We start from the raw sequence: 49,793 nt of genomic DNA on the forward strand, positions 1-49,793 counted from the left end.
ATCCTTCTGGATATTGACGTGTGTTTCTTAATTCTGTTTAGTTTTCAATGATCTCTCCGGCTTCTTTTGCCGACTTGAATATCTTACACTCTTTTCGCTTTTTAGTCAATCTTTTTTTTAACTTTTTTTGCTTTTTCTCTCCGGTCCTTACGTCCCTTTCCTCGAGTGCCTATTTAATTTACCATATCCCTTTTGTCTTGTAAAGCCTTTTTTGTCTTTTTTTGTAAAAAAATACCACTCCTTCAAAAAGGAATGGTATTTATTCACCTAACTAGTAAAATTACCCGATTTTTTTGTAAACATCAATAAATTCTTGAGCTAAGTCAATAACTACCAAAGCAGTCATTAAGTGGTCTTGAGCATGTACCATTAATAAGTTTAATGGTGCTTTTTCTCCACGAATTTCAGCTTGAATTAATTCTGTTTGAGAATGATGAGCTTCGTTTACTGTTTCTTTAGCTTGTTGTAATGATTCATCAGCTTTTGCTAAGTCACCAGCTTTTGCATATTGAATTGCTTCAATTGCAGAGCTACGAGCACTACCACTGTTTACAATTAGGTTAATTACGATTTGTTCTTGTTCATCCATTTTGATATCTCCTTATAACAATGAATTTTCAGATTTATATCTGCTCTTATATTATACCTAAGTGAAGGGTGCTTTTCAAGCGGTTTCAATTATTTTCAAAATGTAAAAAAAGAAAGCCACTAATGTGACTTTCCAAATTTCTGTAATTATTATTCAATAATATCAGAGATATTTCCAGAACCTACAGTTCTACCACCTTCACGGATTGAGAATTTAGTTCCTTTTTCAATTGCAATTGGAGCAATTAATTCTACAGTTAATTCAACGTTATCCCCAGGCATAACCATTTCTACACCTTCTGGTAATTCAATAACACCAGTTACGTCAGTAGTTCTGAAGTAGAATTGTGGTCTATAGTTAGCGAAGAAAGGAGTATGACGTCCACCTTCATCTTTACTTAAGATATACACTTGAGATTTGAATTTTTTGTGTGGATTAACTGATCCAGGTTTAGCTAATACTTGTCCACGTTGAATTTCTTCACGGTTAACACCTCTTAATAAAACCCCTACGTTATCTCCAGATTCAGCGTAATCTAATAACTTACGGAACATTTCGATACCTGTAGCAACAGTGTTTTTAGTTTCATGAATACCAACGATTTCAAGTGGGTCATTTAAGTTTAATTGTCCACGTTCAACACGTCCAGTAGCAACTGTACCACGTCCAGTGATTGTGAATACGTCTTCAACTGGCATTAAGAATGGTTTATCAGTATCTCTAGTTGGAGTTGGAATATAAGAATCAACAGCTTCCATTAATTCATGAATAGCTGGAACCCATTTTGGATCTCCTTCTAAAGCTTTTAAAGCAGAACCACGGATAACTGGAGTGTCATCACCTGGGAAGTCATATTCATTTAATAATTCACGAACTTCCATTTCTACTAAGTCTAATAATTCTTCGTCATCAACCATATCACATTTATTTAAGAATACAATGATGTAAGGTACACCTACTTGACGAGATAATAAGATATGTTCTCTTGTTTGAGGCATTGGTCCATCTGTAGCAGCAACTACTAAGATAGCACCGTCCATTTGTGCAGCACCAGTGATCATGTTTTTGATGTAGTCAGCATGGCCTGGACAGTCAACGTGTGCATAGTGACGAGTTGCAGTTTGGTATTCAACGTGTGCAGTGTTGATTGTGATACCACGTTCTTTTTCTTCTGGAGCAGCATCGATAGCAGCATAATCCATTGCTTGAGCTTGTCCATCTTTTGATAATACTGTTGTAATAGCAGCAGTTAAAGTTGTTTTACCATGGTCAACGTGACCAATAGTTCCGATATTTACATGCGCTTTTGAGCGGTCAAATTTTTCCTTAGCCATTTAAGGTTCCTCCTAGTTTATATTTTTGTACATATACATTCTAATTTATTTAGTTGAAAAAATCAATAAGATTTTGATTGGATACTAGTTGTTTCCACCGTTTTTCTTAATAATTTCTTCTCTAATAGATTTAGGTACTGGTTCATAACGATCGAAGATCATTGTGTAGTTACCACGACCTTGTGTAAATGATCTTAAATCAGTAGCATATCCGAACATTTCTGATAAAGGAATACTAGCTTGCACTGTAACAGCATTTCCTCTTTCTTCTTGTCCTTCGATCATACCACGACGTGAAGATACGTCACCCATTACACTACCTAAGTATTCAGCAGGTGCAGTTACTTCTACAGCCATGATTGGCTCTAAGATAACTGGATCACATTTTTTACCAGCAGCTTTTAATGCCATACTTGCAGCAACTTTATATGCCATTTCTGATGAATCGACATCATGGTAAGAACCATCAAATAATGTCGCTTTAACATCTAATACTGGATATCCAGCAATCATCCCAGTTGCAAGAGCATCTTCAAGACCTACTTTAACAGAGTTAATGTATTCTCTTGGAACAGATCCCCCAACGATAGCATCAACGAATTCAAATCCTTTACCTTCATTAGGTTCAAATTTGATCCATACGTGACCGTATTGTCCACGACCACCAGATTGTTTAACATATTTACCTTCACATTCAGCAGCTGTTTTGATTGTTTCACGATAAGCTACTTGTGGAGCACCTACGTTAGCTTCTACTTTGTATTCTCTTCTTAAACGGTCAACGATTACATCTAAGTGTAATTCACCCATACCTGCGATAACTGTATCACCAGTTTCAGGGTTTGTAAATGTTCTGAAAGTTGGATCTTCTTCAGCTAATTTAGATAATCCAACACCTAATTTATCTTGATCTTGTTTTGTTTTTGGTTCAATAGCAAGTTCAATAACTGGTTCAGGGAATTCCATTTTTTCAAGAATAACGAAATTCTTTTCGTCACAGATAGTATCCCCAGTAGTTGTATTTTTAAACCCTACAGCAGCTGCGATATCCCCAGCATAAACTGTTTGGATTTCATTACGTTTATTGGCATGCATTTGAAGAATACGTCCTAAACGTTCTTTCTTATCTTTTGTTGAATTTAATACATACGATCCAGAATCAACAGTTCCTGAATATACACGGAAGAAAGTTAATCTTCCTACAAATGGGTCAGCCATAATTTTGAACGCTAATGCAGCAAACGGTTCTTCGTCTGAAGCATGTTTTTCAATTTCATTACCATCTTCATCAATCCCCTTAATTGAAGGAATATCAGTAGGAGCAGGTAAGAAATCAATAACTGCATCTAACATTGGTTGAACCCCTTTGTCTTTATAAGCAGAACCACATAATACTGGGAATAATTCTACAGCCAATACACCTTTACGGATAGCAGCTTTAACTTCTTCTTCAGTTGGTTCTTCTTCTTCTAAAACTTTCATCATTAGATCATCATCATAAGATGCAGCAGCATCTAACATTTTAGCATGATATTCGTTTGCTTGATCTAAATATTCCTCAGGGATATCTTTGTAAATTACGTTTTCACCTTTAGTCCCTTCGAAGTAAACAGCTTTCATCTTAATTAAGTCGATGATTCCTTCGAAAGTATCTTCAGCACCGATTGGTAATTGAAGTGCAACACCATGTACCCCTAATCTTTTTTCTAAAGATTCTAAAGACATAATGAAGTCAGCACCAGTAGCATCCATTTTATTACAGAATACAATACGTGGTACTCCATAAGTAGTTGCTTGACGCCAAACTGTTTCAGTTTGAGGTTCAACACCTGCTTTTGAGTCTAATACAGTAACCGCACCATCTAATACACGTAATGAACGTTCAACTTCTACAGTGAAGTCTACATGGCCCGGTGTATCGATGATATTAACACGGTATCCATTCCATTGTGCAGTTGTTGCTGCAGAAGTGATTGTAATACCACGTTCTTGTTCTTGTTCCATCCAGTCCATTTGAGAAGCACCTTCATGTGTTTCTCCAATTTTATGAATCTTACCTGTGTAATAAAGGACACGTTCAGTAGTTGTTGTTTTACCAGCATCGATATGAGCCATGATTCCGATATTACGAGTTTTCTCTAATGAGAATTCACGAGACATAATTTTTCTCCTTTCGTTATCATTTGTTGGATATTACCAACGGAAATGAGCAAATGCTTTATTAGCTTCTGCCATTTTATGAGTATCTTCTTTCTTCTTAACAGAAGCACCAGCTCCGTTAGAAGCATCAATAATTTCGTTAGCTAAACGATCAACCATTGTATTTTCGTTTCTTAAACGAGAATAGTTCACTAACCATCTTAACCCTAAAGTCATTCTTCTTTCACCAGATACTTCTACTGGTACTTGGTAGTTAGCCCCACCAATACGTCTAACTTTAAGTTCAAGAACTGGCATAATGTTGTTGATTGCTTGATCAAAAACTTCCATTGCTGGGTTTCCAGTTTTCTCTTCTACTTTTTTAAATGCATCATATAAGATGTTTTGAGCAACACCTTTTTTACCATCAAGCATAATGTTGTTGATTAATTTAGATACAGTTTTAGAATTGTACACTGGATCAGGTAGAACGTCTCTTTTAGCAACTTGACCTTTTCTTGCCATTTAATTTTCCTCCTATACTTGATTTTTCTTAAGCTTTTGGTTTTTTAGCACCGTATCTTGAACGGCCTTGTTTACGATCATTAACACCAGCACAGTCCATTGTACCACGTACGATGTGATAACGAACCCCTGGTAAATCTTTAACACGACCACCACGAATTAAAACAACACTATGTTCTTGTAAGTTGTGTCCAATTCCTGGGATATATGCAGTTACTTCCATTCCATTTGATAATCTAACACGGGCATATTTACGTAAAGCCGAGTTAGGTTTTTTAGGTGTCATAGTAGCAACACGTGTACAAACACCACGTTTTTGAGGTGAATTAGTTGTTGTTGGTTTCTTAGCTAATGAGTTAAAACCTCTGTTTAACGCTGGTGATTTTGATTTTGTAGTTTTGTCGTTACGACCTTGTCTAACTAATTGATTAATTGTAGGCATTCCTTGTTCTCCTTTCTTCCATACTTAAGCACACGATTCCGGGTGTTTCATATTTCGTAATAAACAACGCGCCCCTATGCGGGCACCGTAGTTCATATTATTACAAAAATATAAATATGTCAATAATTTTATTTGTTTTTTTTTTAAAAAATTGATTATATCATTAATAAACAAAATAAAAACCATTTAAACGCTTTTTATATTTAAACAGTTTTTACTCTTTCTTTAATTTTATATCTACTGAATCTAAATAACGCTTTAAAGTATTCATAAATGCTTCTAAATCATCTCTTGTCTTAACAACCATTAAAATTCGTTCTGATTTATTTCGAGACTCAACTACCGTTATCGTTTGCCTTTTTTCAATTGCTCCAGCAATTCGTCGGAAAATCGAATTCATCTCTAAATCTACATTTTTATGTAAATAGACTGCATCCGTTATCAATTCAGCAATCTCTTGGTAGGTAATCACTTCGTCCAATTTTCTTGGTTGACCGAAAACCCGCAGCATTGCTGCATAGGTAGTTAACCAGACATCTCCACTTTTACGAATTTCCGCTGGCAAGAATTTATTTCTTTCAACCGCCTTACGAATCGTATTGCCATTAGCAAATCCCCATTTATCTGCCGCTTCAGTAAACGTCATCACTTGATTCAAATCAATCACATTTACCAACCTCCATTTTTATTATTATAGAACTTTTATGTGTGGTTGTATAGACTTTACAATGCAAGAATATCCGCTAATGCTTTAGCACCATTCATCGTTCCAAATGTTCTCATATCGATAGCTGCTACCGGGGTATTATACTTTGCAAATATTTTTTGAATTGTCGGCAACATAAAACGTTCTTGCGGAGCAATCCATATACTTGAAATTTTTTCACCTAAATTATATTCCCTAATACAACGTTCTTTTAAAAACTCAGCCGGTCCATAAGCTAAAATTATCTCATATTTATTATCATACTCATCATAATTCTTTAATACTGTAAAAATATCTTCCACTGTAGTTGGAACCTTAGAGGCATCCCCAATCTTTTTACAAAATAAGCTTGATGTTGCCCCACCAGCACAACAAATATATACTAACATTTTATTTTCTCCTCTATAAATTTGTTTATTTCTTCTGCAAAAACATCTACTTGATCCTCAAAAACAGCATCCCCACAATCAGCAAATAAAAGATATCGAATTAATTCATTTTTTATTAGTTCGATTTGCTGATCAAGATTTTGATAAGCACAAATCGGATTTTCTTTTTCCTGCATGATTAACGTCAAAACTATTAAATTATCAAATAGGAAACCAAAATAATAACAATAAAACCAGTCGCTCATCGCAGTAATATGTTGCAATGAATTAGAGGTATTAAGCGAGCTAAAGACAAATTCTTGAGTTGATGATAATGAAAAAAACTCTTCTGGTGCTAATCTTGCTGCTGTAGGAACTTTATCGGTAGAACAAACTTTATTTGCATAAAAAGATTTCATTAAAAAAAGAATTCTACTGGCTGTTGATGATTAAAAATAATCGCCGAGCTGCTTAAAAACAAGACCCGTAAACGATTGATAAAAACATACTATACATAAGCAGGCCAAATAACCTCAAAACGATCCACCCAAAGAACCACAGTTTTTCTATATCCCATTGTTTTTTATTACCTCTACAACAGCAAATACATCGGTGGTAATTTGTTCAATTGTTAAGCCGTTACGGAGATCATATTCTGACTTGCCACTACCACGTTGATCAAAATAAAAACATTGCTACCATTTCTCAAGTTCTTGAAAAGGCGATAACTGCATAAGTGCATGTGCCCCACTGCCAGGACTACCATGAAAAAATAAAATTCCTATTTTACTACACAATTGTGATTTACCATAAAGAGTCAAAATACATCCCTAATTCAAGATTTGAGATTCATTCACAACCGCTCTTTGTCACTATATAGTGACAAGTTTATATTAACACTTAGTAACTAGCATTGCAAGTAAATTTATTAACATAAAAAACAAGCAGGGATTAACCTGCTTGTTCCATCATTTCTATTTCATCGTCATTATCAATTAAATCATCCATATCTTCTTGACTCGCTAACATTGCTTCTTCAGCTTCGCGCGCTAATCTTTCCGGTGATTTAAGAGCTCCACGAAGACCAGTCCCTGCTGGCAATAGCTTACCAATTAATACGTTTTCTTTCAATCCTAATAAATGATCTTTCTTACCTTTGATTGAAGCATCGGTCAAGATCTTAGTAGTTTCTTGGAATGATGCTGCAGATAAGAATGATTCAGTTTCAAGAGATGCTTTTGTAATCCCTAGTAATACTGGACGAGCTACTGCTGGATGCTTACCATCTTTTAAAACTTGTTTATTTAATTCAGTAAAGGCGTTTACATTAATATTTGTACCAGGTAGACAACCTGTTTCCCCACCTTCAACTACTTTCATTTTTCTTAGCATTTGTTTAACGATGATTTCGATATGTTTATCAGAAATTTCAATACCTTGAATTCGATATACCTTTTGAACCTCTTTAATAATATAGTTTTCAACTGCTTCAACATCAGCAACTGATAATAATTCCTTTGGATCAATTGAACCTTTAGTGATTTTAGCTCCAATATTGACATGATCACCAACGTTCACCCGGATTTTAGCACCGTATGGCGCTAAATAACTACGCGTTTCTAAATCATTAGTAATAACGACTTCCATTCTTCCAGCGTTATCAATAATATTAGTAACCTCTCCTTCGATTTCACTAATAATAGATTTTGCTTTTGGATTACGAGCTTCGAATAACTCTTGGATACGAGGTAACCCTTGAGTAATATCGGCACCACCGGCAACCCCACCATCATGGAATGTACGCATTGTTAATTGGGTACCAGGTTCCCCAATTGATTGAGCCGCCATAATACCTACAGCTTCTCCTAATTCAACCACATCACCTGTAGCTAAGTTACGTCCGTAACATTTACGACATACTCCACCTTTAGCATTACACCCTAAAACAGAACGAATCTCTACAGCAGTGATTCCAGCATTAACAATTTCATCAGCTAATGCTTCAGTAATTAATTCTCCACCAGCAATAATTAATTCTTTAGTTTCTGGATGGAAAATATCTTTTTGTGAATAACGACCAACCAAACGGTCATGTAATGGTACAATGACTGATTTATCATCATTATTGTATAATTCTGTAACTACAAAGCCACGGTCAGTTCCACAGTCTTCTTCAGAAATAATTACTTCTTGAGCAACATCAACTAAACGTCTTGTTAAATATCCAGAATCGGCAGTTTTTAAAGCTGTATCGGTAGAACCTTTACGAGCACCATGGGTAGAGATAAAGAATTCTGATGCTGTTAAACCTTCCCTAAATGAAGACTTGATTGGCAACTCAATTGTTTCCCCTTTTGGATTTGACATTAATCCACGCATACCTACTAATTGCGTAAAGTTAGATAATGATCCACGGGCTCCAGAATCAGACATGATGAAGATCGGGTTACGATCATCAGCTTCGAACTCTAAACGTACAACTTCTTGAACTTCGTCTTTAACGTCAGTCCATAATTTAATTACATTTTGATATCTTTCTGATTCAGTTAATTTACCTTTATTATAGAACTTTTTAATTTGCTCTAGTTTTTCATCAGCTTTTTCAAAAATTTCATATTTAGCTTCTGGCACTTGGATATCGTATACAGATACAGTTGTACCAGCAATTGTTGAGTAATAGAAACCTTGGTCTTTTAATTTATCAAGCATTAAACTTGTATCAGACATTGCTGAATGTTTAAACACTTCATCAATGATCTTTCCTAAAGATTTTTTATTTAAAGGTTTAATAATCTTTTGATTTCTAATGTGTTCTTTAATATCTGTTCCCATTGGAACAAAATATTTATCTGGAGTAGCGATTAAGTTTTCACTGCTTGGATCATTAATAAATGGGAATTTACCATCAAAGATGTCATTAAATAAAATTTTCCCAACAGATGTGATTAAATAACAATCATTTTGTGCTTTAGTGAAAGTTTCATTCTTTAATGCTGACGCTTTGATTGCTACACGAGTGTGTAATTCTACTGTTTTAGCAAAATAAGCATGATCAACTTCATTACGATCAGCAAAGACAGTTCCTTCTCCTAAGCCACCTTCATCTTCAAGTGTTAAATAATAATTTCCTAATACCATGTCCTGAGATGGTGTAACGATTGGTTTTCCATCTTTTGGACCTAAGATATTATTTGAACCTAGCATTAATTGACGAGCTTCTTGAATTGCTTCTTCACCTAATGGTACATGGACCGCCATTTGGTCACCATCGAAATCGGCATTGAACGCTGGAGTAACCAGTGGATGTAGACGAATTGCTCGCCCTTCAACTAGTTTTGGTTCGAATGCCTGGATTCCTAATCTATGCAATGTAGGTGCACGGTTAAGTAACACTGGATGTTGTTGAATAACTTCTTCAACAATTGGCCAGATCCGATCATCCATTTTATCAATTAATCTTTCAGCAGCTTTAATATTTGTTGCTAATTGATCCCTAACGAGACCATTAATAACGAATGGTTTGAATAGATTCAATGCCATTTCACGTGGAATCCCGCATTGATACATTTTTAAATCGGGACCAACTGCGATTACAGAACGTCCTGAGTAATCAACACGTTTACCAAGTAAGTTTTGACGGAAACGACCTTGTTTACCTTTTAGAGTATGGCTTAATGACTTTAATGCACGTCCACCAGCACCAGTAATCGGTTTTGAACGACGACCATTATCAATCAAAGCATCAACAGCTTCTTGCAACATTCTCTTTTCGTTTTGCACGATAATAGAAGGTGTTCCAAGTTCTAATAATTTCTTTAAACGATTATTACGAGTAATAACACGACGATATAAATCGTTTAAATCAGAAGTAGCAAAACGCCCCCCATCCAATTGTAACATTGGACGCAAATCAGGTGGTATTACCGGTAAAGCTTCAAGAATCATCCACTCTGGTTCATTTGTTGAAGTTCTAAAAGCCTCAATTGCTTCTAATCGTTTTAATAATTTTGTTCTCTTTTGACCTTGAGCTTCTTTAAGTTCTTTAGTTACTTTTGCAAATTCAGCATCTAGATCAACTTGTTGTAATAATGTTTGAATTGCTTCAGCCCCAATTTGGGCTTCAAAAGTATGACCAAATTGTTCAAAACATTTACGATAGTCTCTTTCAGATAATACTTGCTTGTATTCTAATGGTGTACTTCCTTTATCAATAACAACATAAGAAACAAAGTAAATAATTTCTTCTAATTGTTTTGGTGACATATCTAAGATAAGTCCCATTCTTGATGGAATTCCTTTCAAATACCAAATATGAGCGATTGGTGTTGCTAATTCAATGTGTCCCATTCTTTCGCGACGAACAGCTGATTTAGTTACTTCAACTCCACAACGATCACATACTACACCTTTATAACGTACTTTTTTGTATTTACCGCAACTACATTCCCAGTCCTTTGAAGGACCAAAAATCTTTTCACAAAATAATCCGTCCTTTTCCGGTTTTTGAGAACGATAGTTAATAGTTTCAGGTTTTTTAACCTCACCATAAGACCATTCGCGAATCTTTTCAGGGGAAGCTAAGCCAATTTGAATTGCTGAGAATTTATTTGTATTTGCCATCTTTATTCCTCCTATAATGATTCACTTTCTTCGATTTCTTCTAATTCTTCATCAAAATCTTCGTCGATATCTTCGAAATCTTCCTCTTCTTCAACATCTAAATCATCCTCAAGAATTTCTTCTTCTAATTCATCTTCTGTTTCAGGAGTTTCAATCACTTCATCTTTATCGATACTACGAGGGAAACGATGTTCCTCTTCTTCGATATTACGCATATCTACTTCATTATCATTTTCATCTAATAGACGAATATCTAATGCAAGAGCTTGCAATTCTTTCTTTAACACTCTAAATGATTCAGGTAATCCTGGTTCTGGTAATGGTTGTCCTTTAACAATTGCTTCATAAGTCTTAACACGACCAACAACATCGTCAGATTTTACTGTTAATATTTCACGTAATGTATATGCAGCACCATATGCTTCAAGTGCCCAAACTTCCATTTCCCCAAATCTTTGTCCACCATTTTGTGCTTTACCACCTAATGGTTGTTGCGTAACTAGTGAGTATGGACCAACTGAACGAGCATGTAATTTATCATCAACCATGTGGGCTAATTTAATCATATACATGATTCCAACTGAGATATTATTATCAAAATATTCACCAGTACGACCAGAAATAACAGGTTGTTTACCATCTTTAGACATTCCTGCTTCAGCCATGATATCTTCTAGATCACTTGGATGTAAACCATCGAAGGCTGGTGTTGCAATATATAAACCTAATTGACGAGCAGCATAACCTAAATGTAATTCAAGTACTTGCCCGATATTCATACGAGAAGGTACCCCTAATGGGTTTAACATAATATCCAATGGTGTTCCATCTTCTAAGTGTGGCATATCTTCAATTGGTAAAATTTTAGAGATTACCCCTTTATTACCATGACGTCCTGCCATTTTATCCCCTTCAGAAATTTTTCTCTTTTGAACAATATAAACTTTAACAACTTTATTAACGCCTGGTTGTAATTCATCACCATTTTTTCTTTCAAATACTTTAATGTCATGAACGATTCCAGCCCCACCATGAGGAACTCTTAATGAATTATCTTTAACTTCACGAGATTTTTCTCCAAAGATTGCAAGTAATAATTTTTCTTCTGCCGAAAGCTCAGCTTGACCTTTTGGTGTTACTTTACCAACTAGAATGTCACCCTCTTTAACCTCAGCACCAATCATAATAATCCCATCACTATTTAGGTTTTTACGAGCTTCATCCCCAACGTTAGGAATGTCACGAGTAATTTCTTCAGGCCCTAATTTAGTATCACGACATTCGATTGCATACTCATCAATATGAACAGATGTATAAACATCATCTTTCACTAATCTTTCAGACATAATAACCGCATCTTCATAGTTATATCCATTCCATTCCATGAATCCTACTAATACGTTTTGTCCTAAAGCAAGTTCACCTTGTTCCATAGCCGGACCATCAGCTAAAACTTGACCTTTCAATACTTTTTCCCCAGTCTTAACGATTGGTTTGTGGTTAATACATGTACCGTTGTTTGAAATCTTAAACTTAGATAAACGGTAGCGATGTTCAACCCCTTCATTATCTTCAACAATTACTTTTTTAGCATCAACATATGTTACAATTCCATCTTCACGTGATACTACTGCCGCACCTGAATCACGAGCTGCCTGATGCTCCATCCCAGTTCCAACAAATGGCGTATGTGGATTTAACAATGGTACAGCTTGACGTTGCATGTTGGCACCCATTAAAGCACGAGTAGCATCATCATTTTCAAGGAACGGAATACAAGAAGTAGCAACCGATACAATTTGTTTTGGTGAAATATCGATATAGTCTACTTCTTCGCGCTTAGCCATGATATTTTCTCCTAAGTGACGAGCAATAACTTGGGCATCTAGAATCGTACCATCTTTATCAGTTCTAACATTTGCTTGCGCAATAATATAATTTTTTTCTTCATCAGCAGTTAAATAACGAACATCATGTTCATCAATAACACAATTATTTACTTTACGATATGGCGTTTCAATAAACCCATATTGATTAATTTTAGCATAAGAAGCTAATGTTGAAATCAACCCGATGTTTGGACCTTCAGGTGTTTCAATTGGACAAATTCTTCCGTAGTGAGACGCATGTACGTCACGGACTTCATAACCAGCACGATCACGGCTTAGACCACCAGGCCCTAATGCTGATAAACGACGTTTATTAGTAAGTTCGGCAAGGGGATTGATTTGATCCATAAATTGAGACAATTGTGAAGAAGAGAAAAATTCCTTAATTGCCGCAGTTAACGGACGAATATTAGTAAGTGATTGTGGTGTAATTGAATCAACTTCAGACAATGACATTCTTTCTTTTACAACCCGTTCCATTCTTGATAAACCAATTCTAAATTGATTTTGAATTAATTCACCAACAGAACGAACACGACGATTACCTAAATGGTCAATATCATCTAATAATCCAATCCGAGCCATTAAGTTAACACGATCTTCAGCTGTTAAATCTAACGCATCATAGATATCTACTAAGTTAAACATATATGAATAAGCAGCCATCATATCAGAAATAGTAACAAACTTACTATCTAAAGATAAATCAGTACCAATAACTCGCATCTTTTTAGTTTTAGTATCATCTACATAAACATCTAATACTTGGATCACACCGTTTGATTCTAATCTAGGGTTGGTATCAAGTTCACGTGTATGAGCTCCAGCTTCAAGAATTGGTTTAATTGTATCACTAACTTCTTGAGTAACTACAGTACCCTCTGGGTATACTACATTTCCGTCAACATCAACTAAATCTTCTGCTAAAATACGTCCCGCAATACGATCTAAAAGGCTCAATTTTTTTCTGAACTTAAAGCGTCCAGCTTTAGCTAGATCATAACGTTTACAATCAAAGAAACGCGTATATAATAAGTTGTTAGCACCTTCTAATGTTGCTGGTTCACCTGGTCTTAATTTATTATAAATTTCAATTAAAGCTTCTTCAGTATTAGTTGTATTATCTTTAGCTAAAGTGTTGATGATATACTCGTGTTCACCAAAAACATCGATGATTTTATCGTTACTTGAAAGACCTAAAGCTCTTAATAATACAGTTCCCGGCATCTTTCTATTACGATCGATACGCACGTTTAAAACATCCTTAGCATCTGTTTCAAATTCTAGCCAAGTACCTCTTGAAGGGATAATACTCCCATTAAATACTGTTTTACCACTTTTATCTAAGGCATCAGCAAAATATGCCCCTGGAGACCGAACTAATTGTGATACGATAACACGTTCAGCACCGTTAATGATGAAAGTTCCTGAGTCAGTCATCAATGGGAAATCTCCCATAAATACTTCTTGTTCTTTAATTTCACCAGTACCAGAATTAACTAAACGTAAAGATGCTCTAATTGGTGCAGCATAGTTAGCATCACGGTCTTTGCTCTCTTCGACTGAATATTTTGCTTCATCAAATGTACAATCTACGAATTCTAACGACAATGTTTCGTTAAAGTTAGTAATTGGGTAGATATCTTCAAATACTTCCTTAATACCTACTTCTTTAAACCATTTATATGAATTTGTTTGAATTTCTACTAAATTTGGAAGTTCTAAAGATCCACTAATTCTTGAATAATTACGACGAGTAATCTTGCTTTTTGCTTCAGTTATTTTGTTTTCCACGTATTAACTCCACCCCTTTATATTTCTCTATCAACATGTTTTAGAGCGCGCAAAAGCGCTTGATTTTAAACATTAATAGGCATTTTAATACTCTATCACAAGGATATTTTAAAGTCAACAAAAAAATAAAAAAATATCAAAAAAACTATTGACAAGTAAATTTACTTGTTAATAGCTTTTAAAATATAATATCCTTTATCCTTTTTTACGACATTTGCATTACCAAAAACACTTTCTAGATTCTTCTTAGCTGATGGCGCCCCTTGTTTCTTTTGAATCACAACCCAAATTTCTCCATGAAGATTTAAATGTTCTTTAGCTTCAACTAAAATTTTTGTAACAGTTTCTTTTCCAGCCCGAATCGGAGGATTTGTAACAATTACATCATATTTATTAGTAACATTTTCATAAACACTACTTAAATAAACATTAGCTTCTAAATTATTAGCAGCTAGATTCTGTTTTGCTAATAACAAGGCCCGTTCATTCACATCAATCATATCGATTTCCAAAGCCGGGTAAGCACTTTTAAGAGCAACCCCAAAAGTGCCGTAACCGCACCCCACATCCAATAAAGTAGATTTACCCTCATCTAATTCAATTGCATCTAATAAAACTCGTGATCCAAAATCAATCATTTTTTTAGAAAAAACTCCATGATCACTAGTAAATATTAGTTCTTTACCACGATAAGTAAAAATAAATTGTTCTGGTTCACTAATTAAATCTTCATTATTTGTATAGTAATGTTTCATATGTCCTCCAAGATAAAAGAGCCCCGAAGGGCTCTTTATTTAGTCAAATATAAATTATTTAACTTCTACAGAAGCTCCAGCAGCTTCTAATTTTTCTTTAATTTCTGCTCCTTCTGCAGCAGGAATGTTTTCTTTGATTACAGATGGTGCTTTGTCAACTAAACCTTTAGCATCAACTAATCCTAATCCAGTGATTTCTCTTACAGCTTTGATTACAGCAACTTTAGTTCCACCAGCTTCTGTCAATGTAACAGTTACGTTAGCAGGTTCTCCAGCAGCTTCTTCAGCTCCAGCAGCAGCTACAGCTACAGGTGCAGCAGCAGTTACGTCAAATTTTTCTTCAATTGCTTTTACTAAATCATTTAATTCTAAGATTGTAGCTTCTTCTAAGTAAGCTAAGATATCTTCATGTGTTAATTTTGCCATGTTTATTTTCCTCCAATTTATATAGCTGATTATTCAGCTGTTTCTTCTTTTGTTTCTTCAGCTGTTTCTTCAACAACTGGTGCTTCTGGTGCAGCTTCCTCAACTGGTGCTGCTTCTTCTGCTGCTGCGCTACCATCTTCTGGTTTAGCTTCTGCAACAGCTTTTACTACGCGTGCAAACTTGCTAACTGGTGCTTGTAACATTCCAAGTAACATAGAGTACATACCTTCGCGGTTAGGTAATTTAGAAATTTCTTTAACTTCATCCACTGTTAATAATTTACCTTCAACCACTGCCGCTTTAATTACTAAAGCTTCATGATCTTTCGCGAATTTTGCGATTACTCTTGCTGGTGCTACAGCATCGCTATTACCAAGTGCAATTGCGTTTGGTCCTGTTAATTCTGCATTAAGTCCTTCATATTCTGTTGCTACAGTAGCTCTTTGAACTAATGAGTTTTTATAAACTTTTAATTCAACATCTTCTGCACGTAAGTTGTTACGTAATTCTGTCATTTCTGCGACAGATAAACCACGATATTCAACTACAACTGCAGATTGAGCTCCTTTCAATTTAGCAGCGATTTCTTCGACTAATGCGCTTTTTGCTTTAATTGCTTCTGCTGACATTGTCACACCTCCTGTAAATTTTTATATATGCAACAATATACTCAAACTAAAACTCTCGTTTAAACGAGAGTCAAAGTCAATATATAATATATATCTCTTTAACACCTCGGTAACAAATTAAGGTTTCCCAGTTACTGTCTTGGGTATATTGATTGCGCCTTGTTTAGCAGCTACTATTTAGCGGCTGCGATTTTAATGCTAGGTCCCATAGTTGATGAGACAACAATGTTTTTCATATAAACACCTTTTGAAGTAGAAGGTTTGATTTTTACTAATAAATCATAGATTGCTGTAAAGTTTTCTACTAATTTATCATTATCAAATGAAACACGTCCAATTGTCATTTGAACATTTCCTTCTTTATCTGTACGGTAAGTTACCTTACCAGCTTTTGTTTCTTTAACAGCTTTAGCAACATCCATAGTTACTGTTCCTGTTTTAGGGTTAGGCATTAATCCTTTAGGTCCAAGAATACGACCTAACTTACCTAATTCAGCCATCATATCAGGAGTAGCGATCATTACTTCAAAATCTAACCATCCTTTTTTGATGTCTTCTAAAATTTCTTTACCACCAACAACATCAGCTCCAGCATCTTTAGCTTCTTGAGCTTTAGGTCCTTCAGTAACAACTAAAACTTTTTTAGACTTACCAGTACCGTTTGGTAATACTAATGCCCCACGTAATTGTTGATCAGCTTGACGAGGATCTACTCCTAATCTAAATGCAACATCAACTGCGGCATCAAATTTAACTTTACTAGTTTCTTTTACTAATGCAACTGCTTCTTCGATTGAATAAGCTTTACCTTTTTCAATTAATTTAGCAGCTTCTTGATATCTTTTACTTTTCTTTGCCATTATTTTTCCTCCTTAGTGGTCAAACGGATTATCCTTCCACAAATGACGATTAATATTTAATCTTTAATTATGCTTCTACTTTAACACCCATGTTACGAGCAGTACCAGCGATGATTTTCATTGCTGATTCTAAATCGATAGCGTTTAAGTCTGGCATTTTGTATTCAGCGATTTCTTTTAATTTTTCAGCTGATAATGTAGCAACTTCAGTAGTTCCGGCATTGCTTGAACCTTTTTTGATTCCACAAGCCTTTTTAATCATTTCCGCTGCTGGTGCAGTTTTTAGTACAAAACTAAAATCTTTATCTTCATAAATAGTCAAAACTACTGGTACAGTTTCACCCATACGATCTCTTGTTTGATCATTGAAAGCTGTACAGAATTTAGGCATTTGAATTCCTGCTCCTGCTAATGCTGGACCTGGTTTAGCTCCTCCAGCTGGGAATTGAATCTTCATGACTCTTGCGACTTTTTTACTCACGTGACATACCTCCTATATAAAATTTGTCCGTGCTGTGGTCAAATGGACATTGTCCTTCCACGCATAGTAACACATATTGCGTCAACTAAGGATTATACATTATTATTCGATAAATGCAATACTTTTTTATTTTTTTCTCTAAATTATTTTTATTTATGGTCAAATATCTTAGATCATCTAATAATAAAACCTGCTTTATTTCCTTTACTATAAGATTTATACTAAAACATTTATCTTATTCATCTAATAAAATAAATGTTTTCGGGAATATTATTATTGCATATTATTGGACAACATTAATAAATACGTCTAATATATCAAATAAGTTAGCTATAACTAACTAAAGGAGAGATGATATGAAAACATTACAAAATAAAGTCGCTATTATTACTGGTGGTGGTCGTGGTATTGGTTTTGGGTTAGCAAAAGCCTTTGCTAAAGCCGGGGCTAACCTAGTTATTACCGGGAGAAACAGAAATACTTTACACAATGCTAAAGAGAAATTAGAATCTCAATACCAAATCAATGTACTATGCATTCCTGCTGATGGAGCTAATGAAGATGATGTTAATAATGTCATTAACAAAACCATCAAATATTATGGAAAAATTAATATCGTTGTAAATAACGCACAGGCATCTAAATCTGGCGTTATGTTAAAAGACCATACTAAAGAAGACTTTGATTTAGCAATTAATTCCGGTCTATACGCAACCTTCTTTTATATGCGAGCTGCTTACCCATATTTAAAAGAAAGTCATGGTAGTGTTATCAACTTTGCCTCAGGGGCTGGACTATTTGGCAAACTCGGGCAATCTTCTTATGCCGCTGCCAAAGAAGGGATTCGAGGGTTAAGCCGTGTTGCAGCAGCTGAATGGGGTCCTGATAACATTAATGTAAATGTAATTTGCCCCTTAGCAATGACTGAAGGTCTTACTAAATGGAAGGAAGAGTACCCTGACTTATATGAAAAAACTATTCAAGGTATTCCAATGCAACGCTTTGCTGATCCTGAAAATGACATTGGAAGTGCAGCAGTCTTTTTTGCTAGCGAAGCCGGTCACTACATTACCGGAGAAACTATGACGATTCAAGGTGGTAGTGGTCTTCGACCTTAGTCGTAATTTTAAACTAAAAAGAGTGATTCACTTGATACTACTCCTAAAACTGGAACCCCCAGACTAACAGTAAAGATAATATCAGCAGAACACTCTTTCTTTTTATTATATACGGACAAAAATAAAAACCCCACAATGGAGGTTTCTATAGTTCGATTTCTGTTTTCCATAATCCATGAAGATTGCAATATTCATAGACTGTAGCTTTACCACTTTTACCAGCAATATTAAACTTAGCAATTGGTTCGTCATCAGAAGTTAGTGTGACCTTCTTATTGCTACCATCAGCAAATTCAATCCAAATATTACTAATTAAATGTTCTGGTGTCATTGGATGTAAAACATCCCCTACAACAGCAGTTAAGCAATCACCTTCTACTTTTAAAACTGGAACATGTTTTTCAAGTGCCGCATCAACCGCACCTGCTTCAACCTCTTCCATTTTCTTACCACAGCACATTAATGGTACTCCATGATCCTCAACCATTTCCACAACATTTCCACAAATTGGACATTTTAATAATTTCATCTTCAAACCTCCTTTTTAATTTATCTATCCCTTGCAACTACACTATAGCATAGTTTAACAATAATAGTTACTAATATGCTTTATTAATTTAATTAATAAAACTCCTTCTTTATTATACCCTATTTAAATAAAAATATACATATTAAAAGAGACTTCTTTATGAAGTCTCTCAATTATTATCCTAAGTTTTCAATCATTGCAATGTAAGAATCAGCTTGTAAAGAAGCTCCACCTACTAAAGCACCATCGATATCTGGTTGTTCTAATAAAGTTTTTAATCCTTCTGGTTTAACTGATCCACCATATTGAATTCTAACTTGATCAGCAACTTCTTGACCGTAAAGTTCAGCAACAACACTACGAATATATCCACAAACATCTTGTGCAATTTCATTAGTAGCAGTTTTTCCAGTTCCAATTGCCCATACTGGTTCATAAGCAATCACAGTACGTCCTGCGCATTTAGGGCAAACATCTTTGAAGGCAGCAACTGTTTGAGTTTTAACAACATCTTTAGTAGTTCCAGCTTCGTATTCTTCTAATGTTTCACCAACACAAACGATTGGAGTCATATCATTTTTTAATACTTGTAACATTTTAGCATTAACTGTTTCATCAGTTTCACCAAAATATTGTCTTCTTTCAGAATGCCCTAGGATTACCCATTCAACTCCAATTTCTTTTAACATTTCAACACTAACTTCACCAGTATAAGCTCCGCTATCTTTGAAATGACAGTTTTCAGCAGCAACTAATAATTTTTTAGTTCCTTCTTTTGCAGCTTGTAAAGCTAAGTATGGAGTAGCAATACCCCAATCAGCACTGTCTGATACTTTAGCATCTACAGCTTCAACAAACGCTTTTGTTTCAGCGATTGTTTTATTCATTTTCCAGTTTCCTACGATAATTGGTTTTCTCATTATAATTTCCCCTTATTATTTATCATCGATTGCAGCAATACCAGGAAGAACTTTACCTTCCATATATTCTAATGAAGCTCCACCACCAGTTGAAATGTGAGAAACTTTATCAGCATATCCTAATTGCATAACAGCAGCAGCACTGTCTCCACCACCGATAATAGTATTAGCACCATCTAAGTTAGCTAAAGCTTCGCATACAGCAATTGTTCCTTTAGCAAATGGTTCCATTTCGAACACACCCATTGGACCATTCCATACTACAGTTTTAGCACCTTGTAATGCTTCTTTGAATAATTCAACAGATTTAGGTCCGATGTCTAATCCCATGTATCCATCAGGTACATCTTCACCACATTCTTTGATATCACCATCTACAGCAAATTTATCAGAACAAATTGAATCGATTGGTAAGATTAATTTATCTCCGGCTTTAGCAATTAATTCTTTAGCGATTTCAATTCTGTCATCTTCAACTAAAGAGTTACCAATGTTATGACCCATAGCTTTAGCGAAAGTATAGCACATACCTCCACCAACGATAACTTTATCAGCAACTTTTAATAAGTTTTCGATAACTAAGATTTTATCAGAAACTTTAGCTCCACCTAAAATTGCGACCATTGGTCTTTCAGGATCATTTACAGCTTTTCCAATATAAGCGATTTCTTTTTCAACTAAGAATCCAGCTGCACTTGGTAAGTGAGCAGGGATACCAGCAGTTGAAGCATGTGCTCTATGTACAGAACCAAATGCATCTTCAACAAATACATCACCTAAAGAAGCCCAATATTTACCTAATTCAGGATCATTTTTAGATTCACCAGCTTCATAACGAGTATTTTGTACTAAGATTACTGCTCCATCAGCAGCATTTTTGATTGCATCTTCTAATACCGGTCCTCTTGTTGCATTAACAAAAGTAACAGGTTTTCCTAAATGTTTTTCTAAACAAGGAGCTACAACAGCTAAATCATTTTTAGCTTTGTCTTCTTCTGTTTTTACTTTTCCTAAGTGTGAGAATAAAACTACACATTTTGGAGCTTGTTCTAATAGATAATTGATTGTAGGTAAAGCAGCTACCACACGATTATCATTTGTAATTTCTCCAGTTTCTTTGTTTCTTGGTACGTTGAAGTCAACACGGCATAAAACTACTTTTCCAGCGACTTCGATATCTTTGATTGTTTTTTTATCCATCTTTAATATTCCTCCATGGCTGAATTATATCACTGTTATTCATTGTTTTCAATTAATTTCATACAATATAATGAGGTGAAATATATGGAAAACAGCCAATTAATCAGTGTCGACAAATTACCCGAATTACTAAAACATGATTATACATTTATCGATTTAAGAGATCCTTTACAATTTAATAAAATTCATTTGCGCAAGTTCATCAATATCCCTTACGATACTTTTATCGCCACTCCACCACAATTCCCCAAAGATAAGCCTATTTATTTAATCTGTTACAGCGGCAAAAGATCCCTTGATCTAGCTCAAAAATTAACGCGCTGTGGTTATCACGCATACAGCTTCAACGGCGGTTTTTATGCTGTTGAACACCCCATCAATAAACAATTTTATTGATGAAATCATGCTAATTTATTATCACAACAATAGAAGTAAATTACCATATTCACATAAAGTACACATTTTCTGTGATATAATAGGTACTTAAGAAGGGAATGATTAAATGATTGAATTTAAAAATATCTATAAGTCTTTTAAGGACAAACATGTACTAGAAGACGTTTCGTTTTCAATTGATAAGGGAGAATTCGTTTGTATCATCGGTCCTAGTGGCTGTGGTAAAACTACCGCTTTAAAAATGATCAACCGCTTGATCAAGCCTACTCGTGGGGCTATCTATGTTGACGGTAAAGACATCAGCAAAGAAGACGAAATTGATTTAAGACGAAATATTGGTTATGTAATTCAACAGACAGGATTATTTCCCCATATGACTGTCAAAGAAAACATCGAATTAATACCAAAATTAAAAAACAAGAAGGATCCCAGCCTTGCCACCAAGGTTGTTGAACTATTGGATATGGTAGGACTCGATCCAGAAGGGTATATGAACTTATACCCTACTCAAATGAGTGGCGGTCAACAGCAAAGGGTCGGAGTTGCCCGAGCGTTCGCCAGTGATCCAGAGATCATCTTAATGGATGAGCCATTTAGTGCTCTTGATCCAATCACCAGAGAACAACTCCAAGATGAGTTGCTAACGTTACAAAACAAGCTACATAAAACCATTATTTTTGTAACTCATGATATGGCTGAAGCAATCAAAATGGCTGATCGAATTTGTATTATGTCTGATGGCCGTGTCCAACAATTTGATACGCCTGAACAAATTTTAAAGCATCCTGCTAATGATTTTGTTCATAACTTCGTTGGAAAAAAACGAATATGGGATTCGCCAGAATTAATCAAGGTAGCTGATATCATGATTGATAAGCCAATTACTTGTAATGTCAATTTAAAATGTATCAAAGCTGTAAACATTATGTATAATTATAAAGTTGATAGTTTGATGATCGTTGATAATCATCAAAACTTTTTAGGAATTCTTGATGCTAATCAAGCAGCTAGAGAAAAGAATCGTGATAAAAAGGTCGATGAGGTAATGCATACCGAATGTTTATCAGTTAAACCCGATGAATCTATCGTTGATGTCATCAATCTAGCTAACAGCAGTAATATTTACACTTTGCCAGTAGTTGATGATAAAAACAAATTAGTTGGATTAATTACTAAGAGTACATTAGTAACCACTTTATCAAAGAAATATGATGAAAGTGAGGATGATTAAAATGAATGAATTTATTAATTACTTTAGTCAAAACTTTTCAACTATCTTCGGACTCTTTATCGATCATATTCAACTAACGATTCTTGCTATTATTATTTCAATTTTAATTGGAGTTCCACTAGGAATCATTATTACTTATTTTAAACCATCAAAAAAACCAGTCATGGCAATTGCAAATATTATTCAAGCAATTCCATCAATGGCCTTGTTAGGATTCATGATTCCTTTATTAGGAATAGGAACAAAACCAGCGATTGTAATGGTTATCTTGTATTCGTTATTACCAATTATAAAAAATACCGTAGCTGGATTGGATAGCATTAATAGCGATACCCTTGAAGCAGCTAAAGGAATCGGATTAACACCAATGCAAGTTCTTTATAAAGTTCAAATTCCTTTAGCAGCACCTGTTATCATGGCCGGAGTTAGAATCTCAGCAGTCAGTTCAGTCGGGTTAATGACTCTAGCAGCTTTTATTGGTGCCGGAGGATTAGGGTATTTAGTCTATGCGGGAATCCGAACAGTAAATAATGCACAGATTCTAGCCGGAGCTATTCCTGCCTGTATCTTAGCATTATTGATTGATTATATTTTTTCAATTTTAGAAGTCTTAGTTACCCCTAAATGCAATCAACTAGCCAGTCCACAAAGCAAAGGAAAAAAACTTATTGATAAGATCGTTATTATCGCTACTTGTATCTGTCTAGCTGGAAGTTTTGTTTATACTAATTTAGGCAAAACTAGCGATAAAATCACAATCAATATTGGTAGTATGGACTTTTCTGAACAAGAAATATTGAACTATATGTTAAAGTATTTGATTGAAAAAAATACCGATGTAGAAGTAAACCAGTCATTATCACTTGGCTCTTCGTCAATCGTCTTAGATGCGATGAAAACTGGTGATGTCGATATGTATGTCGATTATACAGGAACTATTTACGGTAGTGTTCTCGGCCTTGAGCCTAACAGTGACGTAGAAGCTGTCTACAACACAGTCAAAGACGAAATGAAAAAACAATATAATTTTACCGTTTTAGAACCACTAGGATTTAACAACACTTATACCTTAGCAATGAGCAAGCAAACTGCTGATAAATATAACATCGAAACAATTAGTGATCTATGTAAAGTTTCTAATCAATTAATCTTTTCACCAACATTAACATTTGTTGAAAGAAAAGACTGCTTAGTCGGTTTACAAGAAACATATCCACTTCAGTTTAAAGAAGTTATCCCAATTGACGGTTCACCTCGATATACAGCATTAGTTAATAATGAATGTGATCTAGTTGATGCTTTTTCTACTGATGGACTATTAAAGAAATTTGACTTAAAGGTGTTAACTGATGACAAAAACTTCTTCTTACCATACAATGCTATTCCGATCATTAATCAAAGAATCAAAGATGAATGTCCAGAAATCATTGAATTAGTTAATCAATTACAAAATTATCTAAACGAAGAAGTAATGATAGACCTAAATTATAAAGTAGATGAAGAAAAACAAAAAACAAAAGATGTTGCTTATAACTTTTTATTAGAAAACAATTTAATAAAATAATCGAGTAGGAGAAAATAAATAATTTTATATTTATTTTCGACCTCTCACACCACCGTACGTGCCGTACGACGGTTTAAATCTATATTGAAATATGTTTTAACTGATACTGGACTACCATTGATGGTAGCCCTTTTTTATATAGTAAATTGTTTGTGATTTTTGTTTGTAGAAATGTGCTTGCACATCTTGCATATGACTCACGACAGTTTGCCTAAGTCTTTGCTTGCCATGGTAATACTCCTAATTTTATTAGTTGCTTTTCCCTGCTTTTGTTCGTCTTCCACTTCTTCCAAAGGCACATTCTTATTCGAAATTTTATTTGTTTATCTAGTTTTCTACATACACCCATAAAATTTCCTATCCGATAGTAATTAATCCATCCAACTATCAGTTGTCTTATCTTAAGTATTCTATATTCCCAAGATACTGACCAACTTCTATTTGTTAGTTTCTTCAATTTTGTTTGCAGTTTTCTCATGTGGTTTTGCTTTCCACATAGATGAAAAAGAGTCATAGTAGAAACCAAATCCTAGATATTTAATATCATTAGGTTTCAAAATTTTGCTTTTAGTCATGTTTACCTTAAATCTACGTTTCTTTTCTATGAATTTACTAATGTTTTCCATTACTCTATCGGCGGCTTTACTGCTACCCACTAATATAATACAATCGTCTGCATAACGTGTGAATCTTAGCCCTCGTGCTTCCATTTCTTTATCTAGTTCATTGAGAACTATGTTACTGAGTAGGGGACTTAGATTTCCCCCTTGTGGTGTTCCTACGACTGACTCTCTATATTCATTATCAATCATAATTCCACTCACTAGGAATTTTCTAATTAGAGATACTATCTCCTCACTTTTTACACCCTTCATGACAAGTGAGATGAGTTTATCGTGATTAACTGTATCAAAGAACTTTTCCAAGTCTATATCTACTACCTACTGAAAGCCTTAATTCATATATTCTAACGCTTTGATAATTGCCATTTCGCAACACCTATTTGGTCTAAAGCCAAAACTATTGTCACTAAATATTGATTCGTAGATAGGTATTAATACTTGGGCTATGGCTTGTTGAACAAATCTATCAAGTACTGTTGGTACTCCTAAATTTTGTACTCCGCCATCAGGTTTAGGTATTTCTACTCTTCGTACAAGTTCTGGCTTATATGTCTTGTTACGTATACTGTCCTTAATTTCTTCTAGATAACCTTTAAGTTCATCTACTCCCATCTGCTCCACTTGCACTTTTGTTTCGTTTTACTTGTGTAAATGCTAGTCCTAGATTAGTATCACTAAGCATCTGTTCAAGCAATGCATTATCAGTTTTCATATTTCCGTTACCTCCATTTCTTTCGCTATCCATTATACTCACTTCCCCTGTATTCTTCTTTCGGGCCTTCGCTTCATGACCATTACAGCCACTTCTTTGCTACTACGACCTCTGCTGACTTCCCATGATTCATTATTACTAGGATTTCTCCATCATGAGACCTCCCAGGATAAGGTCATATCTCTTTCCTTCCATATATCTGCCACATTTACATATAATAGTTTCATTCCACAACCTCTTATGACTTCATGTTGCTTTGCACACTCGTCCCCATTATATGCCTGATGTGATTCATGTTCCTCGGACCAAGATTTTGCCTCCATCTTCTTTCAGATTCCACCTCACGATAGACACCCTTGATATTGGCTAGTGGTTGGCACCCCCACAGTGGACTTTCACCACCTAGATATATGCCATGCCCGGCATACAAAAAAGGATTGAGATACGCAATTTATCTCAATCCTTTTCTTATTAATATCTGTCGTATTTCTTTAATGCCTCAGGTTCTTGTTCTTGATAAATATGTCTTTGTGAATATACACTTACCGCTTGAACAGCAACTAAAAATAAACCTGAACTTAAAACTTTTAATACTTTACTTTTTAGATTTTTCATAATCAATCTTCCCTCCCAACATTAGTAGATTAATCACAATAAATATATAAACCATTATGTCTAAATATCCATTATGAATATGGAATAATGCCGCTATTATTGTTAGATAAATTATTAAGACTATTTTTGAATAACGTTTGAATACATCTTTCTTCTTTTTACTCGCAACTTTATTCACGTTATCTACTGGACCTAAAGCTAAAATATTAATTGAACCAATCAAACACACTATTAATATTGTCATTAATGTAAAATGATAATAATTTAAAAATATAACACCCGCCAAGAAAAAACCAGCATATGTACAAATACAAGCGGCATAACTTTTACAATGATACCCGCCTAAAATTGATCTTGTGCTTGATAAAACAATTTCATAAACAACTGCTTCAATAAAATGATTAGTCATTAAACCCAAAAATAAAAGCAGCAACGTCCCAATCACTTCAGAAATAATCAGCTTAGCTCCATGAAGGTATATTTCTTTATCCTCATCTAAATAATTACCTTTGTCTAAATAATTCACTAACTTATTTGATAAACTATCAATCATAACCACATCTCCTTTCATCACAATATCATAACACCAAATTAATACAATATATATGTCGTAAAGTACTATTTTATTTCGCGAATCGTCAAGTTTCGTATATAATAGTCACTAAAGGAGAAATAACTATGTATAAGTTTGCAATTATTGATGATAATCATTTTGACCAAAAATTAATCCTATCGACATTAGAAAAGGAATGTCAGCTTCATAATATTGAATATAAACTTGATGTTTATAATAATTCATTGAATTTTGATTTGAGTATTTTTTATGACGCTATCTTCTTAGATATCGAAATGCCTAAAGAAGATGGTTTTTCATTTGCCGAACGTCTTAATAATTATTATGAAACAAAAATTATAGTTGTTACTAATAATAATGATTATCGCGCAAACGCATACAATATTCATCCATTTCAGTTTATTAATAAACAAAATATTAAAATAGAAATAATCAATGTCTGTAATCAGTTATTTAAATCATTGAAAAAGAATGATAAATTTATTACTGGTTATATTTACGATCGGAAGAAAAATATTCGCATCAAAGATATTTATTACATCATTGTAGAAGATCACTTATGTTATATCTTTTTATATGAAAACAAAAAATCTATTTGTATTCGTGACACTATAGGAAACATTGAAAAATCCCACCTTTCTAATGGATTAGTACGCATTAATCGTTCTACTATAATAAATATGTTACATATAAAAGATATTAAAAAGAATAAAATTTGTTTAAAAAATAATATCGAACTAATCATATCCTTAGGATATAATAAACATTTCGAAAAACACTATCAAAGCTATATTTGGGGGTTACTATGAGCTATTTTGATTTAATTATAAATATTACTGAAGCTTTTATTTGCACATTATTTGTATACAAATTATTTAACAGGAAATTTTCCACCTATTTGATTGCCTCTCTCTTTTATTCGGGAGTCATAACAGCATGTAATTTTACATCATCACCCGAAATAATAATGATTGTTCTTTCAATTCTAATTCTCTTTTCCTATTCACACTTTCTAAATAAAGCGAATTATTTACAAAATATCTTTATCGCTTTGTTCATTAATACTCTTGTTAATGTAGCAACTACTTTATCAATTTGTTTCTCTACTTTACTAGCCAAATTTCCAATCGATTCAGTTGACGGTTATCATTTAATGGCTATGATTTCAAAACCAATCTTACTTGTTCTCGTACTTGCAACAGCCAGTCATATTAAAAAGTATTATTTTTTAGAAAGTCAAGTACTTAAATATATTACAATTTCAATTGTTTTATTAAACTTTATTTACAGCGTTACTGTTGATTACATATTTTATGGGGATAATCTTAATTCCACTCTAACATTGCTATTATTGCTTATTGATGCCCTAACAATCTGTCTTTGTTTTGTATTCTTTGAGGCCCAGCGCGAACAATATCGTATTCTCGAATTACAACGAAAAAGTATGAAAATTGAAAACTTAGAAACTATTCAAAGTATCAATGAAAATAATTATCAACAACTAAGAAATTGGAAACATGATATTATCCATGTCTTTAATGCCATAAAATACCAACTAACTAATAAAAATTATAATGAAGCTTTTAAAATCATCAATGAATATAATCATAATTTAAATAGCAATAACTTTGTTCAATCTTCTGGAAATGAATTATTAGATTATTTATTATTACAAAAAGTTAATCAAATAAAGGATAAAGAGATTCATCTTATAACTAGTTGTCATAATACCATTGGTCCACTGGAAGATGCCCATTTCTTTATTATTGTGGGAAACTTAATTGACAACGCAATTGAAAATTGCGATTCAAATTTCAATAAACAACTTTGGGTTTCTATCGGGACAAAACCAGAGTATTATTTTATTAGTATTAAAAACAGTATCAAAGATAGTGTTCTAGCTGCTAATCCAGATTTAAATACAACTAAAGTTGACTCTGAGCATCATGGAATTGGTATTAATAACGTACGACTATTAGTCAACCATTACCAAGGTTTAATTAAATTCGAAGAAGATGAAGGTTACTTTATTGTCAAAATACTAATACCAAATAATCCCGCCAGTTAAACTAACGGGATTATTTTTATAATGGTGCATTGTAAAAACGACCAACATATTTTTCTGACTTACTTACATTAATAATTATCTTGGGGTCAACTTCTTTTAAAGCAGTAACAACATCATCAACCTCATAACTTGAAACAATTGCCGTTAACATAGAAACCGGCGTCTTAGAATATCCACCCATTCCATCTAAAGCTGTAATCCCATGATGAAACTTTTTGCAATATATTGCCATAACATCATCTTTGTTTTTTGTGAAAATCTGCATCATTACACGTTTATAACGGGTATGAAAATTAGAAACTGTTTTTGTTGACATAAATTGGAATAAAATTGAATATCCTGCTGCCTCAAAACCAAAAATATATCCAAATACACACAACATTATTGTATTAAAAATGAACACTTGATTCCAGATTTCCTTTCCGCTCTTATTGGAAACATACAATGCTATAAAATCGGTTCCACCACTTGAAGCATTACCTTTCAAAGCAATTACAATACTTCCGCCAAACATAAATCCACCAAAAATAACATTTAATATCTTGTCATCAAATAATGGAACTTGTGGCATCAATGGTAAAAACAACGATGTCAGACCAACCTGCAAAAGCGAAAAGAAAACAAATCGTGGTGATATTTTTTTTGCACAAAATAAAGCTACTGGGATATTTAAACACAATAAGCCAATTGAAGTAGGTATATTGTGCCCGATTAGTTCAGCAATCATATCGATCATTATTGCGATTCCCATAAATCCGCCTGATAAAATCCCGGCTGGCCGAACTAAATTTTTTGTTGCAAAAGCCATGATTAACGATGATAAAAACACAGCACCAAAGCTAATCAAGCATTTCTTCTTTTTTATATCCATGTTACTGATCCCCTTTTATACGCCCCGATTATAGCACAGTGATTGTATCAATTAAAGAACAATTATAATTTATTTTTGATAAAAAAGAGCGCTCCATTACGCTCTTATAATTAGATTAATTTATATTCTTTTAATTGATTTTCAATATCATGTTCATCGATCGTACAGCGACATTCACCAAGCTCAATTGCCGGCTTAGTTTTACCATGATAATCACTACCACATGTAATCAAAATCTGATGTTTTTTTCCTGCTTGATAGAAATATTCAACTGTTTCAGGACTATGATAATTACTAAAAGCTTCAACCCCTTCTACACCTAATTCCACCATCTCATCAAAAATCTCAAATTTACCTTTTAAATTATTCCCAGGATGAGCTAAAACAACTGTTCCTCCATGCCTCTTGATTAAATCAATCGTTTCTTTTAAAGTCGGATAAACTATTTCTGTATAACATGGTTTCCCTTGAGCATAGAAATCCCAATAAAAATTAACATATGGATTATCGCTACGTTCTCCCCCGCTACGATATGGTTTTAATAAAGAATTTTCATTATAACGTTGATCATTTAATAATACTTCACCAAACATTTCCCCCGTATAAACACCATTATCACTTAAAGCATCTAACGCTGCTTGATCAACATCAAAACCTAACATATTTGTTAATTTTACCTTTTCTTTTGAACATGCTAGTTCTTGGTTCAATACATTTTCTTCTAACGTCACGAAATCCGCATGATGATAATCAACCCCATAACCTAAAACATGTAGGTTGATTCCCTTATAAGTACAGTCAATTTCGACACTAGGAATATATTTAATATTTAATTTAGCTGCTGCTTCTTTCGCTTCATCAATCGCTTTAACACTATTATGATCAGCAATTGCCATAACCTTAATTCCTGCTTTGTGGCATTGTTCAACTAATTGAGTCGGAGTAAATTCACCATCATCACTATATTTTGAATGCATGTGTAAATCAATATACTTTTCCATTTATCTATCTCTCTTTCGCATTTTATTTTTTAATACTTCAATTCCTAAACTATACAATCCATCTTTAATTAATTGATCTAAATTATCGATATCAATAATTTTAGGCCAATGTTCTGCGGGTAAATAATTAATTAATTGACTCGAATCAAACTCTTTAAATACATCACTGCAAACACCAATAATTTCCGGATTGATAACACAACAAATCGTTGCTAATTGTTTTAATAGTAAATCATTTGGAGCTTTAAACAACATTTCATCTTGCTCATGATGGCTCATAAACGGCAAATATGATAGTTCACCCGCAAAGTTAGAATATCCGCTGCATAATCGATGATTAATTAAAATACCACATCCAACATATTTAATCTTAGGCTGATACATTAACGCTAAATTGTTAGCATTTGGATAATGAATTCCAAACCCTATGCTAGCCGCATTAACATCATTGTCCATTATTATATCAAGATTGAAATGCTCTTTCAGCAGCTTTAACAACTCACAATTTCGTAACGCTTCAAAATCACAAATTCCAACTTTTCCATCTTTACACACTCCCGGGATACTTAGTGCTAGCACTGTTACTTTATAATCATCACAAATTAAATTACTTATGGCTTCTAGTAATTCATCGATTGAACCCTCTTCACTAATAAGCTTTTCTTCCTTTAAAATATTCCCTAATAAATCTGTAATTTTAACAAGAAAATAATAATATTGATCATCTCTTTTTAAACTTACGTTACCTAAATGATAATAATCTTTATTTAGAATATATTGTTTTGATTTGCGACCACCAGTTGACTGCGCTTCTCCAACAAGCTTAATTTCATCATCTTTTAGTAATAATTGTAAGATGTTCGTTGTTGCTGCAAGTGATAGACCAGTATGTTTAGCTAAATCGTTTTTAGTCCAAATTTCACCATTATAAAAACATAATCGTACTTGATGAATATTATTCGTTTTTAATTCTGTAATTTTAACCAAATATCTCCCCCCCCCTTTTTTGCCTTTCATCACAATAAAACGAAAGATTATATACTTATTATAACAAGATTATTATTAATGTAAATGTTTTATTCATAAAAATTTGTTACAATAATCATCGAGGTGAACTATATGTCTGATTCTTTAATCACTAAACGGGCTTTGGCTAAAACTTTAAAAGAACTTTGTCAGTATCGAAACTTTGAAAAAATTTCCATTAACGATCTAACTAATAAATGTGGTCTAAATCGTCAAACTTTTTATTATCACTTCCAAGATAAATATGATTTATTACAGTGGTTATATTATGATGAATTATTTGCAGATATCGAGAATATCATTACTTTTGACAACTGGGATCAATGTCTATTAACAGTTTTAGAAAAAATATATCAAGAAAAAGATTTTTATATTAGCACTATCAATACCAATGAACAATATTTTTATCATGATCTATATAATCTGGCTCAGAAATGTTTTTATGATGCGATTACTAAGCTTGATGTAAACAAAACCGTTTCCCCACAAGAAAAGAATTTTTTTAGTGAATTTTATGCTTATGGAATTGCCGGAACAGTACTCCGCTGGATAAAAACCAATATGAAAAATGAGCCTGCAAAACTTGCACACGGACTAAAAAAAATCGCTACTCAAAGTGAAACTTTTGCTGCTAGTTTATTAAATAATTAGACAATTAATTATATCTGTCTAGTATTTAGACAAAGTTAAATCTTTGTTTAAATACTTTTTATTTTTTCTGGCTATACTAGTATTTGTTAGAAGAAAGAAGGATATTAAAAATGAAAACTAAAACAAAATTATTAACTGGAGCAGCTCTTCTAGCTGGAGCTGGAGCAGTTGCAGCAAAGAAATACGCTGATAACAAAGATACAGTTAGAAAACCTGTTGAAATTACAAACCAACAATTTTATTTAATTGGTGGCGGGCTTGCCAGTATGGCCGCGGCTGCCTATTTGATTCAAGACGGTCATGTTGATGGTAAAAATATTCATATTTTTGAAGGCATGAAAATTCTTGGTGGTAGTAATGATGGTGCCGGATCAATTAAAGATGGATTTGTTTGTCGTGGCGGACGAATGTTAAATGAAGAAACTTATGAGAATTTTTGGGAATTATTCGATCGAATTCCTTCACTTGACCATCCTGGTCAAAGCGTAACTAAAGAAATACTAGATTTTGATCATTTACATCCAACTGAAGCTCGGGCACGTTTAATTGATCGTCATGGAAAAATTCTTGACGTTAAGTCAATGGGCTTTGATAATAACGATCGCTTAACTTTAGGAAAATTAATGATTACTCCTGAATCTAAACTTGATGATATTACGATTGAACAATGGTTTAAAGATGCACCTCATTTCTTTACAACTAACTTCTGGTATATGTGGCAAACAACTTTTGCCTTTCAAAAATGGTCAAGTGTTTTTGAATTAAAACGCTATATGAACCGCATGATTTTTGAATTCCCACGTATCGAAACATTAGCCGGCGTAACAAGAACACCATATAATCAATTTGAGTCAGTTATTTTACCAATCAAGAAATACTTAGATAGTCATCATGTCAACTTTGTAACAAACGCTACTGTTACAGATATTGATTTTAAAGATGATGATACTATTACTGTTAAAGTGCTTTACTTAAATAAAGATGGCAAAGATGAAAAAATCATTCTCAATGATAATGACATTTGTATTATGACTAATGCATGTATGACTGACAGTGCTACCTTAGGAGATTACAAAACTCCTGCTCCTAAACCTCTTGAAAAACCAATTTCTGGCGAACTCTGGTATAAGGTTGCCCAAAAGAAACCAAACCTCGGTAATCCTGAGCCATTCTTTGGTAACATTAAAGAAACAAACTGGGAGAGTATTACTGTGACATTTAAAGGAAATAAATTCCTTAAAATAATTGAGGAATTCTCAACTAACATCCCTGGTAGTGGTGCTTTAATGACCTTTAAAGACTCATCATGGCTAATGTCGATGGTCGTTGCAGCCCAACCGCATTTCAAAGCACAAGATGCTAACACTACAATTTTTTGGGCTTACGGCTTATACACTGATCGTTTAGGCGACTATATTAAAAAACCAATGAAAGATTGTACTGGAGAAGAAATTTTTGATGAATTACTATATCATCTTCATTTAATTGATCGTAAAGAGGAAATTAAAAAAGACATCATCAATGTCATTCCATGTATGATGCCATATGTAGATGCCCAGTTCCAGCCTCGAAAAATGAGCGATCGACCTCATGTTGTTCCCAAAGGATCTACTAACTTTGCGATGATTTCTCAATTTGTAGAAATCCCTGAGGATATGGTCTTTACCGAAGAATATTCTGTAAGAGCCGCAAGAATTGCAGTTTATACATTACTAGGAATCAATAAACCAATCTGTAAGGTCACACCATATAATAAAGATCCTAAAGTCTTGAAAAAAGCTTTAGAAACCGCTTATCGCTAGCGGTTTCTTTTTTTATTTTTGTTTCTTTTTGCGATAAATCAATACTCCTGCGATAACAACGATAGCAATTACCATAATTACTATGTATGGTGTAATATTTGTATTATCACCCGTTAACACTACATTCATTTATATTCCCCCTTTTCCTCATTACGCTTTAACATAGCGATCTTTTTTTCGCATTTCTTCAACTTGAAATTGTTTTTTAATTTTCTCAAGGTTAATTGCAAAATATTTTTCAATCGCCCAACGATCATCCATTGAAATAATCTCCAATAAATTCATCGGATCATATACATAGATATGTAATTCTGCAAATTTCTTTATCAATGATACAACCCCTCGAAAACTTCTAAATTCTAAAGTAAATAATGAACCATCATGAAAATAAATATTTAAATCAATTTGATAAATTGTCGCACGATTAATAGTGATTCGTGTTGCTGCACCTGTGGATAAAGTCATCTTTACTTTTTCAATCTCATTAAAATAAACGCTCCTATCTTTAGCATTTAGATGATTAACCGGCATTAATACAAAACGCTCATTCTCCACAATCACCTTGAATAATCCAAGAATACTACTACCGTTTTTTGTTAACCTGTCAATTTGCTGATCATCATAATCATAGACACATTTGTATACGTTTTGCATTGTCTTGCCCCCTTATAACCTTATCCTATATTTCAATTATTACACTTGATATTTAGATTTTCAATGCATATTATAATAAATACTTTTAAAAAACAAAAAGATAGTAATTAAAAATTACTACCTATTGTTTATTCTTTAAATCAGTATCGTCAAAAGCTTCCGCAATTGCACCACCTGGAGCAACCATCGGGAATACTTTATCATCTTTACCAATCATACATTCAATCACTACAGGACCGTCATGCTCCATTGCAATTTTGATTGCTGAAGCAACTTCTTCTTTAGTTGTAACTTTAATTGCTTTACAACCTAAACCTTCAGCAACTTTACAAAAATCAACTTTATCTTCGAGAATTGTGTTGGAATAACGTTGTCCATAGAACAATGTTTGCCATTGACGAACCATTCCTAAAACTTGATTATTCATAACGACTTGAATTACTGGAATATTATAACGGCTTAGAGTTGCTAATTCATTTAAATTCATTCTAAAACATCCGTCTCCAGCAATATTAAAGACAGTTTGGTGGGGATTAGCTAATTTTGCTCCCATTGCTGCTCCTAAACCAAATCCCATGGTTCCAGCACCACCTGAAGAAATAAATTGACGAGGGCGACGATAATTAAAGTATTGAGCCGCCCACATTTGATGTTGTCCAACATCAGTACAAATTATTGCTTCACTATTAGTGAGATAATCAATTTGTTCAATTACATAAGGACCTGTTAAACCTTCATCATCATAACTTAAAGGATAACGTTCTTTTAAATCACGAATTTCTTTTAACCATTGAGGATGATTTTGACGTGTTAATTTTTCATTAAGTTCTTTAAGTACATTTTTAGCATCACCAACGATCCCTAAATCAACAACAACATTTTTATTAATTTCAGCAGCATCAACATCAATATGGATAATCTTTGCATCTTTAGCAAAACGATTTGTATCTCCAGTAACTCGATCAGAGAACCGGGCCCCTACAACAATCAATAAATCACATTGACTAACCCCAAAATTTGAGGCTTTTGTTCCATGCATCCCTAACATTCCAGTATAACGAGGACGGGTATTATCATATGCGCCTTTACCCATTAAAGAATCCGTAACAGGAGCATCAATTTTTTCAGCAAATTCTTTCAATTCGCTAGCCGCATCACTAGCGATTGCCCCACCACCAACAAAAATAAATGGTTTTTCACTTGCTTCAATCATCTTGATAGCTTGATCTAATTCTTGAGCACCATAAGTATATTTACGTGGTTCGATCACTTCTGGAACAATTGACTCAAAATCAAATTTAGCCGCTGTAACATCCTTAGTTATATCCACTAATACCGGCCCAGGACGACCTTCGCTCGCAATATGAAAGGCTTTACGGATCGTTGGTGCCAAATCTTTAATATCTTTAACAATAAAATTATGTTTAGTAATTGGCATAGTAACTCCAGCGATATCAATTTCTTGGAAGCTGTCACGCCCAAGCAGCGATACTGCAACATTAGCAGTAATTGCAACTAATGGCGTTGAATCCATGTAAGCCGTAGCAATCCCTGTAACCAGATTCGTAGCTCCCGGCCCAGAAGTCGCCATACACACTCCAACCTTTCCTGTTGAGCGCGCATAGCCGTCAGCAGCATGGGCCGCACCTTGTTCGTGAGATGTTAAGATATGATGAATCTTATCTTGATATTGGTATAAAGCATCATAAATATTTAGAATTGTTCCACCTGGATAACCAAACACTGTATCAACACCTTGTTCAATTAAACATTCAGCAACAATTTGGGAACCTGTTAATAACATTTAAATACCTCCCTCTACTTATTTTTTTGTACTTCTAAAATAGCACCACGATCACCTGAAGTTACCATTGCCGCATATCTCGCTAGGTAACCAGTCGTTACTTTTGGTTCTCTTGGCTGCCATTTAGCTTTACGTTTTGCCATTTCTTCATCAGAAATTTTTAAATTGATTTTATATTCAGGAATATTAATTTCTATAATATCGCCTTCTTCAACTAAAGCAATCGGTCCACCTACTGCCGCTTCAGGTGAAACATGTCCAATCGAAGCTCCACGAGATGCCCCTGAGAATCGACCATCAGTAATTAAGGCTACTGTTGATCCTAAGCCCATTCCGGCAATTGCAGAGGTTGGATTCAACATTTCGCGCATTCCAGGCCCACCCTTAGGTCCTTCGTAACGAATCACAACAACGTCTCCCGCTACGATCTTACCACCTTTAATTGCTTCAATCGCATCTTCTTCACAATCAAAGACCCTTGCAGGACCACTATGTTCCATCATTTCCGGCACAACTGCTGAGCGTTTTACTACACTACCATCAGGCGCTAAATTTCCCGATAAAACAGCTAATCCGCCTGTTTTACTATATGGATTTTCAATTGTTCGAATTACTTCAGGATCAAAGTTAACTGCATCTTTAATATTTTCACCTACTGTTTTACCAGTAACAGTCATACAATCAAGATTCAATAAATTTAATTTACTGATTTCTTTCATTACTGCATAAATACCGCCTGCTTCGTTCAAGTCTTCCATATAAGTAGGTCCAGCTGGCGCCAAATGGCAAAGATTAGGTGTTTTTTCACTTATTTCATTAGCAAACTTTATATTGAAATCAAAACCAATTTCATGAGCAATAGCTGGCAAATGTAACATTGAATTAGTTGAACATCCCAACGCCATATCCATCGTTAAAGCATTCATCATTGATTCTTTAGTGATAATATCACGAGGACGAATGTCTTTCTTTAACAATTCCATAATTTGCATTCCCGCATGTTTAGCTAATTTAATTCTTTCAGAATAGACAGCAGGAATAGTCCCATTCCCACGAAGCCCCATTCCTAACACTTCAGTCAGACAGTTCATTGAATTAGCCGTATACATCCCAGAACATGAACCACATGTTGGACAAGCATGATTTTCATAATAACGAACTTCTTCCTCATCAATTTTACCTGCACTATAGCTTCCTACCGCTTCAAACATTGATGATAAACTAGTTTTTTTACCATGTACGCGTCCAGCTAACATTGGTCCCCCAGAAACAAAGATAGTTGGTATATTGATCCTTGCAGCCGCCATCAATAATCCTGGTACATTTTTATCGCAGTTGGGTACCATAACTAAAGCATCAAATTGATGAGCTAAAGCCATTGCTTCAGTACTATCAGCAATTAAATCTCTAGTTACTAACGAATACTTCATTCCAATATGTCCCATAGCAATTCCATCACATACCGCAATAGCCGGGAATTCTCTAGGTACTCCACCCGCTAGGGCTACTCCCATTTTTACTGCTTCAACGATTTTATCAAGATTCATATGTCCAGGGACAATTTCATTATATGAACTAACAATTCCAATTAACGGTTTATCCATCTCTTCTTCAGTTAAACCTAAAGCATTAAATAATGATCGATGTGGTGCCTGCTGCATCCCTTTTTTTACATTATCACTTTTCATTTTCTATCCCCCTTATAAATTTGCAACAATTAAGTCACCCATTTCTTTAGTTCCTACTAAAGTTTTATTATCTGACATGATATCACTTGTTCGATATCCTTGTTGTAATACTTTTTCAATTGCATTTTCAATCACTTTCGCTTCATCATCTAGATCAAACGAATAACGAAGCATCATTGCAGCTGATAAAATAGTAGCAATTGGATTAGCAATATTTTTACCAGCAATATCAGGCGCACTACCATGACTTGGTTCGTACATTCCAAATTTATCAACACGTAGTGATGCACTTGCCAGCATCCCAATCGAACCTGTTACCATACTAGCCTCATCACTTAGAATATCCCCAAACATATTCTCCGTCAAAATAACATCAAATTGTTTTGGATCCTTTACCAGTTGCATTGCACAGTTATCAACTAACATATGCTCCAGCACAACTTCAGGATAATCTTTTGCAACTTCACTTACAACTTTACGCCATAATCTTGAAGTATCAATAACATTAGCTTTATCAACACTCGTGACTTTTTTATTACGTTTCATAGCAATATCAAACGCTCTTTTAGCAATTCTTCTAATTTCAGTCTCACTATAACTCATTGCATCTCGAGCCACTAATTCACCATTTTCTTCTTTCGTTGAACGTTCACCAAAATATAACCCGCCGGTAAGTTCACGCATGATCATCATGTCAAACCCACCCTCAGTTAATTCTTCCTTCAAAGGACAAGCACCCTTTAATTCATCATATAAGACCGCCGGTCTTAAATTAGCAAACAATCCTAACTCTTTACGAATTTTCAATAACCCCGCTTCAGGACGAAGATTAGGTTCTAATTTATACCAAGGTGATGTTGTGGTATCACCACCAATTGACCCAAGTAAAACACTATCACTATTTTTAGCAATCGCCAACGCCTCATCAGTTAGAGGAACGCCATGAACATCGATTGAAGCACCACCCATTAAAATTTGAGTATAATTAAATTTATGATTATATTTATCAGCGATAGCATCTAAAACTTTCATCGCTTCAGTTACAATTTCCGGTCCGATTCCATCACCTTTTATTACAGCAATATTTTTTTCCATTATCCTTACCCCTTTTTACTATTAACATAGTTGACTAAACCATCTAATTCAATCATCTTTTGTAAGAACTCTGGGAAAGGTTGACTTTGATAAGTTTCACCTTTTGTAATATTAGTAATTAAACCAGTGGTAAAATCTACTGTAACTTCATCACCTTGATTAATTCCTGCTACTGCTTCTGGACATTCCATGATTGGAAATCCAATATTAATTGAATTACGATAGAAAATACGAGCAAAACTTTCTGCAATGACGCATTTAGTTCCTGCTGTTTTTAAACATAGCGGAGCATGTTCTCTTGAAGAACCGCAACCAAAATTTTTTCCAGCAACAATAATATCACCCGATTCAACCGTTTTAGCAAAATCAGGATCAATATCCACCATCGCATGACTAGCTAATTCTTTAGCATCAAATGAATTTAAATAACGTGCTGGAATAATTACATCCGTATCAACATTATCACCATATTTATATATTTTCATTATTCTTCACCTACTTTTTCAGGATTTGCAATATATCCCGCAATTGCACTTGCGGCTGCTACTTCTGGAGAAGCTAAGTAAATTAACGCTTCTGTGTCGCCCATTCGACCAACAAAATTGCGGTTAGTTGTAGAAACACACTTTTCACCTTTAGCCATAACTCCCATATGTCCACCCATACAAGGTCCACAGCTTGGGGTATTAAATGCACATCCAGCTTCAACAAAAATTTCTGCTAAACCTTCATGAATACATTGAACAAAGATTTTCTGAGTCGCTGGAACAACCATTACACGAACATTTTTAGCTACTTGTTTTCCCTTAAGGATTGCTGCCGCTTTACGTAAATCAGACAAACGCCCATTCGTACATGAACCAATTACGACTTGATCGATCATAATCTTATCCATTGCTTCAATTTCATCAATCGTATGCCCATTCCCTGGTAAATGTGGGAAAGCTACTGTTGGTCTAACTTTACCTAAATCTATTTCAATCACTTCATCATATTCAGCATCCTCATCAGCTTCATAGACAGTATATTCTTTCACTGAGTGTTTTTCCATATAAGCAATCGTTTGCTCATCAACAGGAAAAATCCCGTTTTTAGCCCCAGCTTCAATTGCCATATTACAAATCGTAAAACGATCATCCATTGTTAAGTGTTGAATTCCTTCACCAACAAATTCCATACTTTTATAACGGGCCCCATCAACTCCAATACGAGTAATAATATCCAAAATAATATCTTTACCACTAACAAATTGACTAGGCTTTCCGGTTAAGACAAATTTGATTGCACTAGGCACTTTAAACCATAATTCACCAGTTGCCATTCCTGTTGCAATATCAGTAGTTCCAACACCAGTTGAAAAAGCTCCTAAAGCGCCATAAGTACATGTATGTGAATCAGCCCCAATGATACATTCACCAGCGACAACAATTCCTTTTTCTGGTAAAATTGCATGTTCAACCCCACATTTACCTTGTTCCATATGATGAGTTAAACATTGATCATTTGAAAAATCTAAAATTGCTTTAGAGTTTTCAGCCGACTTAATATCTTTATTTGGTGTAAAATGATCAGGAACTAAAATCACCTTATCTTTATCAAAGACTTTGTCAGCCATTTGATGAAAAATTGGTAATGCCATCGGTCCTGTGATGTCGTTAGCCATTACAACATCAAGTTTTGCTTCGATTAGCTGCCCCGCCACAACTGCGTCTAATCCTGCATGTTTTGCTAATATTTTTTGTGTCATTGTCATTGCCACTTTTATATTCCCCCTTATCTTTACCTTTGTAGGTTGTAATTAGGGAGTAAGAAATTACTCCTTAATTACAACACACAAAAGTGTGTTGTTATAATAAATTAGTTATTGATTAATTTATCTTCATCAGACCACGCGTATAATTTTCTTACATCTTCCCCAGTTTTTTCAGAAATATGTTCGCTTGCTAATTTTCTCATTGCTTTGAAATGAGCTTGTCCACCAGCTTCAGACATATCTAATAAGAAGTCTTTAGCAAATGTACCATCTTGAATATCTTGTAATACCTTTTTCATTGCTTTTTTAGTATCTTCTGTGATAATTTTTGGTCCTGTAATATAATCACCATATTCAGCAGTATTTGAAATTGAATATCTCATTCCTGCAAAACCTGATTGGTAAATTAAATCAACGATTAATTTCATTTCATGGATACATTCGAAATAAGCATTTCTTGGATCATACCCAGCTTCAACTAATGTTTCAAAACCAGCTTGCATTAAAGCACAAACTCCACCACATAATACTGCTTGTTCACCAAATAAATCAGTTTCTGTTTCTGTTCTAAAATCAGTTTCAAGAACTCCAGCTCTTGCTCCACCGATAGCTAAAGCATATGCTAAAGCAACATCTTGAGCACGACCAGTAGCATCTTGTTCAACAGCGACTAAGCAAGGTACACCTTTACCAACTTGGTACTCACTACGTACTGTATGTCCAGGTCCTTTTGGTGCAACCATAGTTACATCAACATTCTTAGGTGGTACGATTTGTCCAAAATGAATATTGAAACCATGAGCAAACATTAACATATTTCCTTCTTCTAAGTTTGGTTCAATTGATTCTTTGTATAATTTAGCTTGTAATTCATCATTGATCAAAATCATGATGATGTCAGCTTTTTTAGCTGCTTCAGCAGAAGTATAAACTTCAAAACCTTGTTCTTCAGCTTTTTTCCAAGATTTAGAACCTTCATATAAACCGATAATTACGTTTACTCCTGATTCTTTCATATTTAATGCATGAGCATGTCCTTGAGAACCATACCCGATCACGGCAACAGTTTTACCGTCTAATAAAGATAAATCACAATCTGATTCATAAAAAATTTTAGCCATTTTTTCTAATCCCCCTATTTCTATTTGTTATGACTTTCTATATCAATTTCGCCAAGACCACGTTTGATACCAGATAATCCGGTTCTAACCATCTCAACAACATTGAAACCTTCTAACATGGCAAGCAGTCCATCAATCTTTGACTGATCTCCTGTTACCTCGATTACTAATGATGCTGGTGCAACATCAATAATCCGTGCTCTAAAGATATCGGCAATGGAAACAAGTGACGAACGTTGTTTTTCATCAGCCTCAACTTTAACTAAAACTAATTCCCGGTATACCGATTCTTCCGGTTTCAATGGGAAAATTTCAATTACTTCGACTAGTTTACCTAACTGTTTTTCAATTTGATTTAAAATCAATTCATCACCAACAGCCACAACCGTCATGCGTGAAACATTAGGTTCATTGGTCTTGCCAACGCTTAAACTTTCAATTCCATAACCACGACGACTAAATAAACCAGCCACTCTGCTTAATACACCTGGGTTATTTTCCACTAATAACGATAATACTAAACGATTCATGTTCGGCTCCTTTCCACTTATTTTAGCGTCTTATACAGACGATTCATTCCAGATATTATCGCTTTTACAGTTGCAGTTGTAATATTTGGATGAATCCCCACTCCGTATTCTTGTCTAGCACTTCCCTTAGCTCTTAAATAAACATAAGCCGCTGCTTTTGAGCTTGATCCTGAAGTTAATGCATGTTCACTATAATCTAATAAGTGTGAATGCATTTCTGGAAGTGAGTTTAAAGCATTTTTAACAGCATCGATTGGTCCATTACCATATCCTGTTAAAGTTGTAACTTCACCATGCGCCTCAATCGTAATCTCAGCACGACGTTCAAACTCACTATCATCTTCACTTATATCAATCAGCTTTTGTTTAATAAAGCGATAAGGTTCATCAATATCTACATATTCTTCAATGAATGTATCGTAGACTCTTTCTGGAGAAACTTCTCCTTCTTCTTCACTTATATCTTGAATTACTTTAGCAAAATCTACTTGTAATCCTTTTGGTAAATGGAAACCATACATACTTTCCATTACATATGCTACACCACCTTTACCAGATTGTGAATTAATACGCACAATCGGTTCATATTGGCGGCCTAGATCACTAGGATCAATCGGCAAATAAGGTACTTCCCAAATTTGACTGTCACGTTCATGCATTGCATGAGTTCCTTTATTAATTGCATCTTGGTGACTACCTGAAAATGCGGTAAACACTAACTTTCCTACATATGGTTGACGAGGTGGGATTTCCATTTTCGTTACTTTTTCATAAACATGTTTTATATTATTGATATTGCTCATATCTAGTTTTGGATCAATTCCTTGGGTAAACATATTTAAGGCTACTACGACAATATCAAGATTTCCTGTTCTTTCACCATTACCAAATAGTGTTCCTTCAACACGATCAGCTCCTGCCATAATTCCTAATTCAGTAGCCGCTACACCACAACCACGATCATTGTGAGTATGCAACGATACAATGACACGATCACGATCACTAAAGTGAGTACACATCCATTCAATTTGATCAGCATACACATTAGGTGTTGCCATTTCTACTGTTGACGGTAAATTGATAATTACTTTATTATCTTTAGTAGCGCCCCATTCATCCATCACCGCTTCACAAACTTCTAAGGCATATTCCAGTTCAGTTCCAGTAAAACTTTCTGGTGAATATTCAAGAATTACTTCCCCATCAAATTCTCTACTTAATTCTTTGACTAATTTAACACCATCGACTGCAATCTGTTTAATTTCTTCTTTACTTCGATTAAAGACGACATCACGTTGTAATACTGAAGTTGAATTATAAACATGAACGATTGCTCTCTTTAATCCTTTTAATGATTCAAAAGTCTTTCTAATTAAATGTTCACGTGCTTGAGTTAGAACTTGAACAGTCACATCATCAGGAATTAAATTTTCATCAATCAAAATTCTTAAAAAATCATATTCAATTTGACTAGAAGAAGGAAAACCAACTTCTATTTCTTTAAACCCCATATCAACTAAAAGTTGAAACATTTCGACTTTTTCTTCGATTTTCATAGGGGTAATCAACGCCTGATTGCCATCACGTAAATCTACAGAGACCCAAGTAGGCGCTTTTTCAATTTGTTTATCCGGCCAAGTACGTTCTTTAAAGTTGATTGGTTCAAATCTCTTATACTTTTGATAATTCATCATTTTTTCTTCCTCCCTTTTGCATAATAAATACTTATAAAAAAACTCTCGCACTCAAAATGACAGACTATGTCATTTTGAGGACGAGAGTATAGTAACCCCGTGGTTCCACCTCAATTTATTAATACCTCACGATATTAATCTCACCAAGTACGCTATTATATATAGTTCATACTTTTGCTAGATAACGGTTGCACTCCGTAGCCACCTACTTGATTCAGCGCTCCACTCAAGGATGAGTTCAACAAATCATCAACAATTCTTTTCACCACCCAGAATCTCTCTATGCTCGATAAATTTATTTACTAGTTCCTATCAAAGTATTTAAGTTATGTTACTGAATATAATAGCCCGTAATTTTGTCGAAGTCAACCCTTTTTCATAAATTTTATAGATAATTAATTATCTGATTAATAATTAATTATTTCACAAGTCGATTCAATATAAAAGTCCTGATTTTATCAAGTATTTTACCAATATCATCTATTTATTCTAATGACAATTTAGTTTCAAATTATTGAACTTATTTAGACGTAAAACCGTTCTAGAAGCAAAGAGCCTATCTACCATATAATCATTAGCCAAACAACGATTATACTTCTTTGTTAAAGTCAAATAATCTTGCTTATTAAACATAAATATCTTAATAACTTCATTATCTGGATATAATAAAACAAACTCTAGTCCTTGTCCATCTCTTAATACCAATTGATAAGACGCTTTGCTCCTTAAAGTAGTTTGAATATTATGTTTCATTATCTCAACAATTCGATCATCTAAACCATTTTCTTTAATAACGATTTTTTCTTTTAATTCACTTACACTTTTTACAAAACGAAGTTGATAAGCGGTTAAATCTATTTTCACTTTCTTTAAAAAACGGTGTCCATCATGGCTCAACACCACCGCATATTTTAATTTCTCATCATAATACATACATTCATACGAAATCCTTTGATAATGTCCACAATGCGGACAACGATATAAAAACAAATCTTCTTCAAAAATATTCTGTTTTGCCTCTAAATCTTGTCTATTAATTATTGGATATAACTGTTTTTCCCCAACCCCTAAGCAATGAACACAGGTAACTTCCAGCTTAATCTCATTAGTCATCTTTCATTCCTCCTCAATGTCCTTGCATACATTCTACTAAACTAAATAAATCTAACTACCAAATCTTCTATAATTTATCTTAAGAATATGCAAAGATTTTTCAGCTTATTTAAGACAATTAGCATGATTGATCATGTTACAATATAAAGGGTGATAAAAATGTCAAAGAAAAAATTAAAACTAAAACGTCCAATTAAAATATTTCTTAATTTTCTCCTGCTTTTATCCCTCGTAACGGGGACGTATTTATTTATCAATAGAAAAGAAACATCAATCAAATCACCAAACAAATCCACTTCTACTAAAAGGCCAAGAATAGTTAATGCATCTTTTATCGGCGATTTATTATATGAACAGCCATACTATGATTGGATTGGAACAAGTTACAATGATAAAGGCTATTATGACTTAGTAAAACCATATTTTTTAAATGACGATCTAACATTAGCCAATATGGAAGTCCCTATCGGCGGCAAAGAATTAGGAGTATCCGGAACTGGTTATAGTTTTAATGCTCCTGAGGAAATTGGGAATCAAGTTATCGCTATGGGTGTCGATGCTGTTAATCTTGCTAATAATCATGCTAACGACGCGGGTCCTCAAGGACGTATCAATACATTAAGCTTCTTTAAAAAACACCAGATTCTAACAACCGGAATCTATGAATCAAAAGAAGTCCAAACACAAATCCCTACAAAAACCATAAATGATATAACCTTCAGTTTTCTTGGCTACACTTATAAAACTAATAAGCCTGATAATCAAAACAGAGAACTGATTGGTTATTATCGCAACCTTGACACTATGAAACTCGATAACGCTAATAAAGAAATCATAAAACAAGAAGTTGCACAAGCAAAACAGCTTAGTGATATAGTTATCGTTAGTGTTCATTGGGGCAATGAGTTTACATATGCTGTCAATAGTGAACAAAAAGAATTAGCTAATTATCTAAACGAATTAGGGGTTGATGTCATTATCGGTCATCATTCACATTATATTCAGCCAATTGAATGGTTAGAAACTACCAACCATAAAACACTTGTTGTATATTCATTAGGATCATTTATTTCAGCTGATAATCAGGTAACTAGAGCAACACCAGAATTTGCCAATGCATATAATGTTTCAATGATCCTGCAAATAACTTTTGAAAAGAATAATAATTCTACCATAATTAAAAATATTAATTCTCTCCCAGTCATCAACTATTATGATCAAAAATTTGAAAATTTTAAATTGGTGCCTATAGATAAATATAATGAAAAATTAGAAAAAAGTCATAATCGTTATTCAAAAGGATTAACTAAAGACTTCATTACCAATAGTTTTAACAATGTGATTGATCAACAGTTTAAACAATAAAAAGCACTAAATCAGCTTGTACTAATTTAGGCTTTTTTAATCTTCTTTTCTTATCTGCTTGATCTTGAAACTTGCTACAATTAGCATTATCATAAAAATTATTAACTGAACAGCCACATTAAGCCACAAAAAATCATTTGTACACATTAATTCAAATCCCCATGTGGCCGGTAAAATTCTGCCTATCACCTGTAATACGTTAGGGAGCATTGCTACAGGGAACATTATTCCTGATAACATGATCGACGGTAAAAAAACTAGTTGCGTTGCCATTCCCATTTTCGCTGCACTTTTGAAAAATACACCAAAAACCATTCCAATACTCAAACTAACTATGATAAATAAAATTACCCCCAATAAATATATAAAAATATTTTCAGGTATTTGTGCTTTAAAAATAATCGGGGCACTTATTAAAATTATCAAACTCATCACAAATAAATGCATAATCCCAGAAATAAAATTACTTGCGGCAATCGTCCATAAAGGAATCTTTCCTACCTGATAAGCCTTTTTTATGTCACTATGATAAAATTCCACTAACGGATATGGAGAACCTAAGACTCCACCCATGGTAATAGCAAAAACACTCATTACTTGAATTATCGTTTTATCAGCATCGGGCAAAATCGATATAAAAACCCCCCCAATAAACAAATAAAAGACTAAGGGAACCACATAATAATGAACTAATAATTCTTTACTGCGAAGATTTAATTTCCAGTTTAATCCAATTTGATAGATGAAAGCCCTCATGATTGCACCTCTTTTAAAAATCTTTCTTCCAGCTTTGGCTGAACAGTATTTATTTCCATAATTTTAATACTTTGTTCCTCGGTTAATTGAATAATTGCTTTTAATGTTATCTCTAAGTTTGTAGTCTCAAAGATATAATACTCCTGTTCCTGAGAAACTATTTCAAACTGCTCATTTAATCGGGGCACCTTTGAAAAACGAACCTTTAATTTAAATTTACTTTGCATTGTTTGATGCAATTGATCAGGAGCCCCAATAAAAACAATTTTCCCATGATTTAATACTCCGATTCGATCACACAACTCTTCAACCTCGGTCATATCATGACTCGCTAATAAAATTGTTTTACCTTGGGTTTTTAGTCGTTTAATTTCCTGGTGGATACTGTTACGTCCCTCAACATCAAGTCCAGCAGTTGGCTCATCAAGTACAATAATATCGGGGTGTCCTAATAGCGCAATTGCAAGATGTAAACGACGCTTTTGTCCTGTCGATAACTGGTGATATTGCTTTTTTAGAAAAGCTTTAATTCCTAAATAAATAAAATAATCGTCAGTCACCTCAAGATCTTGCCATTTTGCAAATAACATGATTGCTTCTTTAGCGGTAATATCCGCTGGTAATGATGATGATTGCAGTTGAACCCCCAGCTTACCATTTATTAAAATTTTACCTGTATCGTATCGTCGAATCCCCTCTAAACATTCTAATGTCGTTGTTTTCCCCGCACCGTTTGTGCCAAGTAAAGCAAATATTTCCCCTTTAACAACAGTAAAACTAATATTTTCTAAAACCTGATGTTTACCATAAGCCTTACTAAGATTATTAATCTGCAATGCAATATCCATATTACTCTTGCTCCTTTTGGATCCTCTTAAAATAATATTCTAGAGCCGCAGTTAGATAATTATCTACTTCTTTTTGTTTAACTGCCAGATCATTATTCCAATCGTTCTTTTTATCATTAAATTTTTGTAACTCTGGCAACAGTTCTAAATTACCTCCAGTAAATTCTAAAATCATTTCCCACCACTGTTTGGCAATCATAAAGCATTCTGGACTATCAGGACTTACCCCCCGTTTCTTTAACACATACAGCTTATCTAAGACTTCTTGATAAGTGCTAAATATTCTTAACCCGGCCTCTGGATCATCACCAAATCGTTCTTTAATATGATCTGTAATTGTATTATCAAAATGTTTCCACACCCAATATTCTTTATTTCCCAAACGAAGTAACTCTATTATTTCAGCATATTTTTTAAAATCTACCGTATTCATTTCTTGAACTTCTCGAGATAAGGCAATCGTTGCTTCTAAAGCTTCTGATAAGTTAGCAATTTGTTCTTGAATCACACTTTTTTGTTGATTTAAAATCGCTGCAACTTCCTGTGGTGTGTCGAGATTAAATAATTTAGTTTTAATTTCTACAAGTGAAAAACCAAGATATTTAAATGATAAAATTTGATGCAATTTAACAATATCTTTAGTTGAATAGAGCCGTCTTCCCCCTTTGCTAATTGCTGCTGGTTTCAACAACCCCTCACGATCATAATATTGTAGTGTACGAACTGTTACATCCATCTTTTGTGCTAATTCTCCAATTGTTAAGTAGTCCTCATTCATATCATCACCTCTATAAACATTATAGTTCATGACCTTACGTCACGAGCAACAATTATTGAAATTATTTATAAAAAAGAACTAAATAAAAACCACGCCTAAAAGACGTGGTTTTCTCTGAGGCTATAAGCCTATGTTG

50 protein-coding genes and 2 other annotated features are annotated in these 49,793 nt (G+C 34.0%); of the genes, 9 read left to right on the forward strand and 41 right to left on the reverse strand.

The genetic code is table 11. The annotated features are described in order from the left end of the window. Positions 1-280: 280 nt before the first annotated feature. The 15 genes from KTF99_RS14445 to rplK form a co-directional block, all read right to left on the reverse strand. Positions 281-589: a PTS lactose/cellobiose transporter subunit IIA gene (locus KTF99_RS14445; RefSeq protein WP_003539662.1), complete on the reverse strand. Its 309-nt coding sequence runs from the start codon at positions 587-589 to the stop codon at positions 281-283. A gap of 149 nt (positions 590-738) precedes the next feature. Continuing rightward, on the reverse strand, positions 739-1,923 hold the full coding sequence (tuf, locus tag KTF99_RS14450; protein ID WP_003539660.1) for an elongation factor Tu: 1,185 nt from the start codon (positions 1,921-1,923) through the stop codon (positions 739-741). Positions 1,924-2,007: 84 nt separating this feature from the next. Continuing rightward, complete coding sequence (fusA, locus tag KTF99_RS14455) at positions 2,008-4,083, reverse strand: elongation factor G (RefSeq protein ID WP_003539659.1); 2,076 nt, start codon at positions 4,081-4,083, stop codon at positions 2,008-2,010. A gap of 33 nt (positions 4,084-4,116) precedes the next feature. Further along, positions 4,117-4,587, reverse strand: coding sequence for a 30S ribosomal protein S7 (rpsG, locus tag KTF99_RS14460; protein WP_003539656.1), 471 nt, complete (start codon positions 4,585-4,587; stop codon positions 4,117-4,119). A 28-nt stretch (positions 4,588-4,615) separates the two neighbouring features. Further along, positions 4,616-5,029 (reverse strand): 30S ribosomal protein S12, encoded by a 414-nt coding sequence (gene rpsL, locus KTF99_RS14465; protein ID WP_003539653.1) that lies wholly within the window; start codon positions 5,027-5,029, stop codon positions 4,616-4,618. Positions 5,030-5,243: 214 nt separating this feature from the next. Then, positions 5,244-5,696, reverse strand: coding sequence for a helix-turn-helix domain-containing protein (locus KTF99_RS14470; RefSeq protein WP_003539652.1), 453 nt, complete (start codon positions 5,694-5,696; stop codon positions 5,244-5,246). A 56-nt stretch (positions 5,697-5,752) separates the two neighbouring features. Beyond that, positions 5,753-6,124, reverse strand: a complete 372-nt coding sequence (locus tag KTF99_RS14475) for a PTS sugar transporter subunit IIB (RefSeq protein WP_003539651.1) — start codon at positions 6,122-6,124, stop codon at positions 5,753-5,755. Further along, on the reverse strand, positions 6,118-6,522 hold the full coding sequence (locus KTF99_RS14480; protein WP_009008933.1) for a hypothetical protein: 405 nt from the start codon (positions 6,520-6,522) through the stop codon (positions 6,118-6,120). The genes KTF99_RS14475 and KTF99_RS14480 overlap by 7 nt, the downstream gene beginning before the upstream one ends. A 532-nt stretch (positions 6,523-7,054) precedes the next feature. Then, positions 7,055-10,723, reverse strand: a complete 3,669-nt coding sequence (rpoC, locus tag KTF99_RS14485) for a DNA-directed RNA polymerase subunit beta' (protein ID WP_009008932.1) — start codon at positions 10,721-10,723, stop codon at positions 7,055-7,057. A gap of 11 nt (positions 10,724-10,734) precedes the next feature. Further along, a complete protein-coding gene (gene rpoB, locus KTF99_RS14490) occupies positions 10,735-14,406 on the reverse strand; it encodes a DNA-directed RNA polymerase subunit beta (RefSeq protein WP_029482331.1) in 3,672 nt (1,223 codons plus the stop codon). A gap of 161 nt (positions 14,407-14,567) precedes the next feature. Continuing rightward, positions 14,568-15,161, reverse strand: coding sequence for a class I SAM-dependent methyltransferase (locus tag KTF99_RS14495; RefSeq protein ID WP_003539643.1), 594 nt, complete (start codon positions 15,159-15,161; stop codon positions 14,568-14,570). Between the two features lie 54 nt (positions 15,162-15,215). Beyond that, a complete protein-coding gene (rplL, locus tag KTF99_RS14500) occupies positions 15,216-15,587 on the reverse strand; it encodes a 50S ribosomal protein L7/L12 (protein ID WP_003539642.1) in 372 nt (123 codons plus the stop codon). A gap of 29 nt (positions 15,588-15,616) precedes the next feature. Beyond that, positions 15,617-16,216 (reverse strand): 50S ribosomal protein L10, encoded by a 600-nt coding sequence (gene rplJ / locus KTF99_RS14505; RefSeq protein ID WP_029482329.1) that lies wholly within the window; start codon positions 16,214-16,216, stop codon positions 15,617-15,619. A gap of 37 nt (positions 16,217-16,253) precedes the next feature. Then, positions 16,254-16,378 (reverse strand) — a sequence feature (ribosomal protein L10 leader region). Between the two features lie 11 nt (positions 16,379-16,389). Beyond that, positions 16,390-17,076: a 50S ribosomal protein L1 gene (gene rplA / locus KTF99_RS14510; RefSeq protein ID WP_003539640.1), complete on the reverse strand. Its 687-nt coding sequence runs from the start codon at positions 17,074-17,076 to the stop codon at positions 16,390-16,392. 67 nt (positions 17,077-17,143) lie between these two features. Beyond that, positions 17,144-17,557, reverse strand: coding sequence for a 50S ribosomal protein L11 (rplK, locus tag KTF99_RS14515; protein WP_003539639.1), 414 nt, complete (start codon positions 17,555-17,557; stop codon positions 17,144-17,146). A gap of 356 nt (positions 17,558-17,913) precedes the next feature. On the opposite strand from rplK, the gene KTF99_RS14520 reads away from it, so the two are divergent. Next, positions 17,914-18,675, forward strand: coding sequence for an SDR family NAD(P)-dependent oxidoreductase (locus KTF99_RS14520; RefSeq protein WP_008792706.1), 762 nt, complete (start codon positions 17,914-17,916; stop codon positions 18,673-18,675). A 145-nt stretch (positions 18,676-18,820) separates the two neighbouring features. Here the strand turns inward: KTF99_RS14520 and KTF99_RS14525 are convergent, their stop codons facing one another. From KTF99_RS14525 to KTF99_RS14535, 3 genes are all read right to left on the reverse strand, one after another. After that, positions 18,821-19,204 (reverse strand): desulfoferrodoxin family protein, encoded by a 384-nt coding sequence (locus KTF99_RS14525; RefSeq protein ID WP_003539637.1) that lies wholly within the window; start codon positions 19,202-19,204, stop codon positions 18,821-18,823. Between the two features lie 176 nt (positions 19,205-19,380). Next, entirely contained in the window at positions 19,381-20,124 is a 744-nt protein-coding gene (tpiA, locus tag KTF99_RS14530) for a triose-phosphate isomerase (protein WP_003539636.1), read from the reverse strand. 15 nt (positions 20,125-20,139) lie between these two features. Beyond that, positions 20,140-21,324, reverse strand: a complete 1,185-nt coding sequence (locus KTF99_RS14535; RefSeq protein WP_003539635.1) for a phosphoglycerate kinase — start codon at positions 21,322-21,324, stop codon at positions 20,140-20,142. An 84-nt stretch (positions 21,325-21,408) separates the two neighbouring features. Here KTF99_RS14535 and KTF99_RS14540 point away from each other — a divergent pair, with 84 nt between their 5' ends. The 3 genes from KTF99_RS14540 to KTF99_RS14550 all read left to right on the forward strand — a co-directional run bounded on the left by KTF99_RS14540 (position 21,409) and on the right by KTF99_RS14550 (position 24,515). Continuing rightward, positions 21,409-21,720 (forward strand): rhodanese-like domain-containing protein, encoded by a 312-nt coding sequence (locus KTF99_RS14540; RefSeq protein WP_003539634.1) that lies wholly within the window; start codon positions 21,409-21,411, stop codon positions 21,718-21,720. Between the two features lie 106 nt (positions 21,721-21,826). Beyond that, complete coding sequence (locus KTF99_RS14545; protein ID WP_003539633.1) at positions 21,827-22,951, forward strand: ABC transporter ATP-binding protein; 1,125 nt, start codon at positions 21,827-21,829, stop codon at positions 22,949-22,951. A 1-nt stretch (position 22,952) separates the two neighbouring features. Beyond that, entirely contained in the window at positions 22,953-24,515 is a 1,563-nt protein-coding gene (locus tag KTF99_RS14550) for an ABC transporter permease/substrate-binding protein (protein ID WP_008792705.1), read from the forward strand. Between the two features lie 211 nt (positions 24,516-24,726). Here the strand turns inward: KTF99_RS14550 and KTF99_RS17690 are convergent, their stop codons facing one another. From KTF99_RS17690 to KTF99_RS14580, 6 genes are all read right to left on the reverse strand, one after another. Next, positions 24,727-25,029, reverse strand: coding sequence for a group II intron maturase-specific domain-containing protein (locus KTF99_RS17690; RefSeq protein ID WP_081723976.1), 303 nt, complete (start codon positions 25,027-25,029; stop codon positions 24,727-24,729). Beyond that, entirely contained in the window at positions 24,953-25,441 is a 489-nt protein-coding gene (locus tag KTF99_RS17565; protein ID WP_009008928.1) for a reverse transcriptase domain-containing protein, read from the reverse strand. The genes KTF99_RS17690 and KTF99_RS17565 overlap by 77 nt, the downstream gene beginning before the upstream one ends. 27 nt (positions 25,442-25,468) lie before the next feature. Continuing rightward, the gene (locus KTF99_RS17570; RefSeq protein ID WP_199414233.1) at positions 25,469-25,765 is read right to left on the reverse strand and encodes a reverse transcriptase domain-containing protein; all 297 of its coding nucleotides are present in this window, start codon (positions 25,763-25,765) and stop codon (positions 25,469-25,471) included. Continuing rightward, positions 25,737-25,883, reverse strand: coding sequence for a hypothetical protein (locus KTF99_RS14570; protein WP_003539621.1), 147 nt, complete (start codon positions 25,881-25,883; stop codon positions 25,737-25,739). The genes KTF99_RS17570 and KTF99_RS14570 overlap by 29 nt, the downstream gene beginning before the upstream one ends. Positions 25,884-26,321: 438 nt before the next feature. Continuing rightward, positions 26,322-26,465 (reverse strand): cyclic lactone autoinducer peptide, encoded by a 144-nt coding sequence (locus tag KTF99_RS14575; RefSeq protein WP_003539619.1) that lies wholly within the window; start codon positions 26,463-26,465, stop codon positions 26,322-26,324. Continuing rightward, positions 26,446-27,018: an accessory gene regulator ArgB-like protein gene (locus KTF99_RS14580; RefSeq protein WP_029482324.1), complete on the reverse strand. Its 573-nt coding sequence runs from the start codon at positions 27,016-27,018 to the stop codon at positions 26,446-26,448. The genes KTF99_RS14575 and KTF99_RS14580 overlap by 20 nt, the downstream gene beginning before the upstream one ends. A gap of 125 nt (positions 27,019-27,143) precedes the next feature. On the opposite strand from KTF99_RS14580, the gene KTF99_RS14585 reads away from it, so the two are divergent. Continuing rightward, positions 27,144-27,848: a LytR/AlgR family response regulator transcription factor gene (locus KTF99_RS14585; protein WP_003539617.1), complete on the forward strand. Its 705-nt coding sequence runs from the start codon at positions 27,144-27,146 to the stop codon at positions 27,846-27,848. 242 nt (positions 27,849-28,090) lie between these two features. Beyond that, positions 28,091-29,107: a sensor histidine kinase gene (locus KTF99_RS14590; protein WP_226828661.1), complete on the forward strand. Its 1,017-nt coding sequence runs from the start codon at positions 28,091-28,093 to the stop codon at positions 29,105-29,107. Positions 29,108-29,123: 16 nt separating this feature from the next. On the opposite strand, the gene KTF99_RS14595 is transcribed toward KTF99_RS14590, so the two are convergent. The 3 genes from KTF99_RS14595 to KTF99_RS14605 all read right to left on the reverse strand — a co-directional run bounded on the left by KTF99_RS14595 (position 29,124) and on the right by KTF99_RS14605 (position 31,966). Further along, positions 29,124-29,978 (reverse strand): YitT family protein, encoded by an 855-nt coding sequence (locus KTF99_RS14595; RefSeq protein ID WP_009008926.1) that lies wholly within the window; start codon positions 29,976-29,978, stop codon positions 29,124-29,126. A gap of 110 nt (positions 29,979-30,088) precedes the next feature. Then, positions 30,089-30,979: a PHP domain-containing protein gene (locus KTF99_RS14600; protein ID WP_003539612.1), complete on the reverse strand. Its 891-nt coding sequence runs from the start codon at positions 30,977-30,979 to the stop codon at positions 30,089-30,091. Then, positions 30,980-31,966, reverse strand: coding sequence for an ROK family protein (locus KTF99_RS14605; protein ID WP_003539611.1), 987 nt, complete (start codon positions 31,964-31,966; stop codon positions 30,980-30,982). Positions 31,967-32,098: 132 nt separating this feature from the next. Between KTF99_RS14605 and KTF99_RS14610 the strand changes: the two genes are divergently transcribed. Both KTF99_RS14610 and KTF99_RS14615 read left to right on the forward strand, forming a co-directional pair. Next, positions 32,099-32,656 carry a TetR/AcrR family transcriptional regulator C-terminal domain-containing protein gene (locus KTF99_RS14610; RefSeq protein WP_003539610.1) on the forward strand — a complete coding sequence of 186 codons (558 nt, stop codon included), beginning with the start codon at positions 32,099-32,101 and terminating at the stop codon, positions 32,654-32,656. A gap of 110 nt (positions 32,657-32,766) precedes the next feature. Then, entirely contained in the window at positions 32,767-34,458 is a 1,692-nt protein-coding gene (locus KTF99_RS14615) for an oleate hydratase (protein ID WP_003539607.1), read from the forward strand. Between the two features lie 12 nt (positions 34,459-34,470). Here the strand turns inward: KTF99_RS14615 and KTF99_RS14620 are convergent, their stop codons facing one another. The 11 genes from KTF99_RS14620 to KTF99_RS14670 form a co-directional block, all read right to left on the reverse strand. After that, positions 34,471-34,587, reverse strand: a complete 117-nt coding sequence (locus tag KTF99_RS14620) for an LPXTG cell wall anchor domain-containing protein (RefSeq protein WP_008792698.1) — start codon at positions 34,585-34,587, stop codon at positions 34,471-34,473. Positions 34,588-34,608: 21 nt separating this feature from the next. Further along, positions 34,609-35,112, reverse strand: coding sequence for a hypothetical protein (locus tag KTF99_RS14625; protein ID WP_003539605.1), 504 nt, complete (start codon positions 35,110-35,112; stop codon positions 34,609-34,611). Positions 35,113-35,233: 121 nt separating this feature from the next. Further along, complete coding sequence (gene ilvB, locus KTF99_RS14630) at positions 35,234-36,916, reverse strand: biosynthetic-type acetolactate synthase large subunit (protein WP_029482322.1); 1,683 nt, start codon at positions 36,914-36,916, stop codon at positions 35,234-35,236. Between the two features lie 14 nt (positions 36,917-36,930). Further along, a complete protein-coding gene (gene ilvD, locus KTF99_RS14635; protein WP_008792697.1) occupies positions 36,931-38,604 on the reverse strand; it encodes a dihydroxy-acid dehydratase in 1,674 nt (557 codons plus the stop codon). 12 nt (positions 38,605-38,616) lie between these two features. After that, the gene (gene leuB / locus KTF99_RS14640; protein ID WP_003539599.1) at positions 38,617-39,699 is read right to left on the reverse strand and encodes a 3-isopropylmalate dehydrogenase; all 1,083 of its coding nucleotides are present in this window, start codon (positions 39,697-39,699) and stop codon (positions 38,617-38,619) included. 5 nt (positions 39,700-39,704) lie between these two features. Next, a complete protein-coding gene (leuD, locus tag KTF99_RS14645; RefSeq protein WP_003539597.1) occupies positions 39,705-40,184 on the reverse strand; it encodes a 3-isopropylmalate dehydratase small subunit in 480 nt (159 codons plus the stop codon). Continuing rightward, a complete protein-coding gene (gene leuC, locus KTF99_RS14650; protein WP_009300322.1) occupies positions 40,184-41,458 on the reverse strand; it encodes a 3-isopropylmalate dehydratase large subunit in 1,275 nt (424 codons plus the stop codon). Before leuC ends, leuD begins: the two co-directional genes overlap by 1 nt. A 98-nt stretch (positions 41,459-41,556) precedes the next feature. Then, a complete protein-coding gene (ilvC, locus tag KTF99_RS14655; protein ID WP_003539587.1) occupies positions 41,557-42,573 on the reverse strand; it encodes a ketol-acid reductoisomerase in 1,017 nt (338 codons plus the stop codon). 20 nt (positions 42,574-42,593) lie between these two features. Further along, positions 42,594-43,103 (reverse strand): acetolactate synthase small subunit, encoded by a 510-nt coding sequence (gene ilvN, locus KTF99_RS14660; protein ID WP_003539586.1) that lies wholly within the window; start codon positions 43,101-43,103, stop codon positions 42,594-42,596. A 17-nt stretch (positions 43,104-43,120) separates the two neighbouring features. After that, on the reverse strand, positions 43,121-44,797 hold the full coding sequence (leuA, locus tag KTF99_RS14665) for a 2-isopropylmalate synthase (protein WP_003539584.1): 1,677 nt from the start codon (positions 44,795-44,797) through the stop codon (positions 43,121-43,123). A 73-nt stretch (positions 44,798-44,870) separates the two neighbouring features. After that, positions 44,871-45,122: a binding site (T-box leader), on the reverse strand. A 164-nt stretch (positions 45,123-45,286) separates the two neighbouring features. Next, positions 45,287-45,910, reverse strand: a complete 624-nt coding sequence (locus KTF99_RS14670; RefSeq protein WP_217215622.1) for a CpXC domain-containing protein — start codon at positions 45,908-45,910, stop codon at positions 45,287-45,289. Positions 45,911-46,069: 159 nt separating this feature from the next. Between KTF99_RS14670 and KTF99_RS14675 the strand changes: the two genes are divergently transcribed. Beyond that, complete coding sequence (locus tag KTF99_RS14675) at positions 46,070-47,275, forward strand: CapA family protein (protein ID WP_029482320.1); 1,206 nt, start codon at positions 46,070-46,072, stop codon at positions 47,273-47,275. 36 nt (positions 47,276-47,311) lie between these two features. Here KTF99_RS14675 and KTF99_RS14680 read toward each other — a convergent pair whose 3' ends face one another. The 3 genes from KTF99_RS14680 to KTF99_RS14690 are packed head-to-tail and all read right to left on the reverse strand — an operon-like array spanning position 47,312 to position 49,687. Further along, entirely contained in the window at positions 47,312-48,031 is a 720-nt protein-coding gene (locus tag KTF99_RS14680; protein ID WP_009300325.1) for an ABC transporter permease, read from the reverse strand. After that, on the reverse strand, positions 48,028-48,879 hold the full coding sequence (locus KTF99_RS14685) for an ABC transporter ATP-binding protein (RefSeq protein WP_008792693.1): 852 nt from the start codon (positions 48,877-48,879) through the stop codon (positions 48,028-48,030). Before KTF99_RS14685 ends, KTF99_RS14680 begins: the two co-directional genes overlap by 4 nt. Position 48,880: 1 nt before the next feature. Next, a complete protein-coding gene (locus KTF99_RS14690) occupies positions 48,881-49,687 on the reverse strand; it encodes a MerR family transcriptional regulator (RefSeq protein WP_217215624.1) in 807 nt (268 codons plus the stop codon). Between the last annotated feature and the right edge of the window lie 106 nt (positions 49,688-49,793).

Source organism: Erysipelatoclostridium sp. MSK.7.34 (assembly GCF_019041935.1).
Classification (GTDB): Bacteria; Bacillota_I; Bacilli_A; order Erysipelotrichales; family Coprobacillaceae; genus Thomasclavelia; species Thomasclavelia ramosa.

Excerpts from the sequence above, each read along its gene's own strand:
- KTF99_RS14445 (WP_003539662.1), bottom strand. The coding sequence starts at position 589 with ATGGATGAACAAGAACAAATCGTAATTAACCTAATTGTAAACAGTGGT.
- tuf (WP_003539660.1), bottom strand. The coding sequence starts at position 1,923 with ATGGCTAAGGAAAAATTTGACCGCTCAAAAGCGCATGTAAATATCGGA.
- fusA (WP_003539659.1), bottom strand. The coding sequence starts at position 4,083 with ATGTCTCGTGAATTCTCATTAGAGAAAACTCGTAATATCGGAATCATG.
- rpsG (WP_003539656.1), bottom strand. The coding sequence starts at position 4,587 with ATGGCAAGAAAAGGTCAAGTTGCTAAAAGAGACGTTCTACCTGATCCA.
- rpsL (WP_003539653.1), bottom strand. The coding sequence starts at position 5,029 with ATGCCTACAATTAATCAATTAGTTAGACAAGGTCGTAACGACAAAACT.
- KTF99_RS14475 (WP_003539651.1), bottom strand. The coding sequence starts at position 6,124 with ATGTTAGTATATATTTGTTGTGCTGGTGGGGCAACATCAAGCTTATTT.
- KTF99_RS14480 (WP_009008933.1), bottom strand. The coding sequence starts at position 6,522 with ATGAAATCTTTTTATGCAAATAAAGTTTGTTCTACCGATAAAGTTCCT.
- rpoC (WP_009008932.1), bottom strand. The coding sequence starts at position 10,723 with ATGGCAAATACAAATAAATTCTCAGCAATTCAAATTGGCTTAGCTTCC.
- KTF99_RS14495 (WP_003539643.1), bottom strand. The coding sequence starts at position 15,161 with ATGAAACATTACTATACAAATAATGAAGATTTAATTAGTGAACCAGAA.
- rplL (WP_003539642.1), bottom strand. The coding sequence starts at position 15,587 with ATGGCAAAATTAACACATGAAGATATCTTAGCTTACTTAGAAGAAGCT.
- rplJ (WP_029482329.1), bottom strand. The coding sequence starts at position 16,216 with ATGTCAGCAGAAGCAATTAAAGCAAAAAGCGCATTAGTCGAAGAAATC.
- rplA (WP_003539640.1), bottom strand. The coding sequence starts at position 17,076 with ATGGCAAAGAAAAGTAAAAGATATCAAGAAGCTGCTAAATTAATTGAA.
- KTF99_RS14520 (WP_008792706.1), top strand. The coding sequence starts at position 17,914 with ATGAAAACATTACAAAATAAAGTCGCTATTATTACTGGTGGTGGTCGT.
- KTF99_RS14525 (WP_003539637.1), bottom strand. The coding sequence starts at position 19,204 with ATGAAATTATTAAAATGTCCAATTTGTGGAAATGTTGTGGAAATGGTT.
- tpiA (WP_003539636.1), bottom strand. The coding sequence starts at position 20,124 with ATGAGAAAACCAATTATCGTAGGAAACTGGAAAATGAATAAAACAATC.
- KTF99_RS14535 (WP_003539635.1), bottom strand. The coding sequence starts at position 21,324 with ATGGATAAAAAAACAATCAAAGATATCGAAGTCGCTGGAAAAGTAGTT.
- KTF99_RS14540 (WP_003539634.1), top strand. The coding sequence starts at position 21,409 with ATGGAAAACAGCCAATTAATCAGTGTCGACAAATTACCCGAATTACTA.
- KTF99_RS14545 (WP_003539633.1), top strand. The coding sequence starts at position 21,827 with ATGATTGAATTTAAAAATATCTATAAGTCTTTTAAGGACAAACATGTA.
- KTF99_RS14550 (WP_008792705.1), top strand. The coding sequence starts at position 22,953 with ATGAATGAATTTATTAATTACTTTAGTCAAAACTTTTCAACTATCTTC.
- KTF99_RS17690 (WP_081723976.1), bottom strand. The coding sequence starts at position 25,029 with ATGACTCTTTTTCATCTATGTGGAAAGCAAAACCACATGAGAAAACTG.
- KTF99_RS14570 (WP_003539621.1), bottom strand. The coding sequence starts at position 25,883 with ATGGATAGCGAAAGAAATGGAGGTAACGGAAATATGAAAACTGATAAT.
- KTF99_RS14575 (WP_003539619.1), bottom strand. The coding sequence starts at position 26,465 with ATGAAAAATCTAAAAAGTAAAGTATTAAAAGTTTTAAGTTCAGGTTTA.
- KTF99_RS14580 (WP_029482324.1), bottom strand. The coding sequence starts at position 27,018 with ATGATTGATAGTTTATCAAATAAGTTAGTGAATTATTTAGACAAAGGT.
- KTF99_RS14585 (WP_003539617.1), top strand. The coding sequence starts at position 27,144 with ATGTATAAGTTTGCAATTATTGATGATAATCATTTTGACCAAAAATTA.
- KTF99_RS14595 (WP_009008926.1), bottom strand. The coding sequence starts at position 29,978 with ATGGATATAAAAAAGAAGAAATGCTTGATTAGCTTTGGTGCTGTGTTT.
- KTF99_RS14600 (WP_003539612.1), bottom strand. The coding sequence starts at position 30,979 with ATGGAAAAGTATATTGATTTACACATGCATTCAAAATATAGTGATGAT.
- KTF99_RS14610 (WP_003539610.1), top strand. The coding sequence starts at position 32,099 with ATGTCTGATTCTTTAATCACTAAACGGGCTTTGGCTAAAACTTTAAAA.
- KTF99_RS14615 (WP_003539607.1), top strand. The coding sequence starts at position 32,767 with ATGAAAACTAAAACAAAATTATTAACTGGAGCAGCTCTTCTAGCTGGA.
- KTF99_RS14620 (WP_008792698.1), bottom strand. The coding sequence starts at position 34,587 with ATGAATGTAGTGTTAACGGGTGATAATACAAATATTACACCATACATA.
- KTF99_RS14625 (WP_003539605.1), bottom strand. The coding sequence starts at position 35,112 with ATGCAAAACGTATACAAATGTGTCTATGATTATGATGATCAGCAAATT.
- ilvB (WP_029482322.1), bottom strand. The coding sequence starts at position 36,916 with ATGTTATTAACAGGTTCCCAAATTGTTGCTGAATGTTTAATTGAACAA.
- ilvD (WP_008792697.1), bottom strand. The coding sequence starts at position 38,604 with ATGAAAAGTGATAATGTAAAAAAAGGGATGCAGCAGGCACCACATCGA.
- leuB (WP_003539599.1), bottom strand. The coding sequence starts at position 39,699 with ATGGAAAAAAATATTGCTGTAATAAAAGGTGATGGAATCGGACCGGAA.
- leuD (WP_003539597.1), bottom strand. The coding sequence starts at position 40,184 with ATGAAAATATATAAATATGGTGATAATGTTGATACGGATGTAATTATT.
- ilvC (WP_003539587.1), bottom strand. The coding sequence starts at position 42,573 with ATGGCTAAAATTTTTTATGAATCAGATTGTGATTTATCTTTATTAGAC.
- ilvN (WP_003539586.1), bottom strand. The coding sequence starts at position 43,103 with ATGAATCGTTTAGTATTATCGTTATTAGTGGAAAATAACCCAGGTGTA.
- leuA (WP_003539584.1), bottom strand. The coding sequence starts at position 44,797 with ATGATGAATTATCAAAAGTATAAGAGATTTGAACCAATCAACTTTAAA.
- KTF99_RS14670 (WP_217215622.1), bottom strand. The coding sequence starts at position 45,910 with ATGACTAATGAGATTAAGCTGGAAGTTACCTGTGTTCATTGCTTAGGG.
- KTF99_RS14675 (WP_029482320.1), top strand. The coding sequence starts at position 46,070 with ATGTCAAAGAAAAAATTAAAACTAAAACGTCCAATTAAAATATTTCTT.
- KTF99_RS14680 (WP_009300325.1), bottom strand. The coding sequence starts at position 48,031 with ATGAGGGCTTTCATCTATCAAATTGGATTAAACTGGAAATTAAATCTT.
- KTF99_RS14685 (WP_008792693.1), bottom strand. The coding sequence starts at position 48,879 with ATGGATATTGCATTGCAGATTAATAATCTTAGTAAGGCTTATGGTAAA.
- KTF99_RS14690 (WP_217215624.1), bottom strand. The coding sequence starts at position 49,687 with ATGAACTATAATGTTTATAGAGGTGATGATATGAATGAGGACTACTTA.